The 57,671-nt window shown below is 42.3% G+C and carries 56 protein-coding genes (2 of these 56 running past the window's edge); 12 read left to right on the top strand and 44 right to left on the bottom strand.

The window, feature by feature from the left end; translation table 11 throughout:
* From gerPC to RSX31_RS01095, 4 genes are all read left to right on the top strand, one after another.
* Window positions 1-64, top strand: partial view of a spore germination protein GerPC gene (gerPC, locus tag RSX31_RS01110; protein WP_148993357.1) — the end only. It extends 566 nt beyond the left edge of the window; the window shows 64 of its 630 coding nt (coding positions 567-630); the start codon falls outside the window, past its left edge; it ends in the stop codon at window positions 62-64.
* The gene (locus RSX31_RS01105; protein WP_148968420.1) at window positions 39-218 is read left to right on the top strand and encodes a spore gernimation protein GerPD; all 180 of its coding nucleotides are present in this window, start codon (window positions 39-41) and stop codon (window positions 216-218) included. The genes gerPC and RSX31_RS01105 overlap by 26 nt, the downstream gene beginning before the upstream one ends.
* Before the next feature lie 7 nt (window positions 219-225).
* Window positions 226-630, top strand: a complete 405-nt coding sequence (locus tag RSX31_RS01100) for a spore germination protein GerPE (protein ID WP_148968419.1) — start codon at window positions 226-228, stop codon at window positions 628-630.
* Between the two features lie 97 nt (window positions 631-727).
* A complete protein-coding gene (locus RSX31_RS01095; RefSeq protein ID WP_044337736.1) occupies window positions 728-946 on the top strand; it encodes a spore germination protein in 219 nt (72 codons plus the stop codon).
* Between the two features lie 43 nt (window positions 947-989).
* On the opposite strand, the gene RSX31_RS01090 is transcribed toward RSX31_RS01095, so the two are convergent.
* The 3 genes from RSX31_RS01090 to addB form a co-directional block, all read right to left on the bottom strand.
* Window positions 990-1,292 (bottom strand): HNH endonuclease, encoded by a 303-nt coding sequence (locus RSX31_RS01090; RefSeq protein ID WP_282138123.1) that lies wholly within the window; start codon window positions 1,290-1,292, stop codon window positions 990-992.
* 96 nt (window positions 1,293-1,388) lie between these two features.
* On the bottom strand, window positions 1,389-5,150 hold the full coding sequence (gene addA / locus RSX31_RS01085; protein WP_315632861.1) for a helicase-exonuclease AddAB subunit AddA: 3,762 nt from the start codon (window positions 5,148-5,150) through the stop codon (window positions 1,389-1,391).
* Window positions 5,143-8,628, bottom strand: a complete 3,486-nt coding sequence (gene addB / locus RSX31_RS01080) for a helicase-exonuclease AddAB subunit AddB (RefSeq protein WP_315632859.1) — start codon at window positions 8,626-8,628, stop codon at window positions 5,143-5,145. Before addB ends, addA begins: the two co-directional genes overlap by 8 nt.
* Before the next feature lie 160 nt (window positions 8,629-8,788).
* On the opposite strand from addB, the gene RSX31_RS01075 reads away from it, so the two are divergent.
* Window positions 8,789-9,946, top strand: a complete 1,158-nt coding sequence (locus RSX31_RS01075) for an MFS transporter (protein WP_315632858.1) — start codon at window positions 8,789-8,791, stop codon at window positions 9,944-9,946.
* Between the two features lie 33 nt (window positions 9,947-9,979).
* Here the strand turns inward: RSX31_RS01075 and RSX31_RS01070 are convergent, their stop codons facing one another.
* Both RSX31_RS01070 and RSX31_RS01065 read right to left on the bottom strand, forming a co-directional pair.
* Complete coding sequence (locus RSX31_RS01070; RefSeq protein WP_148993352.1) at window positions 9,980-10,528, bottom strand: GNAT family N-acetyltransferase; 549 nt, start codon at window positions 10,526-10,528, stop codon at window positions 9,980-9,982.
* 154 nt (window positions 10,529-10,682) lie between these two features.
* Entirely contained in the window at window positions 10,683-11,864 is a 1,182-nt protein-coding gene (locus tag RSX31_RS01065; RefSeq protein WP_397541162.1) for an endonuclease, read from the bottom strand.
* 267 nt (window positions 11,865-12,131) lie between these two features.
* On the opposite strand from RSX31_RS01065, the gene RSX31_RS01060 reads away from it, so the two are divergent.
* Entirely contained in the window at window positions 12,132-13,655 is a 1,524-nt protein-coding gene (locus RSX31_RS01060) for an HD-GYP domain-containing protein (protein WP_148993351.1), read from the top strand.
* A gap of 174 nt (window positions 13,656-13,829) precedes the next feature.
* On the opposite strand, the gene lepB is transcribed toward RSX31_RS01060, so the two are convergent.
* From lepB to RSX31_RS01045, 3 genes are all read right to left on the bottom strand, one after another.
* Complete coding sequence (gene lepB, locus RSX31_RS01055; RefSeq protein ID WP_148993350.1) at window positions 13,830-14,390, bottom strand: signal peptidase I; 561 nt, start codon at window positions 14,388-14,390, stop codon at window positions 13,830-13,832.
* Window positions 14,387-15,028 carry a TVP38/TMEM64 family protein gene (locus RSX31_RS01050; protein WP_113969901.1) on the bottom strand — a complete coding sequence of 214 codons (642 nt, stop codon included), beginning with the start codon at window positions 15,026-15,028 and terminating at the stop codon, window positions 14,387-14,389. The genes lepB and RSX31_RS01050 overlap by 4 nt, the downstream gene beginning before the upstream one ends.
* Before the next feature lie 272 nt (window positions 15,029-15,300).
* Window positions 15,301-17,271 carry a S9 family peptidase gene (locus RSX31_RS01045; RefSeq protein ID WP_148993349.1) on the bottom strand — a complete coding sequence of 657 codons (1,971 nt, stop codon included), beginning with the start codon at window positions 17,269-17,271 and terminating at the stop codon, window positions 15,301-15,303.
* Between the two features lie 205 nt (window positions 17,272-17,476).
* Here RSX31_RS01045 and RSX31_RS01040 point away from each other — a divergent pair, with 205 nt between their 5' ends.
* Window positions 17,477-17,866: a hypothetical protein gene (locus RSX31_RS01040; protein WP_148968399.1), complete on the top strand. Its 390-nt coding sequence runs from the start codon at window positions 17,477-17,479 to the stop codon at window positions 17,864-17,866.
* 6 nt (window positions 17,867-17,872) lie between these two features.
* On the opposite strand, the gene RSX31_RS01035 is transcribed toward RSX31_RS01040, so the two are convergent.
* On the bottom strand, window positions 17,873-18,442 hold the full coding sequence (locus RSX31_RS01035) for a competence protein ComK (RefSeq protein ID WP_148993348.1): 570 nt from the start codon (window positions 18,440-18,442) through the stop codon (window positions 17,873-17,875).
* A gap of 197 nt (window positions 18,443-18,639) precedes the next feature.
* Between RSX31_RS01035 and RSX31_RS01030 the strand changes: the two genes are divergently transcribed.
* Window positions 18,640-18,876: an IDEAL domain-containing protein gene (locus RSX31_RS01030; protein WP_148968397.1), complete on the top strand. Its 237-nt coding sequence runs from the start codon at window positions 18,640-18,642 to the stop codon at window positions 18,874-18,876.
* Between the two features lie 136 nt (window positions 18,877-19,012).
* Window positions 19,013-19,678, top strand: a complete 666-nt coding sequence (locus RSX31_RS01025; RefSeq protein WP_315632853.1) for a DUF421 domain-containing protein — start codon at window positions 19,013-19,015, stop codon at window positions 19,676-19,678.
* 72 nt (window positions 19,679-19,750) lie between these two features.
* On the opposite strand, the gene RSX31_RS01020 is transcribed toward RSX31_RS01025, so the two are convergent.
* The 4 genes from RSX31_RS01020 to RSX31_RS01005 form a co-directional block, all read right to left on the bottom strand.
* Window positions 19,751-20,071, bottom strand: coding sequence for a hypothetical protein (locus tag RSX31_RS01020; protein WP_315632851.1), 321 nt, complete (start codon window positions 20,069-20,071; stop codon window positions 19,751-19,753).
* A 219-nt stretch (window positions 20,072-20,290) separates the two neighbouring features.
* Entirely contained in the window at window positions 20,291-21,562 is a 1,272-nt protein-coding gene (locus RSX31_RS01015; protein WP_187443474.1) for a M48 family metallopeptidase, read from the bottom strand.
* A 295-nt stretch (window positions 21,563-21,857) separates the two neighbouring features.
* On the bottom strand, window positions 21,858-22,169 hold the full coding sequence (locus tag RSX31_RS01010; protein WP_148968395.1) for an AzlD domain-containing protein: 312 nt from the start codon (window positions 22,167-22,169) through the stop codon (window positions 21,858-21,860).
* On the bottom strand, window positions 22,162-22,884 hold the full coding sequence (locus RSX31_RS01005) for an AzlC family ABC transporter permease (protein WP_148993344.1): 723 nt from the start codon (window positions 22,882-22,884) through the stop codon (window positions 22,162-22,164). Before RSX31_RS01005 ends, RSX31_RS01010 begins: the two co-directional genes overlap by 8 nt.
* A gap of 103 nt (window positions 22,885-22,987) precedes the next feature.
* Here RSX31_RS01005 and RSX31_RS01000 point away from each other — a divergent pair, with 103 nt between their 5' ends.
* On the top strand, window positions 22,988-23,545 hold the full coding sequence (locus tag RSX31_RS01000; protein ID WP_148968393.1) for a helix-turn-helix domain-containing protein: 558 nt from the start codon (window positions 22,988-22,990) through the stop codon (window positions 23,543-23,545).
* 54 nt (window positions 23,546-23,599) lie between these two features.
* Here RSX31_RS01000 and RSX31_RS00995 read toward each other — a convergent pair whose 3' ends face one another.
* The 8 genes from RSX31_RS00995 to RSX31_RS00960 form a co-directional block, all read right to left on the bottom strand.
* On the bottom strand, window positions 23,600-24,850 hold the full coding sequence (locus RSX31_RS00995; RefSeq protein ID WP_148993342.1) for a YeeE/YedE family protein: 1,251 nt from the start codon (window positions 24,848-24,850) through the stop codon (window positions 23,600-23,602).
* Window positions 24,851-24,994: 144 nt separating this feature from the next.
* Window positions 24,995-25,900: an AEC family transporter gene (locus RSX31_RS00990; protein WP_148993341.1), complete on the bottom strand. Its 906-nt coding sequence runs from the start codon at window positions 25,898-25,900 to the stop codon at window positions 24,995-24,997.
* Between the two features lie 70 nt (window positions 25,901-25,970).
* Window positions 25,971-27,293, bottom strand: coding sequence for a 2-hydroxycarboxylate transporter family protein (locus RSX31_RS00985; protein WP_282138138.1), 1,323 nt, complete (start codon window positions 27,291-27,293; stop codon window positions 25,971-25,973).
* Between the two features lie 29 nt (window positions 27,294-27,322).
* Complete coding sequence (locus RSX31_RS00980; RefSeq protein WP_315632847.1) at window positions 27,323-28,513, bottom strand: NAD(P)-dependent malic enzyme; 1,191 nt, start codon at window positions 28,511-28,513, stop codon at window positions 27,323-27,325.
* A 123-nt stretch (window positions 28,514-28,636) separates the two neighbouring features.
* Window positions 28,637-29,344 (bottom strand): response regulator, encoded by a 708-nt coding sequence (locus tag RSX31_RS00975; protein ID WP_315632846.1) that lies wholly within the window; start codon window positions 29,342-29,344, stop codon window positions 28,637-28,639.
* Window positions 29,337-30,935 carry a DcuS/MalK family sensor histidine kinase gene (gene dcuS, locus RSX31_RS00970; RefSeq protein ID WP_315632845.1) on the bottom strand — a complete coding sequence of 533 codons (1,599 nt, stop codon included), beginning with the start codon at window positions 30,933-30,935 and terminating at the stop codon, window positions 29,337-29,339. The genes RSX31_RS00975 and dcuS overlap by 8 nt, the downstream gene beginning before the upstream one ends.
* Before the next feature lie 270 nt (window positions 30,936-31,205).
* Window positions 31,206-32,630 (bottom strand): serine hydrolase domain-containing protein, encoded by a 1,425-nt coding sequence (locus RSX31_RS00965; RefSeq protein ID WP_315632844.1) that lies wholly within the window; start codon window positions 32,628-32,630, stop codon window positions 31,206-31,208.
* A 232-nt stretch (window positions 32,631-32,862) separates the two neighbouring features.
* On the bottom strand, window positions 32,863-33,639 hold the full coding sequence (locus RSX31_RS00960; protein ID WP_148993335.1) for an enoyl-CoA hydratase-related protein: 777 nt from the start codon (window positions 33,637-33,639) through the stop codon (window positions 32,863-32,865).
* A 117-nt stretch (window positions 33,640-33,756) separates the two neighbouring features.
* Here RSX31_RS00960 and RSX31_RS00955 point away from each other — a divergent pair, with 117 nt between their 5' ends.
* Window positions 33,757-34,113: a hypothetical protein gene (locus RSX31_RS00955; RefSeq protein WP_222928653.1), complete on the top strand. Its 357-nt coding sequence runs from the start codon at window positions 33,757-33,759 to the stop codon at window positions 34,111-34,113.
* Window positions 34,114-34,155: 42 nt separating this feature from the next.
* Here RSX31_RS00955 and RSX31_RS00950 read toward each other — a convergent pair whose 3' ends face one another.
* The 20 genes from RSX31_RS00950 to RSX31_RS00855 form a co-directional block, all read right to left on the bottom strand.
* A complete protein-coding gene (locus RSX31_RS00950) occupies window positions 34,156-35,712 on the bottom strand; it encodes a fatty acid--CoA ligase family protein (RefSeq protein WP_148993334.1) in 1,557 nt (518 codons plus the stop codon).
* Window positions 35,713-35,862: 150 nt separating this feature from the next.
* The gene (locus RSX31_RS00945) at window positions 35,863-38,262 is read right to left on the bottom strand and encodes a M14 family zinc carboxypeptidase (RefSeq protein WP_315632843.1); all 2,400 of its coding nucleotides are present in this window, start codon (window positions 38,260-38,262) and stop codon (window positions 35,863-35,865) included.
* A 168-nt stretch (window positions 38,263-38,430) separates the two neighbouring features.
* Complete coding sequence (locus RSX31_RS00940; protein ID WP_148968382.1) at window positions 38,431-39,711, bottom strand: TRAP transporter large permease; 1,281 nt, start codon at window positions 39,709-39,711, stop codon at window positions 38,431-38,433.
* Window positions 39,712-40,185: a TRAP transporter small permease gene (locus tag RSX31_RS00935; protein ID WP_148968381.1), complete on the bottom strand. Its 474-nt coding sequence runs from the start codon at window positions 40,183-40,185 to the stop codon at window positions 39,712-39,714.
* A gap of 26 nt (window positions 40,186-40,211) precedes the next feature.
* The gene (locus tag RSX31_RS00930) at window positions 40,212-41,243 is read right to left on the bottom strand and encodes a TRAP transporter substrate-binding protein (RefSeq protein WP_148968380.1); all 1,032 of its coding nucleotides are present in this window, start codon (window positions 41,241-41,243) and stop codon (window positions 40,212-40,214) included.
* A gap of 59 nt (window positions 41,244-41,302) precedes the next feature.
* A complete protein-coding gene (locus RSX31_RS00925) occupies window positions 41,303-41,842 on the bottom strand; it encodes an FAD synthetase family protein (protein WP_148993332.1) in 540 nt (179 codons plus the stop codon).
* A gap of 35 nt (window positions 41,843-41,877) precedes the next feature.
* Window positions 41,878-42,057 carry a tautomerase family protein gene (locus tag RSX31_RS00920; protein WP_148968378.1) on the bottom strand — a complete coding sequence of 60 codons (180 nt, stop codon included), beginning with the start codon at window positions 42,055-42,057 and terminating at the stop codon, window positions 41,878-41,880.
* Window positions 42,058-42,059: 2 nt separating this feature from the next.
* Complete coding sequence (locus tag RSX31_RS00915) at window positions 42,060-42,860, bottom strand: 2-keto-4-pentenoate hydratase (RefSeq protein WP_315632840.1); 801 nt, start codon at window positions 42,858-42,860, stop codon at window positions 42,060-42,062.
* Between the two features lie 13 nt (window positions 42,861-42,873).
* Complete coding sequence (gene dmpG, locus RSX31_RS00910; protein WP_262371587.1) at window positions 42,874-43,890, bottom strand: 4-hydroxy-2-oxovalerate aldolase; 1,017 nt, start codon at window positions 43,888-43,890, stop codon at window positions 42,874-42,876.
* Window positions 43,891-43,926: 36 nt separating this feature from the next.
* Complete coding sequence (locus RSX31_RS00905) at window positions 43,927-44,802, bottom strand: acetaldehyde dehydrogenase (acetylating) (protein ID WP_315632838.1); 876 nt, start codon at window positions 44,800-44,802, stop codon at window positions 43,927-43,929.
* Window positions 44,803-44,814: 12 nt separating this feature from the next.
* Window positions 44,815-45,597 (bottom strand): 2-keto-4-pentenoate hydratase, encoded by a 783-nt coding sequence (locus tag RSX31_RS00900; RefSeq protein WP_148994250.1) that lies wholly within the window; start codon window positions 45,595-45,597, stop codon window positions 44,815-44,817.
* A 31-nt stretch (window positions 45,598-45,628) separates the two neighbouring features.
* On the bottom strand, window positions 45,629-47,104 hold the full coding sequence (locus RSX31_RS00895; protein WP_315632837.1) for an aldehyde dehydrogenase: 1,476 nt from the start codon (window positions 47,102-47,104) through the stop codon (window positions 45,629-45,631).
* Between the two features lie 79 nt (window positions 47,105-47,183).
* Window positions 47,184-47,654 carry a RidA family protein gene (locus tag RSX31_RS00890; protein WP_148968374.1) on the bottom strand — a complete coding sequence of 157 codons (471 nt, stop codon included), beginning with the start codon at window positions 47,652-47,654 and terminating at the stop codon, window positions 47,184-47,186.
* The gene (locus tag RSX31_RS00885; protein ID WP_315632835.1) at window positions 47,602-48,660 is read right to left on the bottom strand and encodes an amidohydrolase family protein; all 1,059 of its coding nucleotides are present in this window, start codon (window positions 48,658-48,660) and stop codon (window positions 47,602-47,604) included. Before RSX31_RS00885 ends, RSX31_RS00890 begins: the two co-directional genes overlap by 53 nt.
* Window positions 48,651-49,202: a 3-hydroxyanthranilate 3,4-dioxygenase gene (locus RSX31_RS00880; RefSeq protein ID WP_148968372.1), complete on the bottom strand. Its 552-nt coding sequence runs from the start codon at window positions 49,200-49,202 to the stop codon at window positions 48,651-48,653. The genes RSX31_RS00885 and RSX31_RS00880 overlap by 10 nt, the downstream gene beginning before the upstream one ends.
* Before the next feature lie 28 nt (window positions 49,203-49,230).
* Window positions 49,231-49,983 carry an IclR family transcriptional regulator gene (locus RSX31_RS00875; RefSeq protein ID WP_315632833.1) on the bottom strand — a complete coding sequence of 251 codons (753 nt, stop codon included), beginning with the start codon at window positions 49,981-49,983 and terminating at the stop codon, window positions 49,231-49,233.
* A 106-nt stretch (window positions 49,984-50,089) separates the two neighbouring features.
* Window positions 50,090-51,568 carry a 4-hydroxyphenylacetate 3-hydroxylase family protein gene (locus RSX31_RS00870; RefSeq protein WP_315632831.1) on the bottom strand — a complete coding sequence of 493 codons (1,479 nt, stop codon included), beginning with the start codon at window positions 51,566-51,568 and terminating at the stop codon, window positions 50,090-50,092.
* Between the two features lie 20 nt (window positions 51,569-51,588).
* On the bottom strand, window positions 51,589-52,071 hold the full coding sequence (locus RSX31_RS00865; protein WP_148993326.1) for a flavin reductase family protein: 483 nt from the start codon (window positions 52,069-52,071) through the stop codon (window positions 51,589-51,591).
* 179 nt (window positions 52,072-52,250) lie between these two features.
* Window positions 52,251-53,237, bottom strand: coding sequence for a lipoate--protein ligase (locus RSX31_RS00860; RefSeq protein ID WP_148993325.1), 987 nt, complete (start codon window positions 53,235-53,237; stop codon window positions 52,251-52,253).
* An 11-nt stretch (window positions 53,238-53,248) separates the two neighbouring features.
* Window positions 53,249-53,983 (bottom strand): MBL fold metallo-hydrolase, encoded by a 735-nt coding sequence (locus tag RSX31_RS00855; protein WP_315632828.1) that lies wholly within the window; start codon window positions 53,981-53,983, stop codon window positions 53,249-53,251.
* A gap of 194 nt (window positions 53,984-54,177) precedes the next feature.
* Here RSX31_RS00855 and yhfH point away from each other — a divergent pair, with 194 nt between their 5' ends.
* The gene (gene yhfH, locus RSX31_RS00850) at window positions 54,178-54,312 is read left to right on the top strand and encodes a protein YhfH (protein ID WP_079533738.1); all 135 of its coding nucleotides are present in this window, start codon (window positions 54,178-54,180) and stop codon (window positions 54,310-54,312) included.
* A 62-nt stretch (window positions 54,313-54,374) separates the two neighbouring features.
* Here the strand turns inward: yhfH and RSX31_RS00845 are convergent, their stop codons facing one another.
* The 3 genes from RSX31_RS00845 to RSX31_RS00835 form a co-directional block, all read right to left on the bottom strand.
* Window positions 54,375-55,127 (bottom strand): FixH family protein, encoded by a 753-nt coding sequence (locus RSX31_RS00845; protein WP_315632823.1) that lies wholly within the window; start codon window positions 55,125-55,127, stop codon window positions 54,375-54,377.
* 150 nt (window positions 55,128-55,277) lie between these two features.
* Window positions 55,278-57,476, bottom strand: a complete 2,199-nt coding sequence (locus RSX31_RS00840; protein WP_315632822.1) for a YhgE/Pip domain-containing protein — start codon at window positions 57,474-57,476, stop codon at window positions 55,278-55,280.
* 121 nt (window positions 57,477-57,597) lie between these two features.
* Window positions 57,598-57,671 carry the 3' portion of a TetR/AcrR family transcriptional regulator gene (locus tag RSX31_RS00835; protein ID WP_148968364.1) on the bottom strand. It continues 502 nt past the right edge of the window, so only the last 74 of its 576 coding nucleotides appear in the window; its start codon lies beyond the right edge, outside the window — the gene reads right to left on this strand; the stop codon is at window positions 57,598-57,600.

Here is a 57,671-nt window from a genome sequence, read left to right as displayed (position 1 = left end):
GTCACAAATCCCAAATAATATGGAAGGAATGAAGAACAATGAACCTCCAGGTCATCAATCGTGAACTATCGGTTGGAAATATTGAAATTGCAGGGGTGGCGAGTTCTTCCCTCGTGCTTGTTGGAGATGCAGATATCATTCAATTGGCCTCTGCATTCGACACCCCCCCTGAGTCCCTGATCATCGGTCCATTTGTCCCTCTTACCCCTAAAGGATGATTTATTGATGAAACGATATTCCTTCGTAAACAAGCTTGATGGTATCACTCTGGCCTTTAGTTCGGTTTATCAAATTGGTGATTCTCAAAATATTTGCGCTCGCTCAATGGCTTATGCGGTGCAACGTGAAAAAGAATTCTTTCTGACGAGTGAGGGAAGCTTCGATTCAGACGTTTTCCAAAATCCGATCGACCTTCCTGCTATCAATCCCGACATTCGGGTAAGCCGCCTCAATCTTTGCCCCATCAAGGTCGACAACATGTATATTCGAGCGACCTCTTCCTCTTCCATTATTCATGTAGGGAATACCTGCAATGTGTATATGGAAGCAAGGGTGAAAAATATCCGGCAATTGGAAAATAAGGAAGATGACACTCCCCAAACATTTGAAACGATCGATGAACCAAATTGATTCGTGGTGTTTTTTTCTGTACACGGATGAACGAAGAACCTTCCCCATAAGTTCACATAGGCTAACATTATAGACAAATAAAAAGAGGATGTTGATTATGCCCGCTTTAGTAGGTCCTGTCGCTATTCTTAACGTTGGTGGAGGAAATGTTCAGTTTGGAGATACGGCCATTATTTCACCTAAGTCAGCTTCCAAGACTTTCGGTGGTGCCGGCGGCTTTAATACTGGACCATTTCAGTTAAGTTATAATGTCTTCAGCGTAAGTACCACATTTGATTGCAATGTCGTGGATCAACCAATCACTGGAAATAATTAAAAAACAAAAAGCCCTTATGTGGCTTTTTGTTTTTTTTGATTCATTATCGTTTCTTTCGACGTTCTATACTCTTCTTTGTCTTCACCAATTTAGTGGAGGGCTGCTTTCGGATCCACTTAATGAACTTATGGATCTTTTCATCCCCCCTCAAGTTTTCGATGGTGTTCAATCTTACTCCCAATTCATCATTTGTATAAAGGGAGTGAATTTGTTTATGACACGGTATACAAAGTTGTGCTGTGGGAAGGAAGGTTCCCCCCACCTCTTTAGGTGTCAGATGATGGATCGTGGTTTCTACATTCTGACGAGAGCATAATTCACATGTACCAATCGTTTTTTTACTCATCTCATGCCCTTCCTGTATGTACTTAGTATAGATATTCCCTATTTTTATCATTTTAAAAAACCACTTTGAAGACAAGTGCTTCAAAGTGGTTCTTCTTTATAGTTCCAACACATGCCCTCCATCAAAAAAGTAAAGATACTTTTCTGACACCGTTTCTTTCCAAATCGATTCCAATGCACGGGTATATAATTCAATTTGCACTCTATAACGCTCTTCCAGTATCGGTCTTGCTTCTCTAAAACCATCCTTATATCGATCATGGATGCCATCCGTTTTGTAATCCAACATCACAATTCCCGATTCATCCCGGAATACACAGTCAATGACCCCTTGAACGAGAATTGTTTCTTCCGGGGAACCCTCTCCTGATTCCGATATTTCACTCAGAGGGACACTCATGCTGAATGGGATTTCCCGTTGGATATTCGCTGCCTGAACCAAACGTATCCCAAGGTCGCTTTGGAAGAATCCAACGATGTTGTCTAACGAGATTGCTCTTTCCTGTTCTTCCGTCAGGATTTCTTTATGAACTAACGTCGATAGCAACTCTTTTACATCTTCTTCTGAAGGTACACCATCCCCAAGAGAAATATGCTGCATGACTGTGTGCATGGCTGTTCCTCTTTCAGCAGGAGACAGCTCTTTAGACTGCATGAATTGCGGACGATTGTACACAGGCTTCTGATGGCGCCGCAAAATATCGATACTGGAGGCTTCATCCCTTATTTCCACCATTCGCTTCAGCTCAGAAACCGATTGCTTAGAGCGAAGGTTTGTGGCACTCAGATGTGGATACTTCCACGACAATCGGTGCAATACCTCTTCTTTATGAATGGACTCTATATCCACTTCTCCACCGGTCTTCACTTGTTCTTTCCAATTGTCTTCTTCACTCAATGACTCATCTTCTTCTGCACCCAGCTCAGTCTTATGAATCGTCGTGATATGAAAGCAAGACGGATGCTTTAGAATCTCTTCATCGATCCCACTTCCTCCTAAGTCCGCATCTTCACTAAGCTCTCCACAACTGGGGTGTCGCATGAGGGACGGACCTATCCAATCAAGATAAGAACTGGCCCCTGCCCGGTCATAGTCAGATAACAACCATTCTGTCTGACCTAAAGCACCCCGCCATTTCTTAAGGGACTTCTCTAAGCTTTTCACGGTTCCCACTAAGAATAGTTTCTCTTTTGCACGGGTTAACGCCACATAGAGCACCCGCATTTCCTCTGAGATGGACTCCATGCGCTTCTTCCTCTTAAATGCCAGCTGGGGAAGGGATGGATAACTGATTCGCTTCCCTGGGTCTGTATACTTTGTAGCAAAACCCAGATCTTTATCTAATAGATAGGACGCGTTCAAATCCATGAGATTGAATTGCTTCGACGTACCAGCGACAAATACAACCGGGAACTCAAGGCCTTTACTGGAGTGAATCGTCATTAAGCGGACCACATCCTCCTGTTCACTGAGAGCTCTCGCTACCCCGAGGTCATCACCTCTTTCCCTCATCCGATCAATGAAACGAAGGAAGCGGAATAATCCTCTGAAGGACGTTGATTCGTATTGGCGGGCACGGTCGTATAGTGCCCGAAGGTTTGCCTGACGCTGTTTCCCCCCGGCCATTCCTCCGACATAATCATAGAATCGGGTGTCCCGGTACAATTGCCAAATCAGCTCCGTAACCGATCCTTGTCTAGCCTTCGTTCGCCAGTTTTGAAGGTGATAAAGAAACACTTTAACCTTTTCAAACGTTTCTTCTTCACGTGCGTTACTTGGTTTTTCACTTGCAAATTTCTTCAAGGCTTCGTAATACGTTCCCGCTCTCGAATGAATCCTAATGCTTGCAAGACCCTGCTCGTCCAGCCCCACAACCGGTGAACGAAGAACCGATGCCAGGGGGATATCCTGATACGGATTGTCAATCACTTTCAGCAGTGAAAGCATAATCGCGATCTCGGTTGCTTCAAAATAACCAGTAGACAGATTTGCATAAATCGGAATTCCTTGCCGTTTGAATTCTTCCATAATTTCTGCCGCCCAAGGCATGGAACGAAGCAATATCACAATATCCTTGTACTGAATCGGGCGCTCGGTCTTCGTTTTGGCATCATAGATCGGTGTACGCTCTTCAATCATGGCCTTCACTTTACTCGCCATGTAGCGGGCTTCAAGTACGGATTTCTCAATATCACCCTCATCAAAAATGGACAACTCCTCTTCATCCCAACTAGCTTCCTCTGATTCCTGATTGATGATCGCTACTTCGATCGGGTACTCTTTCTCCTCCGGGTAAGGAGCCCCCTTCACAAGCTCCGCTTCACGGTTATATTCCATCTCACCAACCGAGGACCCCATTATTTGCTTGAATAAAAAGTTGGTTCCCTCCAATACCTCTTTCCGGCTTCTGAAGTTTTGAGATAGATCGATCTTCCATCCTGCTTCTCCGCTTACAGGAAGAAAGCGGGTATACTTTCCTAAAAACAAATTCGGTTCTGCCAATCGGAAGCGATAGATGGATTGCTTTACATCTCCTACCATAAAACGGTTCCCTACTTCTTCACGTTCTTCAGTAATGAGAAGAAGAATCGATTCCTGAACCATATTCGTATCCTGATATTCATCGACCAGTACTTCTTTGAATTTCTTTTTATATTGCTTTGCAGCTTCTGAAGGAAGTAAAGCATCTGAAGCAGGAGATCTTAAAATATCGAGACAAAAATGCTCTAAATCCGCAAAGTCAACGAGTCCCTTTTCTTCTTTCACTTGTCTGAAACGCTTGCCGAATTCCACCACCACTTCTGCCAGGGTGTGAATCACTGCTCTCATCTTCTTCATATCCTCAATGAATGATTCCGGTCTTCTAGAGAAAAAATCTTCCTGCAGTTTTTCTAACGTTTTCTTCCCTTGATCCCGAAGCTTTTTCGCTTCATCAACGATATCCTTGTTATAGTCATCCCCTCGACAAGCTTTTAACTTTATAAAAGGTAAGGTTTGAATCGTTTCATACAAAGCATTCCATGATATGTGCAGGCTTTCTTCAAGGCTCTCGACAATCTCTATATCACTTAGAAAGTTTTCAGCTCTTGGGCCCGGACCTCCAGGAACCCGAGACAGATCCAATGCACGCTGAAACAAGCTTTTCGCCCCATGAAGCTGTAAGCGAATATCGGTAAGGAGCGGCTGAATGAAAGGAAGGTGATCGATCTCTACACCTTCTTGGATGTCATACATCTCTTCCAACCCTCTCAGCCAATCGTCCGGGTTCGGATGGGAACGTGAAAAGTCATACAGTTTACGGATCATATCCTGAAGAGCCCCGTCACTTCTATCATTGGTAAATGTATCTACCAGTGTAAAGAAATCATGATTATGTTTTTTTCCGTATTCCTCTTCAAACAGCTCATCAAGCACTTCATCACGCAGCAGATCCCCTTCTGTTTCATCGGCAATCCGAAAACCCGGGTCAATGTCGATTAGATAATAATATTTACGAATCACTTCAAGGCAAAAAGAGTGAAGAGTCGAAATGGAAGCTCGGTTCAGTAAGCTCAGCTGCTTTCTTAAATGATGGGAATGAGGATCCTCATCAATCGCCTTTTCCAATGCCTGCCCGATCCGATGCCTCATCTCTGCGGCAGATGCATTCGTAAAGGTTACTACCAATAGTTCATCTACATCCATTCTGTCTTCTTCAGAGAGGATTTTCTGAATGATCCTCTCTACAAGAACTGCAGTCTTCCCTGATCCTGCAGCAGCTGCTACGAGTATGTCCTGACCTTTTGCCCAAATCGCCTTCCACTGATCATCCGTCCATGTAACATGATCAGGCTTTGCCGGTATCGTACCTTTACTCATTGGACTCAACCTCCTCTCTCACTTTCCTTAATAGATCTTCTGGTTTTGCCGTTGGAAGCACTCTGTACTCGTTTTCTTCAAGTGATTGGTCGAATTGACAAACGGAACGGAACGAACAGAACTGACATGGTGTACGGTCCTTCAGCTTGTAAGGAGTAATATCGGTCTCACCTGACACAATCCGGTTCCCTGACGCTTCATATAGCTTTCTCACATGCTGACGCATATAGTGAAAGTCTTCCGTTGAAGCTGCTTTTGAACGGGAGGATAATGATCCATCCTTCTTGATCCCGGCAGAGATGATATCTGAGTTCCCCGTATCTAGCGTTTGATCCATTAACCGAACGATGTCAGAGTCTCCCAGAACGAGTCCCTTCATCTTAAAACTCTTGAAGATTTCCTTTTCAATCTGATCCATCGTCAAGATTTTCTTACTATTGATCATAGGGTTATGAACGTGGAAATAGAGCACGCCTGCAGGCTTTGCTTCCTTCCCGACAAATTGTTTAGAGTTCATTAACACAATATCTAAATACGTCAGCATTTGAAGCGCTAATCCATAGTACACTTCCGTCATATCCAAATCTCTCGCACTCGATTTGTAATCAACGATCCTTAGGTAAACTCCACTTGCATCCTCTGCTTTGTCTACCCGGTCGATCCTTCCTTGAAGCTCCATTTTCGTCCCATTTCTCAGCTGGAACTGGAACGGCGGCAGGGTCGCATGAGGTCCAAACCCAAGCTCCACCCCTACAGGAACAAATCCACTCGCCTTCGCATGCTCACTTAGAATCAGGCTCGCACGGCTTATGATTTGCTCAAGCTTCTGAGCGATATAATAATGGCGGTTTGAGCTTAACAGAATCTGGTGCTGAAGCTTCGGTGCCAGCATCAATACAGCTTCTTTAGCAAGCTTGAGACATTGGGCTTTTGATAAGGATGCCCAGGTCAGACCATGACGCTCCACTTCTTCTGATATCCATTTAAGAGCGGAATGGAACATCTCCCCGATATCAGGTGCCTCCAGTTTAAAGAAATCCCGCTCTCTAAGCTTCAACCCATGACTGGCAAAATGAGAAAACGGACAACTATGGAACAGCTCCATTCGGGATACACTCGCTAAAATATGGTCACCATACAGATCCCTGCTCGTATCCTCAGAAAGCTGCTTCGCGTGATTCTGGTAGAAGAGACTGGATAAAATATGCTGTGAGTGCCATTTCCAATCGTTTGACGTTGCATAGAAGTTATACACATCCCACCAGAAATCATAGATTGGATATTCACGCTTCTTTAACTGTAATTGCGACGTTAAATGAGAAATCGTCACATTGGGATGGCAAACATAGTGCAGCTGCTCTTCTTCAGAAAGCTCGGATGGTTCATTAATAAGAAGCTTCGTATTTGCATCCGGGAACATTTCATTCAGCTTTTTGATGAAAGAGGATGGCAATAACGCTTTTCCTTCTTCATTGGCAATCGGATAGCTTATAAATAAACGTTCACTCGGGGTCGTAAAGGCTTTATACGCTACAAACTCCTCGTCCAACAGCTTCGTCCTGTTACTGGGTGCTATCTTGAAGCCCCTATTGATCAACGATTCGCGGTCTTCATCTGACAGGACTCCGTCTTCATTCATTTTCGCTGGAAGAACCCCATCATTCACTCCGATGATAAAGGCTGCTTTAATGTCACCGAGCCTTGATTTCTCAAGATCTGCAATAATGACCTGATCAATGGCAGGGGGAACTAACGAGAACTGCATCGTTTCCATACCTGCATCGAGGATCGACGAGAATTTCTTCATCGTCGTTTCCTCATCACCAAGCATTTCTACATATTGATCAAGCAAGTCCATTACAGCTGACCACGCTTGATCATGCTCTCTTGCCGCAATCAAGTCGCCTTTTTCTTCTGCTTCAATACGCATACGTTCAAGCTTAGCCGGAATGTCCAACTCTTCCAGATACAGATAGAGAGTTTCACAGAATTCCCGTCCAGTGGATTGCTTTTTCAATCGTTTTCCGAGACGGATGATAGGAGCAGAAATAAATAAACGAAGCTCATTGATCTCATGCTCGAGTTCCTTTTCACGGTCGGTTTGTGGTGCGTCCACATGCTCAAGACCACGGAAGCGACGATATTTCCAGCGATCTTTCTTCGTCCAGCGATCTCCTTTGATCCCGTATGCCAACACATAGTTCTCCAAACGGTCCATTTTTTCCCGCAAATCGGTTGGATTTTTTTGATAAGGAAACAACAGGTCTGTTTTCACCGCCCGGAATACAGGCTCATATCTCCAGTTCGTGTTCATGATTTCCAGAGTCGAGCGGATCAACTCAATTAATGGGTGATTTAACATTGTCCGCTTCTGATCAAGGAAAAATGGAATACTATAATCTTGAAAAATCGTTTCCACCTTATCACGGTAGTCCTGGCTGTTTCGAACCAGCACCGCTATATCCTTGTAGCGATATCCCTTTTCCCGGGCAAGCTTCCTTATTTCCCTTGCTATCCCTTCGACCTCTGCACGGCGATTAGAGGCTTCCAGAAACTCAATGGATCCTTTTGCTTCTTCGCATGGAACAGTTGGCCGTTCCTCAAAATGACGTTCGAGGTGCAGCATCGTGTCATTGTGATAGCGAATCCGCTTCACTAACACCTCTTCTTCTATGGACTTCCCCGCAGCACAGCTTATATCCTGAAGAGTATGGAATGTTTCATTCGTCATCCGATATAGGCTCAACTCGTTCATCGCGCCCATTTGCTGCTCCGGATCGGTTGTCAGTGCGACCGTCACTGTCTTACTATGCTGGATGAGTTGATCGATTATCTGATATTCCTGGGGCGTGAAGCTATGAAAGCCGTCTATGTAAATCTCTGCATCTCTAAGAAGCTCAGAGTTTTTCACATTATCAGCCAACAGCTGAAAGTAGTCTTCTGAATCAATGTATTTACCTAGGAGCTTTTCCTCGAATTTCTCATAAATCAGTTCAAGGTCATGAAGCTTATCCTTCAACACCTTAGAATCCCGCTCATCTTCCCCTCCAAGTTGCCCGAGATCCTTAGGCGAAATACAATAACGCTTGAATTCCGTCAACATGGATTCTACATGATGAATGAAACCAGGCTTATCCGCGGCCTTCGAGAAAATATGGAGGCGATCTTTATTTTCGTCGATAATCTTCCTGATCATCATATTTAAGCCGACATCGGATAGATGGTAGCGGCTCATTCCGCCGGTTTCCTGGAGAATCTTCCACGCGAGCCGGGTGAAACTGAACACTTGTCCACGAATCATCCCATTTAATCCGGGTGTGTTGACAAGATCGTATTCCGATATAAATGACATCTGATCCGGTACGATATAGATGATGGGATCCCCATTCGGCTCTTCCAATAAGCTCTGCTTCATCTCATCTAATATGCGATGGGTCTTCCCCGTACCAGAGCGCCCGAGAATAAAACGTACAGCCATCTTCTCACTCCCTTTCTTATACTAATCTATTGTAACCATGAGGCAGGTTGAATTTTTGTATAGGTTCATTATAGTACACAGGAACAAATCTTTCCCGTCTCAATCTTTATTGAAAATATTTGGAACACCTGCATACAGTAAAAGAGGCAGGTGATGGCTCATGAATCAATATTTTATCAGAATCGCTTCTGTTCTTGTTGTGATGGCAATTATGGTAGCCTGTAATATTTACACGTTCATTCCCATTTACGGGAATATCGCTTCCTCCCTCTCCATAGCACAAAGTGAAGTCGTTATTGCTGGAAGCTCATTTATCTTTTTCTACGCATGTGGTCTTCTAACCTTTGCCAATAGCGCAGATCGTGTTGGAAAAAAAGAGATTCTCGTTTGGGGAATGCTCGCCTCTGCTGTTTCAACAGGCTTGGTGGGGATTGCAGGTGATTTCTGGAGTTTATTCTTCACCCGGGGAATTCAAGGGTTTTGTTTGGGGAGTTTTGCCCCTGTCGCCTTTGCTTATACGTATGATTTGTTTTCTGGAAGAAAGAGAACGCTGCTTCTCGCTTTTATCAATTCCGGTTTTCTGTTCGCAGGCATCCTCGGCCAATTGCTCAGTGAAGGAATCACCCGCTATAGCAACTGGACGATAGTATTCTTCTTTTTCGCAGTGGTGTACGCCTCTTTATTTTTAATGGGAAAACAAACTCTGCCCGCTACGTCCACTCGATCCGTTCCCTTCAAACACCAGGTCAACACGATCTATAAACTCCTTTTGAGAAAGGAACTCCTTTATTGCTACGGCATCGTTTTCACACTCCTCGCCTCTTTTGTTGCTTATTATGACAGCTTGACCCGGTACTTATCGGGTGATTCCAATCTGCTTTTTCTACTAAGGGCAGTCGGATTGATCGGTGTCAGCTTATCACTCTTTACCGGTCGCCTTCTTGAAGCAATCGGAGCCTATAAAACTCTTTTTATTGGAGTAACCATTTCCATTACGAGTGTATTGATTGCTTTTATTTATGTACACTTGAGTGAACCCTTCCTCATCGTTCTTTCTTCAGTCCTGTTTATCTCCGCCATCTCATTGTTGATTCCGACCGTCATTACCTTAATCGGAGATATGAGTGGAGATGACCGAAGCCAGGCACTCAGCCTGTACTCCTTTATTTTATTAGGTGGAACCAGCATAGCACCCTTAGTCATCATGCAGCTTACCTACGTACAATCGTTGTTTCTGTTACTGGGATGCTTTTTGTTTCATGGCTGGATGGGAGGATTGTTGTATGTGGAGCGGAGGAGGTGGAGAATGAGGGAATAAATGCCTTCTACGTCAAAAAAAAGAAGGACACCATCATCCTTCTTTCACATTACCTTTCCATTCTTCCGCTAATAGTCCGTATAAGATCATGTCGTATCGATCTCCGTCCCTTTGTAAAAATTGACGGTAGCTTCCTTCTTTCTTGAATCCGAGTGACTCATATAAGCGCATGGCCCTCTCATTATATGAAAATACCGTTAATTGGACTCGGTATAAATTCAACTCATGAAAAGCGTACGCCAACAAACATTTCATGGCTTCCTTGCCATATCCATTACCCCAGGACTGTTCGTCCCCTATTGAGATGGAGACCCATCCGACACGGTGCGTCCATAGGATCCCGTCCAATTCAACAAAGCCAATGATCCTGCCATCGTCCTTTAAACGAATAGCAAAACGATAGGCGTTGTCTCCTGGATCCCCCATCCATTTTTTAATATCTTCCTCTGCTTTCGGCTTATGGGGAAGAGCATCCAGTAATCTCTGAATTTCTTCATTTTGACTCCATTCCCTTATGGCCGTAACATCTTCCTCCTGAAAACCGGAAAGATAAATTCTTGTACCCGTCAATAACCGTTTCATGTCATTTTCACCTCGACGTATGTATTTCGAGGCGTCCCTCTCCGATTCCTTTATTGTCCTTGAAAAAGTTTCGTGAGTGCCCTCCCCCCTCCCCGCCATCCATCTTCATTTTTCAATAAAAAAAGAACCCGGAAACTTCCAGGCTCAATCCAACTTACCAGATCATTTCCGCCCACTCAGGGTGGTCGATGAATGGATTTCGGTTTCCTTGATATTGTTCAAAGATGATATCGTTGCGTCTGATTTCCCTTTCATCCACAGGATCCTGTTCATTCCATTGAAGGAGAACGGACATTTTCCCGTGATAAGGGGCACTTCCATTGTTCACGTTGTTATTGATCTCTAAATCCAGTTCCCCGCCGTCCCCTTCATAGCGGACCGCCATGTAGAAAATCATACGGGCGACGTCCCCTTTCACTTCATCCCGGGGCTCCCAGGAATCCCCATCATAATAGTTGCCTGGTGCTTCACCATGCTGAGTCCCGCCATTATCAAAGTCAAGATTACTTCTTGTAGAATTGACGGTTACATCTGTAGGTCTCAAGTGATGAAGGTCCGTCCCTGGTCCTTGAGATGTTCCAAAGTCCCCGTGGGATTTCGCCCAGACGTGTTCCCTGTTCCAGTCGTTGACTCCACCGCCGTTTGTCGTTTTGGATTGGGAACGGCCTGAGTATAGGAGGATTACGTTACCCGGGTTGTTCGGATCTTCGTCTGTATTTCGAAGTGCTCCCCATACATCGCCGTAGGAAAGAGTTTGATGATCATCAATGATGTTATGTAGTGCTGTTTTTAAAGGAGAGCCCGTTTTCCCTTCAGCCGAGTTGTAATATTCTTCATAGGATGGTGGATCGGTTGGGTCGGTTGGAGGATCAGTCGGATCAGTCCCGCCATCTTCCAATGATTCAAATGCTGATGTAGACTTCACTCCCGGATGAGAGAAATAGGCCGTTAAACTGCCCGTCACTTTGATTTTTCCACCCATTAGACCCGGGTTACTTTGCAATCCGAAGTTTGAACGGTAGGAAGATGGAATTTGAACATAAACCATCTCATCCGTATTGGATTCAGACGGGGAATCCGCCAGGGCAAGTGCGTAATCGTTTGGAAAGTTACTCGTGACAACGGATGACGTAGAGGTTGGCTGCCCGACCACATACCCTTCCACTGACTGAGTGGAACCATCTTGATGGGATAAAGCCTGATCAACAGTGAACGGCGAACTCCACGTCCCATTTCCCGCTGCACTCATTTGACTTGGAGATACTTGACCACACGCAATCATAAAAATAATTAAAATTGAAAAAATGCTGATGAACTTTTTGTTTACAACCTTCAAATTGCTTCGCCTCCTCTAAATATGACTATACATTTAGCGTACATTACATATTGTCAAAATAGGGTAAATTTTGTGTAAAAGCGTGAAAATGAGTCTATTATCATAGAGTTTGTGATTGCTGTTGGGGGGGAGACGTTCTTTCCGTAATTGGTGCGGGCAGCCCCTCCACTAGATCTTCCTAAGAAAGTAATAAATCATCATGTTCCCCACTCCAAATTTCCTATATAATGAATCTACTAAATGTTAGGGGAATTGGAGGATTCATCCTTGAATGTATATCAGCGATTTCAACGTACAATCATTAAGAATTATCTTCTAGGAAGCTTCATAGCCGTCTTTGGTGTCGGGTCTGTATTCATTTTTCAAACCCTTGCCCTCAATGAAAAGGCACTGCTCACAATGGGAGGCATCATCTCCCTTTCAATCGTCACGATGTTCAGCTGCGAATTTTTGGTGTATCAGAAGCATATTCGTCCGATGAAGATCGTCTATAAAAAGAAGGTATCAACACTCAGTCTGGACCTTCTCTCAACTGCCTATCAACAAGCGGAAAGGTTCCCACTTTTAACGGTTAGACGAATCATGCTCCCTCACTTTCTGGGGCTGGCTCTTCCGTCGACTTTGTTGACGGTTGTCAGCATCAATGCAGGGTGGTTGTCCATTCCGTACACCTATATTTTTTATGCCTGGTGCGGCGCCTTTTTAGTGGCGATTCTTCATGCATTGATTGAATTTTTCTTAACCTTTAGAGCTTGTCATTCACTGCAGGTGGACCTTATTCGGAAAACAGTTGAAACATACGGAGTCGATCCAACGAATCAGTCCACCCTATTTATCAGTTTAAAAAGAAAAATCTTGGCAGCTTCCCTGTTTCTTGCCCTGTTTCCGATCCTGCTTTTTTCATTAGCTTCACAGATTCGCTTATCAATTGCAGACCCCACGCTTTTAGTAGACTACTGGAAATGGGCAGGGACTCTGATTTTCATCATTACGATTCTAGCTTTCTATGGAGCCCTCCTTATTTTCAAAAGCATCGAAGCACCTGTGAAAGAGCTGGTAGCCCGTTTTGAAAAAGTCGAGGAGGGGCATGTTTCACCCGTAGTGAATACATACACGGATGAATTTTCCCATTTATTTTCCGGCTTTAACCACATGGTAGGAGCCATCAATCTGCGAGATCAGAAAAACCAGCAGCTACTTGATCAATTTTTCGCAGTAGTTGCAGGTACATTGGATGCACGGGACCCATATACGGCCGGCCATTCTAAACGTGTTGCGGAGTTTTCTGTTTTAACTGCCAAACAATGCAACTGGTCCTCTAAAGACATCGACTTACTCAACAAATCGGCCCTGCTTCACGACATTGGAAAGATAGGAATCCGGGACAATGTGCTTTTAAAAGAAGGGAAATTAACAATTGAAGAGTTTGATCAAATCAAACTCCACCCTGTGATTGGCGAAGAAATTGTAAAAGGGGTTCAGTTAACAGAAGAACTCCTGCCCATCTTACCCGGCATCAAGCACCACCATGAGCGGGTGGACGGCCGGGGATATCCCGATCAATTAAAAGGAGACGATATTCCCGTGTTCGGACGATTGATCGCTGTCGCTGATGCCTTTGACGCTATGACCTCTGATCGCCCTTATCGAAAAGGAATGCCTCTCGAAAAAGCCCTCTCCATTTTGGAAGAAGGCAAAGGGACACAGTGGGATGAGGAGTTTGTTGAAGCGTTTATGAGGGGGATCAAAGTGACAGGCACATCCCGTATTTTATCGAATTCTGCAATTTAAATACCCATCAACATAGAAAGGATCAGATCCCCAAAATGGATTTGATCCTTTCCTTATTCAAAGAGCTTAAAGCATCACTTTTCGAAGTAGCATCCTTTCAACAGTCCGGAAGCTCGAAGAATCTTTCGCAAAAAAAAGAATGCTGTTCATGTATTGAACAGCATTTCCATATCTTTAATTCCTGAATTGTATATCCCATTCGTTGATAGGCCAGTAACGAAGATCCACTTTTCCCACAATCTGTTCCCTGTCTATAAACCCGAAGTAGCGACTATCCATGCTTCCCCGACGATTGTCTCCAAGAACGAATACTTTTCCTTCGGGAACCGTTTGCTCATCCGTGATTTCTTCAAGGGTAAAGTCTCCAGTCAGCTTGTTGCCGATGTACTCCTGCTTGAATTTTTCTAAATAAGGTTCAGGATAGTACTCTCCGTTAACATATAATTTATCATCTTTATAAACGACCTTATCACCGGGCAGTCCAATGATTCGTTTCACATAATCTTCGTTCTCATTCGCATGAAAGACAACAACATCAAAGCGATCCAAGTCTCCAATATGATAACCGATTTTATTCACAACAAGTTTATTCCCATCCTGTAGTGTCGGCATCATCGATTCACCTTCGACTACATAGTTGGAGAAGAGAAAGGTTCGAATGATAATAAAGATGATCAATCCAATCCCCAAGGCTTTAATCCATTCGAGTCCTTCTCTTTTTACCTCTTCTCTCAATTTGATTCCTCCTGCTTTTTCCGTTCAATTCGTTGGTCTACTTCCATTTTCTTATTCAAATGTATCTCAATTCGTTTCCCTACAAACCATAGGACAAAAATAATGGCTGCAACGATTACAGTACGTATTGGTTGCCTTACTAATGATATAATATCATATCCGATAAAGCTTATGGTGAAAATCATCACCATTTTCCCCGTAACCACCGCGAGCATATACTGAGCGATGCTGATCGACGACAATCCCGCCACCACATTCACCAAGGCAGACGGTGTAAATGGGAAGCATAAAAGGATGAACAACGGGCCAAACCCATGCTTGTCTACCCACTTCGTCAATCGCTTTACTTGGCGGTTCTTTCTTAGGAAGCGAAAGAATCGTGTTTCCCCATATCTTCTTACCAGCAGAAACACAATAAGTGCACCAAGCGTAGCGCCAATCCATGAAAACAGGAATCCCCACCATAGCCCGAAGGCATTCGCATTGGCCGTCACAAACACGACCAGGGGCAGGAATGGAAGAAATGCTTCCAACAGCGGAAGCAGGATCCCTGGAATCGGTCCAAATGAGCGATACTGCTGAATCAGGTCCATCATATTCTCAAGCGTAAACCAGTCTTTAATCTTATTTATATCCATATTATATGTTTCCCCTTAAACGACCATGAACAAATAAACTCATTTCGTTATATCGTTACTTACTATTTTCATCATATCACACCGTATCAGGATTTCCACATTGTTGTCTATTGTTGGTTTTATTATTATAACCTTGCCTATTGGGTGGGGATGTAAACGTGCTAGGGTGTGTATTTTTTGCGGTGGGTTGTGTAATAGGCTTTGTTTTGAAATTGACTAGTGCGCTCTAACAAAAAGCTGCCATCCCCATCCAGGAATGACAGCTCGCACCTCTATAAATGCTCCCCAAACCAATCCACAATCTCTTGTAATCTTGCTTCCCTCAAAGAGGGTTTTCCAGTCCTGGACAGATTGTGATTGGATTCCGGGAAACGCACAAATCTCACATCTTTCTTCTCACGTTTCAAGGCGATAAATAGTTGTTCCGCCTGCTCAATCGGACAACGGTAGTCCTTTTCGCTGTGAAGTATTAATAGGGGTGTGTTCATACTCTTCACATACGCAAGGGGTGAACGCTTCCAAAGGGTTTCAATGTCGCCAAGATCGCTTTGAATTTGCCATTCTGAGAAGTAGTAGCCGATATCACTCACTCCGTAAAAACTGATCCAATTGCTGATGGAGCGCTGGGTGGCCGCCGCTTTAAACTTGTCGCTATGGCCGATGATCCAGTTGGTCATGAATCCTCCGTAGCTTCCACCGGTCACACCTAAGCGGGTTTCATCAATAAACGGAAATTCCTCCAGGGCATACTCGACTGCTGACATGATATCCTCGTAATCCCCGCCGCCGTAATCACCTCTTACGGCATCCACGAATTCTTGCCCGTAGCCATGGCTTCCTCTTGGATTCACATATAAAACAGCATATCCTTTGCTTGCCAACACTTGGAATTCGTGAAAGAACGTGTTTCCATACATGGTGTGGGGGCCACCGTGTATTTCGACGATGAGTGGATACTTCTTTCCTTCCTCATAACCGACTGGCTTCATGATCCAGCCTTGTACAGGCCAGTCTTTTGCACCAGTGTACATAAACGATTGTGGAGAAGACAATTCACGATTCCCCAGCAGCTCCCCGTTCAGACTAGTTATTTCCGTCAGCTCACCACTAGGAACATGAAGAGTATATAATTCACCGGGTTCGGTCGGTTTGCTCATGGCAATCAGCATCACCTGTCGAGTTGAATCGAAGTCAAAACCGTATATATGCTGTTCTTCCTGCAGCAGTGCAGGGTATATCGCCCCATCAATGTGTGCGTAGTAAAGGACTGTGTTCCCTGCATCAGATGCCAGGAAGTAGAAGCTTTCATAATCATTTGACCATAGTATCCCCGTTTGTGATGAACCTTGGATGCTGTCGCTATTAAGATAGTCTCCTATTGGCAGGTCCATGCCTTCTGTCAGGCAAATGGAATGTCCAGTTTCAATGTGATGCAGCCACACCTTATTATGTGTCGCATTCTCATATTCACGTCCATGCCCCATATAGGCAAGATGCTTTCCGTCAGGAGACCAGGCGGCACCTCCGTAGTAACCCGTTTCTTTATTAACCTTTTTGTATTCATTCATTTCAAGGTTGAAAATATACAAATCAGACTGGAATGAGAAATCCTTGTCTTCTGTTCTGTCTACAGAAAATGCAATGTGCTGTCCATCTGGCGACCAGGAGTGAAGAGTGTAATCATGGACATCATCCGTGACTCTTCTTATTTTTTTCGACGCCACGTCCACCACTGCTATTTGCGAGTAGCAGTTGTCATCGAATCCCCGGTCATCACTTTTATATTTCATGCCAGTCGCAACGTATGGCTTTAATTTCTCTTCTTCGCCTTCCTTGGTTTCAAACGTCTCCCCTTTTTCAAGTCGGAGCGAGACTGAAATTTTCTCACCGCATGGAGACCAGACTGGATTTGAAACGCCTTTTTGATAATCTGTCAGCTGTTCTGCTTCCCCTCCATCCCGGTGGAAGAGGTAGAGTTGATTCACACCGGAGCGATTCGAGACAAAGGCGATTTTCCTACCATCTGGTGACCACCTGGGGGTTGAAATCTTTTGTTCTCCGAAAGTCCATTGGCGAGTGGTCTTATCTTGCAGACGGATGCTATGTAAGGTTGAGAAATACTCATTCTTTTCTTCACACATGTAGGTTTTGACATAAACGGCTTCATCTCCACTTGGGGACAATCTTGGATCTGATACAGCCCTTAACTCATAGAGATCCTGGATTTCGATTCCTTTATTCATGTTCCGGCACCTTCCTTTCTTCTATTCTCTTTATTATTTCGACGGCAGAAATACTTTTTCCTTTATGGATAAAAATCCGATCTGCCCTTCATAATAGAAACAAATTCAAATTCTACAACTTTCGCTATTGAAAGTAAATCGAATTCCACGTAAAATGAAAATACGAACATTTGTTCTACATTAAAGTGAAAAGGAGTCTTTTCATATGACAAGGATCCCGGAGAATGACAGGAACATATTAGAACAGGCCATATATTTACCGATGGTGTTGACGATTTTGAATCGTGATCTGCAAATCGTAGACAGCAGCCCGTTTAAATTAAAACGACCGTATTTAGAAATGATTGAGGAAACGATGAAGGTCATCCAAGGAGAACTTGCTCATGTCAAAAAGTACATGAGGACCAATAAGATGAAGGTTGAGCGAATTCAATCAGATGATGCCTTTACGATGTATATGTTTCTGTATAAGGGTTATGAGGAGCACCATAATTACTTTAATCCGCGCCTTCGAAACCGTGTGGAGGATTTAATGAGACATTATTTGTATCGTCGATTCCTTGAATCGAAAACAGATACAACAAAAGAAGCGTGATTCATCTCACGCATCGTTTGTTTTGATATTTCGATTAAGGTAAAACGTTTTGATATTACTCATTTCGGTTTGAACCTTCGTATTATATTTACTTTCCATTTCTGCGACACGCTGTGTATAGGCGATACGCAAGTCCGAAGTACGAAGCATTTGATTTTCAAAGGAACTGTAAGAAATGGGAACCATGCAGGACTCATTGTTTTGAAGAAAGACCCGTGTTGTTCCATTTGTCGATCGTTCATACCCGCGAACATGTGAATGGGAAATCCAGGCGCATTCTTGCTTGACAGGAGAAGAGGTTGGAAATAGATAAATGGACATCTGAGGATTCACCATGATAGGAGCTTTGTAGATGATACCCGTAAGTCTTTTGGTGCCTTCTTTTCTTCCTTCATAAGAGGAACCAAAGAATTCACAGCTCTTCTTTAAAATATCGAACGGTTTAAATGGGGAGATTAGTACGTCATCTACCTCTATGATTTTGGTAAATGTCCTGGCACCGTACTCAATTGGCTGCAGGATCATCGTATGGGGATTCACTTCATATTCTTCTATAATTCGAGATTTTTCTCTCATTTCATCGCCTCCATTTACATTTTTCACCAAAATAATACCATAAATTTCGAGGGTTGTCTCGCATATTTTTAAAAATTCTGAAATTAATCACACGCCACTCCGTTAAGGGTAAAAAATTATCAGAATATTTAATTTTTTGGTTGAATTTTTACTACTTACCCCATATACTAATAAAAAGAATTCAGGGGTGACCGTATATGGAAAACAAAAAGTCCTATACCGAAATGATGAAAGCTTCTGCCATGACCCGTAAGAAAGCCGCTGAGAGAAGTGTGATGGAGATCTATATCGACATGGTGCTGCATGAAAGCATTCTGATGACGCGCAAGACAAAACTCCTAACAGACATTGACGCCGCCCTGGATAAAAAAAATAAACCTCTGTTCATGAAATTATCAAAAGAATTAAACGAACTGAACCTAAGTTACGGATGATAAATAATAGCTGACTCTATACATGAGTCAGCTATTCCTTTTTTAATGGACGGGCCATTGGTCCCTCCATTTCATGCATGACTTCAATTTAAATAGTAAATCCTAAAGCTAACCTATACACTTTGGAGCGAATATGATGATCCTGCTAATAAAAGTACTTGTCCTCTACTTAATTACCATTGCCGCTATGCGACTGATGGGAAAATCCACAATTGTACAAATGACTCCCTATGATCTAGTGGCAATTATTATCGTTGGCACCATTGCCTCTGAACCACTGATCTCCACGGAATTCTGGCCAACCATCGCTGCTCTCGTCATTTTAGTAGGGCTTCATGTACTGTTCTCATTCCTGACCCTAAGTCAATGGGGGAATCGCTTCTTCTTGGGAGAGCCTACCTTACTGATTAAAAATGGGGAGATATTAGAGGATAATCTGGAGAAATCCAAGATCTCCCTGATCCAATTAACCTCCATTCTACGCTCTCAAGGTTACCCGAAAATTTCAGATGTGGACTACGCCATGCTCGAACCAATCGGTGAAGTGAGCGTCATTCCAAAGGTGGAAAACACCCCTGTTACCGTCCAGCATCTCGACCTTAAAATCGATGACGAAGGATTGCCGATTTCAGTGATTGTGGATGGTAAAATCCAAACGCGGAACCTGAAGCTTCTTGGAAAAACGACAGAATGGCTGGAAACTCAACTAACCAACTTAGGACTGCATCATAAAGATGTGATTTTCGCCTATATGACAGAGAAAGCGAAGAACCTGATTATTAATAAAAGAGAAAAAGCCTAGTCTCTTAAGAGACCGGGCTTTTTTCAGTATGGCGGTTTATTAATCGCATGTTATAATCAATTCTAGGAAAATCTAATGTAGTAAATTCCCATAAATTTTAATCGTAAGGTATAATGCCACGACGGTATAAACGAAAGCTGTCCAAAAAGAGATCGAATGATAAAACCTTTTCTTATTTTCTGTGATCAAATGCTGCCCCTTTTTGTAAAAATAGCCGTCTCCATTCACATAGATAATGATCAGGGTAACTAATATCCCAATAATCAAAGACCACTCCATCATCGGGCGACCAGTTTCAAGATAACTCAAAAAAGGTAGGCCGATTAACGCTAAAACGGTAAATAAAAAACGAATAAACAATAACCAAACTTTATGATTTTTGATTTTCCCCATCCCCCTGCCTGTTTTAATAAACAGAAAATTACAATTATTTAATTCCTTATTTTACCACATTCATAAGGGTTGCACACTAAAATTTGGAATAAAGAAAATAAAAGTAAAAAATAGACAAAAAAAACGACTCGCTTCCCTTCACAAGTCGTCCTTCCTGTCATTCACTTACTCTCAATCTGTATAAGGTGTACCAATACTTATCTCGTCAGTTTCATTCCTTTACTCTGTATCTTTCTCCTTTTCATACTCCTCAAGCATCGTCAATCGCTCAAGCATCGTCGGATGACCGTAACGGAAAACCTTCACAAGTAAAGGCGGATTGACCTGAGATAATCCCACCTTCGATAACTTTTGGAAAGATGAGATGGCGGCTTCTTTGTCGCCCGTCATTTCTATTGCATATCGGTCAGCCCTCGTTTCCTGGTAGCGGGAGATCCAGTTGCTAAGGGGACTGACAGTGAACAGAAGCATGGAGGTGATCATTAAGAACAGAGGTAATGAGCTCAAGTTCGACACGCTCGATACTTTCATGTCCTCCTTATGATTGGCGACGATGCCTCTCATCAGCTTGGCCGTCAGGAATAACCCAAAGAAGGATAGGAACAGGTATATGGCAATGCCGATATAGATGTGCTTCTCCACATAGTGAGCCATTTCATGGGCCATCACAAACAGGATTTCCCTGTCCGTTAATTTTTCAAGTGTCGTATCCCAGAGAACGATTCGGGAATTGGATCCGACTCCGGTTACATAAGCATTGAGTGAGTTCGTTTTCTCCGACATGTCGACTTCGAATACGTGGTCCGTTGGAATGTTTGCCTTGTCGGCAAGAGTCAGGATTTGTTCCTCTAACGCTTTATCCTTCAGTGGATAGAAGTCGTTATATAGCGGGTCGATCAAAACCGGCTGCACGAACATCATGAAAATCGTAAAGGGTACCGACAATGCCCAGGCCGCTAACCACCAGCGCTGCCTGAATCGTTTCATCAATCCATATAACACCGATACAATGATGAACATGAGGAGGTAATTCACCCAGAAATCCGTGATCTCATCCTTCATCCACATGGAGAACGTCTGGGTGGAAATATTATAGCTCTTCGAAATACTATGCGAAATGTACTGCAGTGGAAAAATCGCCAGGAACGAAGCGATCGATAACCAGAACAAATAAATGGCCGTTTGGAGGAAACCATTTTTCACCGTTCCCCTCGCCCACTTCTCAAACACACGCGAGACCCCGAGTATCAGGATCAGGAAATAAAACAACCATTCGTAAGGAGTGGATAAGAAAAACAGGAGATTCTTGATTTTCGAGAAATCCTCACTCAGCATGATTTCTTTACCATTCATAAAGGTTGCCGGATCAGCACTGCTTCCTTTGTACATGTCAGGCAAAGTAGAATCCGCCAAGAAGAATAAATACACATATAGAAATAAGCCTAATAGCAAATAAGCCAGTATCGAACGAAGTGCCCATTTTTTAGCCAACATTTTTCCTCCCTTCTCGTCTTCATTACTATATGTAATACCCTGTCCAAAGATTTAGAACCTAAACACACGCCAGTGAAAGTGCCGGGCTTGATGTGAAAAATCGTTTATATGCCACTCTGGGGATATACGTGCCATATAATAAAATTATCTGCCGTATTTTCATTATATCTGCCAAAATAAAATTTTATCTGCCATTATAAAGATTTATCTGCCATTCTTCAACATTCAACATACCTCAGCATCACTCCGCTCCTTTCCAGCCAACAAAAAAAGCCACGACCCGAGTCGCGGCTTACATCAAGAATACCGAATACAAAGACAGAACAGAAATCGCACCAATCACCACAAGGATGACGTTGGCACCCAGAAAGGCAATGAGAAATGCAGCTGCCGTTCCTACTGCTCCAAACATAAGGTTTCCCTCTTGAATCAACAAAATGCTTGGGAAAATTAAAGCGCCCAATACGGCGAAGGGAACATTCTTTAATACACCTTGAAGGAAAGGAGGCAATTCTTTCCCTTTGAATACGAGGAAAGGAAGCATTCTGGGAATATACGTGACAACCGCCATACCGATGATCATCAAAACAATCGCGCTATTCATTCGATCTCGTTCCCCCCTTCATCATGACCACCAATTCCACAATCACGGCTGAAACGAGGGTAGCAAGTACAATCGACCAGCCGTTTGAAAGGTTTGTCGTGAAAAGCAGGATGCTATTCAACGCACCGGCTACTACGGCTAAAAACGTTACCTTCACACTTTTTTTCATAGAAGGAACGAGAAGTCCCACAAACATGGCATATAGAGCGATTGTCATGCTCGCTTGTAAAAATTCGGGAAGGATTTCCCCGATGAAATAGCCTACACCAGAGTTCACGACCCAGCTCCCGTATGAAATGAGCATCACCCCGACGGCAAAACCCGTTCTTACCTTGTCATCTTTGACGCTGATTACCGTGAAGGTTTCATCCGTAATCCCAAACGCATAAAAAAGCTTCTTAAACAAACGGTCCTCCTCGAGCTTTTCACTTAAAGAAGCCGACATCAGGAAGTGACGGATGTTTACGATGAACGTTGTAAGAATGATCTCAATAATACCTGTACCAACCGCAATCAGACTCAGTGATATGTATTGGGCAGCCCCTGCAAACACGAGCATGCTCATCAGTACCGTTTCCGTGACCGTGAGGCCGGTTGTCCGTGCCAATAACCCAAAGGTTAATGCAACAGGCATGTATCCAATGGCAATGCTGAGTCCTCCCTGCAACCCCAGGCGAAAATCACTCACTTTTTTCGTAGAAAGCAGTGCCTCCATCCTCTCACATCCTTTATAATAGAAGTAATTTACTATTTTAATTTTTCGTTAATTTATTATATTATACATATAGACGTTATAGTATACAAGAGGAGTTTTTAACATGGAAAATTTCCCGATTCAAATTGGAGATAATATACGAAAGATTCGCAGGGAGCGCGGCTTCAGCCTTGAGCAGATGGCAGAGCGCACCGGTGTAAGCAAGGCGATGATCGGTCAGATTGAACGTGGTGATTCGAATCCGACGGTCGCGATTCTATGGAAGATCGCCAATGGCTTGAAGGTATCCTTCTCTTCACTGATTGAGAAGCCAAGCAATCAAATATCCATCATTCATTATCAAGACGTTCAGCCTGTTCTTGAAGATAACGGAAACTACATCGTTTATCCCATCTTTCCTTTCGATCCCCTAAAAAAATGGGAAAGCTACCGGGTTGAAATGAAACCGGGCTGCTCGTATCGAAATGAAGGACATACGAAGGGTGTGGAGGAATACATCACGGTACTGTCAGGGAAAATTTCTCTTAAGATTGGCGAAGAAACCTACCTGCTGACAGAAGGAAGTTCGATTCGTTTTGCCGCAGACTCCGGGCATGAATATGTAAATGATTCAGGAGAAACAACTGTGTGCCAGATGGTTATTTATTATGGCGGTGAATAATCCCAAAAAAATCCTGCATGTGTAACTACATGCAGGATTTTTCAAACTATCCATCTAGCAAAATGTATCCTTTGGTTTCGGCACAGACAATCCGAACATCGGACGAAGATAAAGTGCCAGGAACGTACCTCCAAGGGCAAGAATTCCCCAAATATAACCGTGAAGACTGAAGGAAGCAATCCCTCCGAAGTAAGCACCAATGTTACATCCGAATGCCAAACGGGCACCGTACCCCATCAGCAGTCCACCAATGACGGACGCCATGGCATTTTTCCCAGTGATTTTATTAAAACGGAACAGGCCACCTGCAGCAGATGCAAGGAATGCTCCAAGGATGACGCCAAAGTTTAATACCGTTGTGGAATCAGCAAAGATCGATGCTTGAAGAGCTTCAGAATTGGCTCCTGTCCAGTAGCCCCAGCTCGCCACGTCGACCCCGAACATTCCGGCAACCTTTGATCCCCATAGAGCAAAGGCAGAAGTGATTCCCCAAGGATTCCCCCGTGTCATGAGAGTGAGGGCATTTAACACAGCCAATACAATCGCTGCTGCGATAAGGGGCCAAGATCCACGGAAGATTCGTTTCCATCCCTTTGATGTTGGAAGTGTCGCCATGCGGGGCGGTTTTTTCTTCTTCTCGACCCGCAGTGTAATCCACGCAATGAAGCCAAAGAATAAGATCGAAATGACCCACGCCCCAAAATAACCTAATCCGGTAGAAGTTGCTAATGAAATAGGTTTAAAGGACGGCATTTCCTCTGTCCAAAATGGAAGATGATAGGCTCCTACTGTGGCACCGACAATAAAGAATAGCAATGTGATAAACATAACGGAGCGGCCGCCGCCGATTGCGTATAGCGTACCTGAAGCACAACCTCCTCCAAGCTGCATCCCAATTCCAAACAGGAAGGCACCTACCAGTAAACTTACCCCAACTGGTGATACATAACCTGCCGCTTCTCCGCCAAAGAATGTAAACCCTGTCGCAAGAATCGGAGCAAATAACGTTACGGCAACGGCAAGCATCACCATATGTGCCCGCAATGCCTGCCCGTTCCCTACAGACATCACTCTGCGGAAGGCAGAGGTGAAGCCGAATCTTGCATGAAATAATGTATATCCTAACAACAGCCCCAGAACCAATAATACGGTTTGGGCAATTTCTTGTGTAAAGAGTAAATATAGCCCAAGAATCACTGTAACGATTAAACCGCCTGCCACTAAAGAAGTCTGTGGGGGGTTCAATTCGGTACTCGCTTTCTCTGGACCCTTTTGTTCATTAATCGGTTGAACATAGCCCGCCATGCATAATCCTCCTTAATCTTATTGAATTGGTTGGAATTTATTTTACAATAGTAATAGATTCGAAGGCTGTTGTCAAAAAGATAGACTTCCACTTACTTTCTTCTATTTAAAAAAGCTACTTGAGAATCTCAAGCAGCTACGCTTCTATAAGGATACAAGAGCTAACATGATAGGAATCGTCACAATGCTCATAAGTGTAGTGACAAGTGTACTTGTCGACACTAAATCAGGTTCTGTATTGAACTGCAATGAAAACATCGTAGTATTAGCAGCAGTCGGCATGCTTGCCAAAATAATGAGAATCGATCCCAACATGGTAGAAATAGGCAGGAAAGAAACGACGACCAGAGCTATGATGGGTGAAGCTACCATTCTCATGATCACAATAAAGGAAAGGGCGCCTCTTTCCACCTTCTTCCCTCCCAATGTGGCTAATTGCATCCCTAACACCACCATAATCGTAGGAATCGTTGCCTGGGAAATCAGATCAATGGTCTGACTCATAAATACCGGCACATCAAGATGCAACAATTGAAAGCCCAATCCAAGAAAAGCACCATGCAGAATCGGCATCTTGACGATCTTCATCCAAATTTCCCTCGTTTCCCTCTTTTTATCACTGCCACTGACAGCATAATAGAGGCCGATTGTATTCATAAGAAATGACTGTATCACCATCATAATGACCGCATAGCGAAAACCGAGCTCACCGAAAGCAAATAGGATGATCGGTACTCCATAGTTGCCGCTATTCATGAATACCCCGGATAATATCATGGCCGACACTTTCGGTTTTGAATAGTTTCTAAACTTAGCCACTATTTTAATAGATACAATCAAAATCACACAAAGCGCGATACAAAAGAGAAAAATATAAAGATAATCCATATTCAATTCATTCTCGTAAAAGGTCTTGAATGCAAGAAATGGATACATTAAGTAAATGGCCATCTTCGAAATCGAATTGATCTCGAAACCAAGTTTCTTTTGGCCGATATATCCAACGGCAAAGACGAGTAATGCAGGCAGTACAATTAATATTACGTCCATTTACGTCACCACAATCTATTAAAATGAAAGATAGGCTTGACTACAAGAGTCAAGCCTAAGTGTACCATATTTACAACAGCGGGATAATTAATCCGGCCAACAACAGGATCAATGCGCCGCCTAATCGGGAAGAGATTTGAGCGAAAGGCATAAGCTCCATTCGTTTCGATGCTGACAACACGGCAACATCCCCTGTTCCTCCCATATTCGCCATGCATAATCCCGCTGTGATCGCTGCTTCAATCGGGTAAAATCCAACGACTTTCCCAAGGATCGCCGCACCGAGGATCGCTCCTAAAACGACTCCGAATACGGTCAAGATATATTGAAGCGTCAACGCTGCAAGAACGGTATCTAAGTCGGTGTACGCGACACCGATCCCGAATAATAAAGCGAACGTCCAATTGCTTGCTACAAATTGATACCACTGACTGGCTCCCTCTACGACGTTTTGAGGGATCATGTTTGAAATCTTCGCTGCGGCCACAAGAATGATCATGATGGCGTATGGATGAAGGGGAAGGACAGATCCCAGCAATGTTCCAACCGTGAAGAATGTCAGGGCAGCGAGTAAGCCTACCCCCATCTTTTCAATATTATACTTCTGCTTTGTTTTTTCGTAGGTAAAACCTTTCATAAGCTGACCGTTTCCACTGAGGGAAGGTACTTTCTTTCCGATAATATCGAGAATCGATGCTAAAATGATGGCAAATACATTCCCTAATGCCAGTGCCGGCACGAGCATTGAAATATAATAGCTCGGATCATTCCCCATCATCTCAGAATAGATTTGGCTCATGGGAACGGCTCCCGCTCCCATTCCACCACCCATGATCGGCATGGTAATGACGAGGATGGCTTCTTGAAGGGTAAATCCGACAAGAGATCCAAAGATTCCCGCTACTATCACGGCTCCGGCTACCGCCCCGAAGATCGGTAGGAAATAGCGAAGTCCCACTTTAACCAATACCTTTGAATTCATTCCTAAGATACTTCCAGTGATTAATGCAGCAATATAGAAATTCAAAAATCCGCCTGATTTCATGAAGTCAGTCATGGACGTGACGGTGGCTTCCGGAAGTAAACCTGCATAAACCATAAAAGCAGATCCAAAGATCGCAATGATAGCACCTCCGCCGAGGAACGTCTTCACGATTGGCGTACGATCTCCTATCCATCCGAATAATTCACCGAGGACCATCATGACGAGGAGACTTCCGATCATGCCCCCTGGAAGGTTCTCCGTATACAAGCTTGCAAGCGTGATGCCCGTAAAGACCAGGAACCAAAGGATCGGCATGTTGAAAATCTGAAGCGATCGATCTTTCGTAAGCGTCACATTCTCTTTTGTTTTCTCATTCTTATATGAAAGTGTTGATGCTGCTTGTCCCAACTTGTTCATCCCCTTTGTCGTATTAATAATTATGAAACTGAACTGTTTGCTTTGCTTTTTTTACATGCAATCTTCCGCACGGACTCCCCGACTTTTTCTGCCACACGGGGATCAAGCGCATTCGGAATAATATATTGAGGGTTTAATTCAGAAGAACTGACCACATCGGCTATGGCATAGGAAGCAGCTACTTTCATTTGCATTGTGATGTCCTTTGCTTTCGCATCCAGAGCTCCCCTGAATATCCCGGGGAAAGCGAGAAGATTATTGACCTGGTTCGGATAATCCGACCTCCCAGTCCCTACTATCGATGCACCTGCTTCCAATGCTTCCTCCGGATAAATTTCAGGTATGGGGTTGGCCATGGCAAACACAATCGGCTGCTCATTCATCATTTTAATATACTCTTTCTTGAGGGCTCCGGGTCCCGATACACCGATAAATACATCGGCCCCTTTTATCGCATCAGATAATTCACCCCGCACCCCTAAAAGGTTTGTGCGTAAAGTAATATCCTCTTGGGTAGCATTCATCCATTTCTCCCCCTTGCACAGGACTCCTTCTAAACTTACGAGAGTAATATCTTCATAACCAGCAAATAAAAGGAGTTCCGCAATCGCGATTCCAGCTGCCCCCGCCCCATTGATGACAATTTTTACTTTCTTATATGATTTGTTTACGACCTTCAGCGCATTGACTAATGCGCCCAGGACGACAATGGCCGTACCATGCTGGTCATCATGGAAAACCGGAATATCCAACTCTTTCTTTAACCGTTTTTCAATTTCAAAGCAGCGCGGTGCTGAAATGTCCTCCAGATTAATCCCTCCAAAAGAAGGAGACAAGGCCTTAATGATCGTGACGATTTCATCTACATCCTTCGTATCCAGACTAAGGGGGAAGGCATCTATACCGGCGAACTTCTTAAACAACATACTTTTCCCTTCCATGACCGGGATCGCGGCTTCGGGACCGATATCACCAAGACCCAATACAGCTGTACCATCTGTGACGATGGCCACCATGTTTCCTTTCGATGTCAGCGTATTGGCTTGTCGGGGATCCTCGGCTATCGTCTTACATACATCGGCGACACCCGGTGTATAAACAAGACTAAGATCTTCTTCAGATGAAATATCAATCTTACTCACCACTTCAATTTTCCCTGCATGGGATTCATGTATGGATAATGCTTCTTCCTTTAAATTTTTTCGAGTCATCCAATCGCTCCTAACGTAATCGCTTACAATGTATACCCATCATATGAAAACGCTTTATCTTTTCATAGGTTATAAAACTATTGTTTGACTTTTGAAATTAAAAAAAGCAGCCGGATGGGCTGCTTACAAATAGGTTTGAATTCGTGTGCTATTCAATTTGTTCCATGTATATTGATAGACCGGCCTTCCAATACCATAGATCAGGGTCTCATCCACCACGCCGATATCTTTCAGAAACCTGAGGTACTTTCTGATCGACACCCGTGAAATCGACGTTACGTCTGCAATATCATCTGTTGAAAACGACTGTTCTTCAAAACTCATAATCTCATCGTAGATAGACAATAATGTACTGCTCGTCAATCCTTTAGGGAGGGGTGACTTCTCCCCGGCTTGTACTTCCCTAAGTAAAAGTAAATCCAGTTCGCTCTGATCGATGGTAGATTGCTTCTGAAGCATACGATTACTCTCCCGATAAGTCGTCAATGCTTTTTTAAACCGTTCAAATTCAAAAGGCTTGATCAAATAGTCCACTACCCCCATGCGAAGGGCACTCTGGATATTATCGACTTCTGATGCCGCTGTGATAAGTATGACATCTGTCTCCCGCTGTTCCTTCCGTATTTGCTCTAACAAGTCCATCCCGTTTCGTTTCCCAGGCATATAAACATCCAATAATACCAGGTCAATCTTATACTCATTTACTTTCACCATGGCATCTTCAATCGAATTCGAAATACCGATTAAATGAAACCCTTTTATCTCTTCCAGATACCTTTGATTAAACCTGGCCACCATCGGATCATCTTCCACGATCAATACATTAATCACCTTTTTTCCCCTCCTTATATGAAGCTTGAACAATCATTGTCGTTCCAGATCCTACCTTTGATTCAACGTGCAGGTTGCCATTCAGATTACGGAGACTTTCTTTCACTAAGAAGAGACCGTATCCTCTTCCATCCCCTTTAGAAGAGTATCCTTTGGTGAAGATATCCTCTACCATTCCATCCACCATTCCTTCTCCTGTATCTGTCACGACCATTTCAAGTTGCTCGTCCTGATAGAATAACTCCATCAGCACTTCTTTTTCATCACTATTTGTCGTTGCTTCAATACTATTATCCAATAGGTTTCCGATCACGGTAATCAGTTCATGTGTAACAGTAGGATCTTTGGGTTCCGGGACAAAGTCGTGACATTCAATGGTCAATGCAACGTTCTGTTCCCTCGCATAGCTCAGTTTCCCCATGATAAAACCAGCCAATGCAGGATCCTTCACTTTCGACGTCACCGTGATCACTTCATCGACCCGTAAGGAAACAAGCTCTTTCACGTAGCGATTTAAATGATTGTAATCCTTCATCTTCACCAATCCGAGAATCACATGCATCTTATTCATAAATTCATGCGACTGGGCCCGGAGCGCTTCCGCATACGATTTGACACCCGTTAACTGCTCTGCTAATTGATTCACTTCCGTTTTATCACGGAAGGTAGAGATTGCTCCGACTACTTCATCATTGACGATTAACGGAACACGGTTTACCAGGATCGATACTCCATTGATCGTTTGCTCCTCGTCAAGCTCAGGTTTCCCCGTTGCGATGACTCTTTCCAACCTGGTGTGTGGCATGTATTCTTTGATGGGCATTCCAATCGGATCCGAGCTTAGTCCCGCTTTATTAAATATTTTCAGGGCAGATTTATTCACTAATGAGACGGTCGTATCTTTATTGACTGCCACCACCCCCTCATGTACCGATTGGAGCATCGTATTCCGCTCTTCCAAGATTTTCGCAATCGTAATCGGCTCCAACCCGAATAAAATTTTCTTTATGTATCTGGCTATAACAATCGCCCCAATGATTCCAACAATAATCCCGATCATGGATCCCACTAAAATATTCCGGTGACTCCGGTCCAATGCTTCCTCCACGCTACCCAGGGAAATCCCTACTGCGACAGCCCCTATCTGTTGATTTTCATTGTTAAATACAGGAGAAAATGCCCTGACGGATTTGCCCAAAGTCCCTTCTGAAATAGACAATGTTTCCTTCCCTTGGAGTACATCTTTCTCGTCCCCGCCGACAAAATGCTTGCCGATGCGATCGGGATCAGGGTGAGATTTACGTATCCCTTCCATATCCATGACCACTACAAACAGAACCTCTGCTGATTTCTGGATATCTTGGGTGTATTCTTGAATTCGATCTACACTTTCTCCTTCTAAACCGCTCTTTACAATCGTGGAATGAGCGACGGTCCGGGAAACGATTTTCGCCTTTTCTTCAATATTAGACTCAATGTTGTCATTGATCGTCCTGGAAATAAGCAAGTCAGTTATCAAAAGTGATACCAGGACAACAATACACACAAAGAGAATGATGATGGTACTTAGTTTAAGCTGTTTCTTTTTCACAGGAGTCACTCCAGTGTTTTTTAATATGATTCTTTATTTTATTTTACATGATTTTTGGTTTTTAAAAAGGACCTATGAAAAAGAGGCTCCGAGTTGGAACCTCCTGGTATATATGAAGATTTTCATTTGTTTGTTATATCGTTTTTTAGTTGCTACTATGTTCTGCTTTCTTGTATTATCATTCGAGCACCTGAGAATTTGAAGCAATTCTTCATCAATTGAAATAACATTATCTTGTTTAATTGCAAAGAATATATCTTAAATGCCATCTTAACTTTTTTTGAAATAAACTACCAATAACAAATGAACTCCATACGTTGCCAGTATGCCAACTAAAACCTTGATGAAAATAGCGGTAACAGGTGCATATAGACTGATTGTATTCCAAGGTGAGTTGAACAGATAGATTATAAGTGGAATCATAATAATTGATAACAGTAGAGATAGCACTCCAATGAATATCCATACCTTCGACTTAATATGGGTTTTCTTTATTAGTCGATTTAAGTTCCAGGTTGATAATAGTAGAAGAAAAAGAGTTACTATTAAAGTGCTCCATTGCATGTGATGATTCAACTGCTGCACTTCCGGGGACTTCCCCTCTTCCACAATCATCTTGATTCCTTCCCTCATCCAAACTGTTGAAAGGACTTCAGAGAAGTTGTTTTTGTTTGTGAGAAGGATAAATCCATAGTCTTGTTCGGGGTTTATGAATAATTCAGCCCGGGAATCAGGTGTTTCACCGCCGTGAAAATAATAAGAATTATCAACCTCAGTGGAGATTCTCCAGCCCAGTCCATAATACATATCTTCCTTTCTGTGATGATGGGGTGAAGTATAAGTATCGAATGAATCATTAGATAAGATCTCACCACCGTCCAGCATAAATTCAATAAACTTTGACATATCATCCGTTGTAGAGGCCATGTAACCATATGGGGCCCCACCATCATCAAAAAACCCTTTACTTTTCATGGGCATTCCAAACCATGATTGATAACCGGGCTGATAACCCAATACTTTAGCTCCTTCGAAATTCGATACGGTCCGATCCATCCCAATCTCACTGTATATCTCATCTTCCATAAATTCCGAAAATGATTGGTTTGTGACGTTCTCTATGATTTTTCCTAAAAGTAAATAATTCGCAGCGCTGTATTGATGCACTCCCCCCGGCTCATTATTCAAATGAACATTATTCAGCTTTTGAACCGCAACATCTATTGCATTTTGTCCTCGCAGATTACGATCTGCAATTTTCAACCCATCATAAGAACTGATTCCACTCGAATGTGTTAATAGGTTCCTAACGGTGATGTTCTTATCATATCCATTTTTATTGTAATGAAAGGCAGGCAAATACCAGTCAATCTCCTGATCAAGTTCAACCTTCTTATCATCCACCAACCTCATGATTGCAAGGCTAGTTAAAGGCTTGCTGATAGAACCTATCGTAAACACCGTATCCTTCGTGACAGGAGTCCCTTTCCTTTGTTCCCCCCAACTTTGTTGAAACATAAGCTTTCCATCTTTAATAATCGCTAAAGAAGCTCCGGGAATCCCATATTCCTCCATCGATTCAATCATAAACTTGTCTAAAAGTTCCACTTGATTATTACTCTCTGACCTTGCATGGAATTGAAAAGAAAAAATGATGTGGCAAAACAAGCATAATGCTACCAGTACTTCTCTCAAAACCTGAACTCCCCCTTACAAACCCGTCTTTGGATCCCACATACTATTTACATAAAATTACCATTAAATAAATATTCTCTCTAACGGCTTAGGGACTATCTTAATGTAAGGCTTGGGGTGTAATCATTTATCTAAGAACTTGTAACATAAAAAGACCAAATTTCTCTATGATATACTTGAGAAATTTGGTCTTTGGAATTTTGTAACTGCCCCCGATTATGGACTAGCCCACTTATTTACCATTAAAATCCGGCTTCCGCTTTTGACTAAACGCCAACAGTGCCTCCACACGATCTTCCGTAGGAATTGTAATCTCATATGCTTTTCTCTCAATCTGTAATCCGGTCTGAAGGTCTACATTCATACCATTCTTCACGGCGAACTTAGCTTGCTGAAGGGCAATAGGACCATTAGACAGCATAGGTTCCACAAATGCATGGACTTCACCCAAGAAATTCTCTTTTTCTACTACCCTTGTAACGAGTCCGATATCCAACGCTTCTTCTGAAGTCAATCGTTTAGCTGTCAGAATAAGCTCCAGTGCTTTGGATTCTCCTACTAATCTTGGAAGGCGCTGAGTTCCACCTGCCCCCGGGATGATGGCAAGGCTTGTTTCGGTCAGTCCCATTGTGGTCTCTGATACAGCGATTCTGAAATCGCATGCCAGTGCCAGCTCCATTCCTCCGCCGAATGCGTAGCCGTTCATGGCGGCGATAGTTGGTTGAGGGAGGGTGGCGACGGATTGGAAGACTTCGCCGATTTTGTAAACGTTGCGGATGACTTGCTGTTCGGTTAGAGTTTTGCGTTCTTTGAGATCGGCTCCAACCGAGAAGGCTTTTTCTCCGCTTCCTGTGAATATGACGACTCTGACGTCCGGGTTGATGCGGAGTGCTTCGACTACCTGCTGAAGTTCGTTCAGTGTATCGTAGTTAAAGGCATTCATTGCCTCCGGTCGGTTGATGGTGACGGTGGCGACGTTGCCTTTTTGTTGTAGTAAAATCGATTCCATGTTTGTTCTCCCCTTTTTAAAGTGTTTCCTCCTTATGTATGATTCGACACAAACCGAGAAAACCCTTTCATTTTTTGATTGGGCTGAACATATCCCGATTAGGTGCATAGACTAAACGTGACATCTACCCATGAAGGAGCTGTGTTTATCTTGTATTATCCTTACAATCAAAACCCTTATGTTCCACAACACGCTTATGCGAATCATCATCCAAATGAAATTGACTGGCTTCATCAATATTACCGTGATACGAAAAGCCTTCCCGATCAATGGGTTGAATATATTCAACCACTTGTAACCCGCGCCCTGTCTGAAGTGGAAGAAGGTATTAACCTTACCCATCTCTTCCAGGAATTCATCTTGTCAGGTGTACTGGTTGGCCAGGGGTTCACACCTGAGCAGGCAATCGAGCAGGTTGAAACGTGGGAGAAAGGTGAATCAAAGCTGTTGCAGGCAAGTAAAGCGATGAAGTAAACATAAAAAGATGCTCAGTGATCTACTGAACATCTTCTTTTTTTATGATTGAAGCACCTGTTCTTTCAGTGCTCTTCTTAAAATTTTCCCTGTAGTATTCTTCGGCAGCTCATCAATGAACTCGATCGATGCTGGCAGCTTGTACTTGGCAAGATGCTCTTTACAATACTCGAGTACGTCCTGTTCCGTTAAGGATGGTTCACTTTTCACAACATAGCTGCTGACGGCTTCACCCAGTTCGGGATGTGGGACACCGATGACCGCTGCTTCTACAATTCCAGGGTGATTGTATAGCACTTCCTCTACTTCACGCGGATAGACGTTGTATCCTCCCACAATAATCAGCTCTTTTTTACGATCGACAATATAAAAGTAGCCTTCTTCATCCATCCGGGCGAGATCGCCAGTGTATAACCAGCCGTCACGGATCGTTGCCGCTGTTTCTTCTTCCATATTGTAATAGCCCTTCATGACATTCGGGCCTTTGACAATCAGTTCGCCGACTTGTCCGACTGGAACTTCTACTCCCAATTCATCGACGACTTTGTTCTCCAGATTCATGATCGATGTTCCGATTGAACCCGGCTTTCTTGGTCGATCCAGCGGGTTGAAGCATGTTACAGGCGAAGCTTCCGATAAGCCGTAGCCTTCAGAAATCATGACGTTGAATTTCTTTTCAAAGTTTTTCAAGAGTGCTACCGGTAAGGAAGCACCACCTGAAATACAGAGACGGAGAGATGATAAATCTTCTGGGTTTCCTTCAGGATACTGGAACAGGAAGTTGTACATGGTTGGTACGCCGGCAAATACGGTTGGCTCATAGGTTCTCGATAGATCGAAAATGGCTTTAGGACTGAATCGCGGAACGATTAAAAGGGTCGCTCCTGTCATCAAAGGCGCATTCAAGACCACTGTCAAACAGAAGACGTGAAACATAGGCAGAGCTGTAATGACGGTGTCGTCTTCATTCATCCGTAAATAGCTGCCGACATCTGTTGCATTGGAATAAATATTTATGTGCGTCAGCATGGCGCCTTTTGGTTTCCCAGTCGTTCCTGAAGTGTAAAGGATGATGGCTACTTCATTTTCATCCACTTCCTCTCCCTTAAACCCAGGATCACCTTTTCCAAGAACACTTGTAAACGATTTCATTTTAGGGTATGCAAGTGAAATTTTCTCTAAATCGATATCCTTCGCTCGTTCATCCCCTGATTCACAAAGGATGAAATGCTCCACATCAGATAAAAGATGCTGCATCTTTTCGATTAATGGTACAAGCAAATCAAGTGTGACTATTGTCTTCACGTCACCATTTTTCAGAATGTAGCCAATTTCATCCGGTGTGTAGATCGGATTGATCGGTATCACCTTTAACCCCATTCGTAGTGCACCATATAATCCAATGACGAAATGTGGTGAATTCCCTAATACAAGCGCGATGTGATCCCCTTTTTTCAGACCCAATTGCTCTAAGCCGCTTGCAAATTTCGATACAGCTGCATTTAATTCCCCGTATGTACTGGAGGTATTTAAGAAATGATAAGCTGTTTTATCTGCTTTCTCTTGAGCGATTTGGTCTAACCGTGTTGCGATATTCAATTGTATCCCTCCCCTTTTCAGATAAACTGAATGAATGGTCATTCATCAAACTATTAAAAGTATTCAAAATATATTCTATATAAAGAATAGTATTAATACAAGTATCTTGTAGAAAAAAAGCCGCCCAATTTGGACGGCTCTTCCATTTTCTTATTGTGCAAAAATCGCATTGGAAACGAGTCTGAACAGATAATCCGTATGATCCCGGAAAGTTGGTTCGAGTCCGATTAATAGTACATTCTCATCCTTCACGATCACTGGCTTTCCTTGTGCCTCTTCACTGCCTTTCCAATGTCCGGCCAGGAAGAAGTCACTGCTATTCTGATAGCTTGATAGAATGTCTGCACTTCCTGTGTTTGTGTACCATGTCGGTTGATAAACAAACCCAAGGTCTTCTGTCTCGTAACCAGCTGTGTAAGTAGAATCCGTGTGAGATAATTGGACGATTCCATTACTGTTGGAGCCGCCTGTTTCCACTTTCACATCACTTAACCCAAGTTTTGTCGTAGCCTGGGATGCACCGGCACCGATGGCAAGATATTGACCGCCATCTGCTACAAAACCTTCCACATTCGTTTTAAATGCTTCATATTGTGCTGCATCCTTCAATCCAAATTCCGAATTGGCCACACTATTTTGATAGGAAATGAGATTCAATCTGCCGTTATAAATAAACACATCTGTAGAATCCAGACCCTCTTCTGCTACCTGTCCGGGGGTCTTTTCTTCCACTGTGAAGCCAAGACGGTCAAGTGCCAGCTTCGTGCCAGAATGGGATTGAGCTTTATTCATTCCTCCATCTTTTAAGAGGGTCACATGCCGGGACGTAATTTCTTTCGCCCCAACAGGAACAGATTGGGTAGAAATCGTGACGGCAGAATCTTTCACCAGGTCGGTCAGTTCAGCTCTGGCATCGGCACCTGCATACAATGTTCCATCTTCTCCTCGATGAAGAGTGTGTCCGCTATTTAATAATTGATTGGCAATCGCAATCGATCTCGCGGAGGTATTCGGGATCGCATAAGCTCCGTCCCCGATAATTTCTCCACTTTCATTCAGTGCCCTTACCTGTTTCGATTTTACATTCAGTTCTGTGTCACTGCTTACTTCCACTGCATCGAAACCCCATAGTTCAGGCAGATTCCAGGCAGAGATATCGTACATACTTGGTGTGTCCTCTGTAATGTCTTCCCCGTCCCAAAGCATCGTGTTCGCAAGGCCCGCTTTTGCTTGATCCATCGGGACGATATACGTTCCTTTCGGATACGTCACACCATCAAACGTGAAATCCTTCTGAGCTTCTTCTACGACAATATCATTATCTTGAAGATGCCGAACGGCTTTCACAGTAGCCGTTTGATCCTGCTCATCATTTGGCAGAATATAGGCAGATGGGAAATGGCCTTCCTTATGGAACGGGTGGTCGAACTGTACACCGCGTTTAAAGACTTCGATCTGATCTTTCACCATATCCACTTTGTTTTCGCTCGCATAACCAAGCGCACCCATCACGGCATCATATGTCCATTGAACCCCATCCCAATCGTTGGTCGGCGCTTCAAGAGTGTATCCGTATGCCCCGTGGTACATAGCATACATTGGTGTGAAGATCGGCGGATAATCATCCCATCCGGCCGCATCATCACGTTGGGGTATATAAGTCCCTTCCATATTCTGATAATCTACTTTTGACGATTCAGTATGAGTATTATCATAGTTTCCTTTATTTGATACAATATTTGATTCCATTGCTTCCGCTTGATTCAATGCCCATTTAGAATACAGATCATATTCATAGTTTGGATTATGAGGCGGCGTACAGGGCTCAATAAGACCTGGTTTCGTCGGTCCTCCGTAGCCTTTCACATAACCATGCAGATCAAGGAAAACCATTGGGTTCCATTCTGTGATCAGGTCAACCATATGCTCTGTTTCAGGCTGGGATTGAGTGATGAAATCACGGTTGAGGTCGATTCCATTTCCATTGAAACGTGTAGCATCAATACGCCCATCCGGATTTGCTATCACATTGAAGATCAGGATATGATCCTCGAGAATTCCTTTTGTCTGCTCATCATCCTCTGTCGCAAAGCGTTCGATTAATTGCAGAGCTGCGTCTGTTCCGACAAATTCTGTTCCGTGAATGGATGCATTGATCATGACAGGAATCTTAAGATCAGGATGCTTATCAATAAAGTCCTGTGCTTTCTCTGGCGACTTGATCATCTTCTTACGCAGACCTTTATAATGACCATACTTCCCTTTTGCTTTCGCATCCGATACAGTCACCACATACATATCATGACCGGCCGGTGACTTTACATCACTCTTCTCGACCGTCACACGATTGCTTTCCTGTGCGATTTTCTCAAGCTTACCTTGAATTTCAGAGTACTTCACAAAGTCATAGTGCTCACTATTAAATAAACTTTTCTCTTTCTCATCGAGTTGAGTGCTTTGAATCGTCGTTTGAGGAGATTCTGCTAAAACGTTCGGCGTAGTAGTTAGTAGTGTAAAACTGGCAATTCCTGCAATAATCTTTTGCTTCATTGATGTACCTCCAAATTATGTAATAGTATAATCATAGAATAAATATTCATATTTTCACATAAATATTTGGAACTATATTTTAATGAGGGAATTTTCCTATAAACTTAAAAAAGAGAGCAGCTCTATTTATTAGAAAACTGCCCTCTTATACTATTCTAATCATGGTATTCATAGTCCAAGCTTATTTGGAATCCACATCACAGCCCCTTCCCAATAGGTAATGATAAATAAGATGAATATCCCCATCATGAGAAATGGCATGGTAGCCTTTACCAGTCTTTCAAATTTCACATCTGCGATCGAGGATACAATGAATAACCCTGTTCCTACAGGAGGTGTGAGAAGACCTATGGTGAGATTAATACAAATGATGACACCAAAATGAATCGGATCGATTTCAAATGCCGTGATCAGAGGCATAAAAACAGGTACTAATATGATTAAGGCCGCTATTCCATCCAGTACCGCACCCAGTAATAGCAGTAGTATATTCACCAGTAACAGAAAAATAAATGGGTTATCTGATAAGGATGTCATTTGAGTTACGATCGCTTGTGGGATTTGTTCAAATGCTATCATCCAGCCAAAGATATTGGCCATTGCAATTAAAAAAGTAACCGTTGCTGTTGCGGTCACTGTATTCACTAAAATACCGGGGATTTTTCTCCACTTTAATTCCCTATAGAAAAGCATTCCTACAATAAAGGCTACCAGCGAGGCGATGGCAGCAGATTCCGTAGCTGTAAATGCTCCACTTAATATTCCAAATATAATAATGAATGGAACAAGTAATGCCGGGAGAACACTTAATGAACTCGTCATAATTTCTTTCGCAGAAGCTCTGGTCGACTTCTTAAAATTATATTTATATCCAAGGAAGGCGATTAAGCTGATAAAACCTATTCCATACATGATACCCGGAATGATTCCGGCCATGAACAAACCGCCAATGGAAGTACCAGATAGAGTTCCATAGATGATAAAGATCATGCTGGGCGGTATGATTGGAGCTACTATGGAAGAGGCTAATGTTAATGCTGACGAAAACTCTCTATCGTATCCTTCTTTTTCCATTTCAGGAACCATGACTTTACTCATCATGGCAGCCTGAGCATTAGCTGAACCCAGTATGGAAGCTAAAAACATGTTAGCAATAATCGTCACATACGCGAGTCCACCTCTAACATGACCGATTAAGACTCTTGCAAACTTTACTAACCTTGTGGTGATACCGCCACCATTCATTAACTCTCCAGCCAGCATAAATAAAGGAATGGCCAATAAACCAAAATTATCTAAACCCGAGTATAGTCTCATGGGAGTAGAGGACAACAGTGTTACGTTTCCTACTACTAGAAAATAGAGAACGGTTGTGATTCCCAGTACAAGGGAGATAGGTACTGACATAAAGAGGAGTATAAAGAAACAAAAGACCACTAATATTGTCAATTACTTCCCCTCCTTTACCAAATCAAATAGGTTAGATAATACATGGATCCCTGCAAATGAAAGACCCAATGGTACTGCTGAATAAGGAATCCACATTGGTATTAACATGGCTGTGGATTTTTGATATGCCACACTAGGTGACAAAATCCAACTAATACTGTAATAGATTAAGAGAACGAGAAAAACGAGCATAATCATATGCCCTAAAATAAGTATGATCCTTTTAACTTTTGAAGAGACATATTCTAATACGATTGTGACGGAGGCCTGGGACTTATACTTCAGCCCCAAGCTCCCTCCTATAAAACTAATCCAGATCAGGAGAAATATAGACACTTCTCCTGCCCATGATAATGGGGAATTAAGGATATAACGAAAACCGACTGCTAACGTTACGATAACGGCCATCGAAAACATCAGGATCATTGACAGTATCTTTTCTATAGAAGAAATGCCGTTACTTATCGCTTTCATGATTTTGACCCCCTATTGCTAATCTATTATTTACGGAAGGTATCAATAAACTCTTGAATAAGTGGATCTGTCGGACCATATTTCTCATCAAACTGCTTCATCTGTTCTTTAAATACATCAGAATCTAGTTCGTAGATTTTCATACCTTCGTCTTTTAAGGTTTGTTTAAATTCTTCTTCTTGTCCAGCTCTTGTAGTTGCTGCGAAATCTGCGGCTGCCGCCATGGATTCACGGACAAGTTGTTGGTCTTCTTCAGACAGTCCTTCAAATGTTCCTTTATTCATCATCGCCACTGCTGGCCAAACCATGTGATTAGTCACCGCTCCATATTTAACTACTTCATGATATTTATTGGTGATAGCTGCATCCAAGTCCATGTCCATTCCATCAATCACGCCTGTTTGAACGGCAGAATATACTTCCGGTAATGGAAGTCCCTCAGTAGAAGCACCAGAGAATTGATAGAAATCCTGCATTGGCGGACTAGGTGTAACACGCAGTTTTAGCCCCTCCATATCTGATGGGTTCTTCACTTCTTTATCTTTAAACAACATCACTCGTTGGCCGGCGAATAAATAGTCCAGACCAACTAAACCTTGCTTATCTATCGTATTGAGAATATTTTTTGCTACCTCTGAATCTCTTGCTTCATTTGCCGCATTTAAATCTTCAAACGCATAAGGAGTGAACCACGCAGCAAATGAAGGTTCCCTTGAGCTCATATATGCAGCTGTTATCAGACCAAAATCAACTGAGCCGGCAGCGATTTGTTCTACCATATCTGCTTCCGTTCCTAACTGACTCGATGGATAAATTTCTACTTTCATACGCCCTTCTGATCTCTTTTCGAGCTCTTCTTTAAATTTTTCTGCCCCCTTATGCCACATGTGACTCGGTGGAGTAATATGAGCTAATTTAAAGTTATAAGTTTTGCCCTTATTATCTTCAGATCCACTGCTTTTTTCTGATTCTCCAGAACCGCAAGCACTCAATACACCTAATACAAGAAGAAGACTCAACAAATTTAATCCCCATTTTTTCAAACTTTTCACTTTCATTTCCCCCTCATTCATTATTAAAGCGTTTTCAATTATTGAAAATCCAATGAATGCACTCTCTATAGTTGCAAGTGTAATCCTAACAGATTACTAGCTTCGAAATTTTTCCCTTGCTCGATAAGCTTTCTGATTCTAGTTGAGGAAATTACTGTTCCTTGCTCGCAACAAACAGGATTCAATGTGTTTACTTTAAAAAAATGCCTGAGAGTTTCCACATTGCCTTCTCTGCCATTACCAAATCTAAAATCGTTCCCAACAAATATTTCTTCCGGGTGGAAACTCATTAGAGTGTTTATAAATTGGGAAGAGGATTGTTTTAGGTACTCTTTATTGAAACTGGCTATCACGGCATAATCTACACCCAGAGACTCAATACGTTCCAACTTCTCATCCAATGTGGTAAGTATTTTAGCACCTTTGAAATAAGCACGAGGAGGTGGATCAAAAGTATACACTACGCTTGGTATACCTCTTTTTCTGCTTTCATGTACGACATGAGTAATCACAGATTGATGTCCCTTGTGTACACCGTCAAATGCCCCAATTGTTATAATCGACTGAGGCAATGTTAATGACTGACCATGAAGTGTTTGCACCATTAGCACCTCCAATAAATAATGTCCACAAATACTTCCTATTCTTTCAACGTCCCACCAACTGCCCAATTCCCCTTTGGAACTTCATTTATTAAAATTCTTACTTGTTCAGGCTTTGTTTCTAAACATTCACAAATTGAAAGAGTCAGAGATTTTACAAGCTCTTCTTTCACTTCGGGACTCCTGCCTTCGAGAATATGAAGATGAGCAATCGGCACCCTTATTCATCCTTCCCATTACACACATTAAAATCAATGTATCCAAGGGGACCAAAATCAACCTTCAAAGAGTCACCGTCATAAATATTGATCGCTTCGGTCAATCCTCCCGTTAAAATAACCATGCCTGCTTCAATTCCCAGGCCATCTCGATCCAACATTTTGGCTAATTCAATAATGGATTTGACAGGGTGCCCTAAAACAGCAGAACCAAGACCAGATTGAACTTTCTCTCCATTTCTAAACATGGAAACTTCCAGATTTTCAAGTGAATAGTTGAAAGGGGAATATGCTTGATCACTCAGTATAAAGCGAGATGAAGAGGCATTATCTGCCACTACATCCACTAACGTGAAAGAGAAATTCTTATATCGGCTATCAATAACCTCAACTGCAGGCATGATAAATTCTGTAGCACTCCAAACATCCCGAGGTGATAAGCGGCTTCCCTTTAAATCTTTCTTCATTACAAATGCAATTTCCGGCTCGACTCTCGGATGAATCAACCCTTGAAGAGAGAGAGAATTTTGATTGACCTCCATTGATTGAGTTAGTCTCCCATAAATTGGTTCATTCACACCAACCGATTGTTGTTTAGCGACACTCGTTAAACCCATTTTCCATCCAATTTTATGATCTCCCCTTTGAAGGGCACATTGTTCCCATAATTTCTGAATTTCATAGGATTCTTCGACCGTTAAGTTGGGATAAGCCAGTGTTATCTTATCCATCTCAATTCCTTTTATCTGATGAAAATCAATGTTTTTCGCTAATTCTTTTAAGTTCTGCGTTTTAGTCTCCATTTTTGGCTCCTTTCTACCTTACAGTAGCTTTCTTTGATAATTCGCTGGCGACGTCGACAATCATATCTTCTTGTCCTCCTACGACACCCCTTCTACCTAATTCCACTAAGATATCTCTTGGATCTACATTGAATTTCCTGGCCGCTTTTTGGGCATGAAGTAAGAAACTCGAATAGACACCTGCATAACCGAGAATTAAACTCCCTTTTGTAATTTCTTGTGGATTTTCTAATATGGGAGCTACAATATCCTCTGCCAAATCCATCATTTTATAATGATCAATTCCAGTCTCAATGTTCATGCGATCCAGTATCGAGATCAAGACTTCTGTTTGGGTATTTCCAGCACCTGCACCTAAACACCGGACACTCCCATCGACCCAGGTTGCTCCTTCTTCTATTGCTGCAAGTGTATTGGCCATCGCCAGAGAGAGATTATTATGGGCATGAAATCCTATATTTGAATGGACGCTTTGCTTTAATGCTTTCACTCTTTCCCTTACTTCATGAGGAAGCATGGCCCCTGCAGAATCTACAATATAAATGGTATCCGCTCCATAGCTTTCCATTAATTTCGCCTGCTGTATCAATTTTTCCATGGGTGCCATGTGAGCCATCATCAAGAAACCTACCGTTTCCATACCCAATTCCTTTGCCGTTTGGATATGTTGCTTTGACACATCAGCTTCTGTCACATGGGTAGCAATACGAGCGAGCCTTGCACCTGCTTGCTCTGCCTTTTTCAATTCATTAACCGTTCCTATTCCCGGTAAGAGCAGAACCCCTATCTTTGCTTGTCTGCATACCGAAACAGCAGCTGAAATCAAATCAAATTCATTTGTTTTTGAAAGCCCGTATTGTAGGGAGGAACCCCCTAATCCATCTCCATGGGAGACTTCAATATAAGGAATATTCGCTTCATCTAAGGCTTTTGCTACATTTATTACTTGATCCACTGTATAGCTGTGACCGATAGCATGACTACCGTCTCTTAAAGCTACCTCTGTCACAGTAATATCCCGATTTGGCACACTCATTCTCCTTTCGCATTTACTCTAGGTAAAGTATTATGCCTGCTGAGTCATTACATATTTAGCTAGTTCTTCCCCTACTTTCACTGCAGACGAAGTCATGATATCCAGGTTTCCGGCATAACTCGGTAAGTAGTCACCTGAGCCCTCAACTTCAAGGAAAACCGTCACTTTATTGTCTTCAAAAATAGGATCTGTTCGAAGGCGGTATCCAGGAACATATTCACTCACCCTCTTTACCATGTTTTTGATTGATTGAGTAATCTCTTTTTGAATCACATTTCCTTTTAACAAACAATAAACCGTGTCCCTCATTAAGATTGGAGGTTCAGCTGGATTAAGAATGATAATCGCTTTTCCATTTTCAGCTCCTCCAATCACTTCAAGACCTTTGGCTGTTGTTACTGTAAATTCATCAATATTAGCTCTTGTGCCCGGACCGGCACTTCTACTGGAAATTGTGGCTACAATTTCTGCATACTCCACTTCAGCTACTGAATTTATACTGTGCACGATGGGAATGGTCGCTTGCCCTCCACAAGTGATCATATTTACATTTTGTTCATGTAAATGCTCGTGTAAATTTACAGGTGGAACAACAAAGGGACCGATGGCAGCAGGTGTAAGATCAATCACTTTCTTACCGAGTTTTTTTAATATTTCAGCATGATGATGATGGGCTTTCGCAGATGTTGCATCAAATAATACATCTGCTAATTCATGTTTTTCCAAGAACCCATCCAACCCATTTGAAAATGTTGAAAGACCATGTTCCTTTGCCATTCTTAACCCTTCTGAATTAGAGTCAATACCAATCATTGCCGTTAATTCCAATACATCTGATCGCAGCAATTTCTTCATTAAATCTGTACCTATATTCCCAGACCCGATTATGGCAACTTTCGTTTTCATTTCTTTTCCTCCTTACCTTTCAAAAGTACATGAAACCTTTCCCAGACCATCAAATACGGCAGAGAACTCATCACCGGGGTTTGCGTATACAGCTGCTGATAAAGCTCCTGATAAGATCAACTCCCCAGGTTCCAGAGTCAAATTAAACTCATGAAGTTTATTGGCAAGCCACGCTACACAATATGCCGGATCTCCCAGTGCTGCTGAACCCTTCCCAGTATTCATCAGTTCACCATTACGATAGAAGTTCATCCCTACTTCTTTTAAATTGACGTCCTCTATTGAAACGGGTCGATCTCCTAATACAAATAATCCTGTTGAAGCATTATCGGCAATCGTATCTTGTAATTTAATCTTCCAATCTGTAATTCTGCTATCAACAATTTCTAATGCAGGTAATACATAATCCGTAGCCTTCAATACATCTTCTGCAGTTACGTTAGGACCTCGTAATTCTTCTTTAAGGACAAAGGCGATTTCCCCCTCCACTCTGGGTTGAAGAACTTGAGGCTTCAACACTGTTCCATTGTTCTCAATCGCCATTTCATCAAGGAGGTGTCCATAATCCGGTTCGTCGACACCAAGTAGTTCCTGCATGGCGATGGATGTGAGACCAATTTTTTTGCCCACTATGGTTGCGCCCGTTTCGACTTTCCTGGCGATCGTTTTCAGTTGGATGTGATAGGCTTCATGAATGGTGATGGACGGTTTTAATTCTGTTAAAGGTTTACTCCCCACTCTATTTCTCTCAGCTTCTATAAGTTGATTTGAAAAGCTCTTGATCTCTTCACTCATCGTTTTCTCTAACATGAACAGCCCACCCTTCCTATAATTTAATCGTGATATTGGAAAGCTCACTATAAAATTCGAAACTATGCATGCCTCCCTCTCTGCCTATACCGCTTTGTTTCATACCTCCAAATGGAGTGCGCAGATCTCGCAAATACCAGGTGTTCACCCAAATGATTCCTGCTTCTATTTGGTGAGCTACCCGATGGGCTCTTCGTAAATCATTTGTCCAAATCGTCGTCCCTAATCCATAATGAGTATCGTTTGCTTGTTCAATGACTTCTTCTTCCGTTTCAAAAGGAAGTACCGTCACAACAGGTCCAAATATTTCTTCACGAACACATGTTGCATCTTTATCAAGACCAACAATGATCGTCGGCATGATAAAATACCCTTTGTCTTCTTCCTGGAGTCGACTTCCCCCTGCAAGGATGGTTCCGCCTTCATCTCTCGCCGATTGTATGTAGCCCAACACTCGATCATAGTGTTCTTTACTTATTACTGCGCCAACTTTGGTTTCATCCCGGAATGGATCACCTACAGTGAGCTCTTTTGTTCTGGCAACGAACTTCTCTAAAAAGGATTCATATACCGAACTTTCAACATAAATTCTGGAACCACACAGACATACTTCCCCTTGATTCATAAAACTTGATTTAAGTGTCGTATCAATCACTTCATCCAGGTCGGAATCTGCAAAAATGATGTTAGGATTTTTCCCACCAAGTTCATATGATAGTTTCTTTAAAGATGGGGCAGCGGCTTTCATGATCGCGGTTCCTGTCTTGGTTTCCCCCGTGAACGTAACCGCATCAACGTCAGGATGTTCGGTAATGGCAGCCCCTGCTGAGCCAGGTCCAAAACCATGAACAAGATTCACTACCCCGTCTGGTACTCCTGCTTCTTTACATATTTCTGCCAGTACCGTAGCTGTCATGGGAGTCTGCTCAGCAGGCTTCATAACTGCTGTATTTCCAGCTGCAAGGCAAGGTGCCATCTTCCATGTAAGAAGTAATAATGGCAGATTCCAAGGATTGATCATGCCCACTACGCCAACCGGCCGGCGAATGGAGTAATGAAGGGCTTGTTGATCTTGCTGATATGCCTCTGTTCCCATAGAGGTCAGGTAGTCTGCAAAGAAATGGAAGTTATAGGCAGCTCTTGGAATATCGATTTCAAGTGCCATTTGATAAGGTTTCCCGGTATCCATGGATTCAAGTGCAGCCAATTCTTCTTTACGTTCAAGAATCAGGTCGCCAATACCTCTTAAAACGACAGAACGTTGGCTTGAAGTGAAGGTTTTCCAAGGTCCCTTTAAAGCGGTTTTCGCTGCTTTTACAGCTTCATCTACTTCCTTCTTCCCGCCTTCCGATACCCTTCCAATTATCTCCTCTGTAGCTGGATTCATATTTTCGAATGTTTTCATATCAAATGAATCTCTATATTCACCATTAATGAAATGTCTGCAATCTATTGGTCTAACTTTCTGATTGGATTTTTCTTTTAAATGCATTGAAAGTCCCCCCTGCTACTATTCACACGTTATTATTTTTGAAAAAAGGTGACAAGCATGTCACCTTTTTTCATTTCATTTATGTTAATGGGTCTTCAATTTCTACAATCATTTCAATTTCAATGGCTGTTCCTCCAGGCAATTGTGCCATCCCCACAGCTGACCTGGCGTGCTTACCTTTTTCACCAAAAACCTCTACTAATAAATCAGACGCACCATTCATTACTTTTGGCTGATCCGTAAATTTCTCTGTACAATTGACAAATCCTAATATTTTCACGATTCTCTTCACTCTAGAAAGTTCTCCAAGTTCATCCTTCAACACGTTTAATAGATTCATCATGGATTGACGGGCAGCCAGATAACCTTCCTGTACATCAAAGTCAGTGCCAATCTTTCCATGATACTCATCGACTCCTTGACCAGAAGTGAAAATCAGGTTGCCAACACGAACTCTACTAACATAATTCCCTACAACAGGGCGTACAGGAGAAAGCTTAAGTCCGAGACTTTGAAGTTTCTCCTCTGGTGTCATTAGTTTTTGTTCCATAGTCAGATTTTAACTCCTTTATATTTAAGAATCTCAACGCATTTTCACCTAACATCATTCGTCTTTGAACGTCTGTTAATTCATTCATTCCATCTATTACTCTCCCTGGTGGAATCTCTCTTAATAAAAATGGATAATCTGACCCCATCATTACTTTCTCATGACCAAATCGATCAATTAGATAGTTCACATTTAAAGAATCATAGTTTAAGGAGTCAAAATAGAAATTCTTCACATAATGACTTGGTGGATGCGTTGTTAATCGTAATTGCGGCCATACCTTCCACCCTTGATCCAGTCTTGGTAAAATGTACGGGAACGACCCTCCACCATGGGCAAAACAAATTTTTAAATTAGGAAATTTCTCTATCACACCGCTCCAAACAAGACTGGCAGCGGCAAGAGCTGTCTCACTCGGCATTCCGATGGTATACATAAAGTTATGTCGCGGTGTTCGATCCTTAGCCATCGTCTCCCACGGATGAATGAATAAAGGCACATTCCATCTCTCGGCCATCTCGAAAAACTCGAGGAATTCAGGTGCATCTAAATTTTCGCCATTTACATTTGTACCTATCTCAATTCCGTATAAATTTAATTCATTTATGCAACGATCCATTTCAGCTACTGCAGTTGCTGCATCCTGCATGGGAACAGTCCCTAAACCTACAAAACGGGAGGGATGCTCATGAACGGTTTTTGAAATAAAGTCATTTTGAATCCGTGCCATTTCAAGTGCAGCATCCTTATTTGCCCAGTAAGAGAACGTGACGGGAATGGGAGAAAGCACCTGAATGTCTACACCTTCTCTATCCATATCCTGTATTCTCTTTTCAGGACTCCATACTTGATCTGTCACTTCTCTAAATATCTTACCTTCTACTAAAATATTTGCTCCACACGCACAAGTTTGATGGAGGACCGGCCACTTCCCTCCATATTTTTCAGCAAAATCCGGGAGGTCTTTCGGAATGATATGGGTATGAAAATCTACTCTCATTTCCATTCCTCAGCTTCAGGCGGCATTTTATACCCACACTTTTCACATATGCGCAGATCTTCACTTGAATTAAAATGTTCTATCGCTTCTTTCACCTGTGTTTCAATATTTGTCAGTTGAACAGTGGCCCGGTGCATTTCATGGTCACATTTATCACAGAACCATACAAAGCTTTCAAGTTCTCCCTGGTCCCTTTTTCTTTCTAAAACAATTCCATAGGAATCTGCAACTCTATGAGGAGAGTGGGGTACATTTGCCGGCAGCATAAATATTTCGCCTTCCCCTACAGTTACCACTTCACGTTTTCCTTCATCATTAATGCACTCTACATATGCATTGCCTTTAATTTGATAGAAGAATTCATCAGATGGATCTACATGGAAATCACGACGTTTATTGGGACCTCCAAGTAACATGGCAATAAATTCAGAGTCTTCCCAAAGCACTTTATTGTTCACTGGCGGTTTCAATAAATCTTTGTTTTCTTCAATTGTTTTCAATAAATCCAGAACTCTTGTTTTTAAGAATGATTTTGATTGAGTAGTCATTTCATAACCTCCTGAATGATTGTAGGTGTCACAATACACTGCTTATATAACCGATATCTTTTGAAATTTTTTCAGCTGTATTTACCACATTTCTAATCATTTCATTACGATTGCTGCCATTCATATATGTGATTGGTCCAACCATATTAAGCGCAGCGATCGTTTGGCCCGTATATGATCGAATAGGCGCCGCTATACCATATAGCCCCAGTTCATTCTCATTATTGCTAATCGCAAACCCCTGGGCTTTTATTTGCTTTAATTCTTCTTTTAATTTTGAAATACAGGTAATTGTATTAGGTGCACGCTGTAAAAGTCCCTTGGCAATCGTAGGTTTAATCAGCGAAGGGTTATAAGCCAACAAAATTTTTCCCGTACTCGTACAATAAGCCGGTTTCGTTGCCCCGACATAAGTGGGTACTGGAAGTGATGTTTTTGATTTCACTTTTAACACGAATCGAACTTCTCCTGAATCGAACATACCAATATGGACCGTACCGTGAAACTTTCGTATGAGACTTTCACAAAATGGAGTCGCCTCACTATAAATATCCTGTTGATACATAACGTGATTGCTCCATTCTAATAGCTTCCAGCCTAATCGGTATTTTTTCCGGCTATCTTGAATAAGCATTCCCTCTTCACAAAGGGTCCGCACTAAATGATGGACAGTACTTGGATTCATTCTTAGTCTTTCGGCAATTTCATTATTGCCTAATGCCGGTTCGTCATTGGTAAAGCAATTCAGAATTTTAGAAATCTTTTTCACAGAAGAAATCACTTATTATCCCCCTCATCCTACTATTGGCCGTTAGCACCAATTTAAGAACTTTGACAAATCTTGTTGAATTACCTGCTTGCAACAAATTAAAATAAAGCGCTTACATTTACGAGGTCGGTTGTCCTTGAAGGTCTTTTGAGCCTTTTAATGCCTCATCAACCATTTCAAAAGAGTGATTCCGTTTAAACCCTGCATAGAAACGACCCAGTCTTCTTAGAGGATCACCTGAATAATAACGCTCATATTGCAGTAGCCTCTGTCCAAATGCTTCACCACATAGATCCCATGCAAGTTTAAATAGTTGAACCCGTTCTTCTGACGTTACCCCTTCACGTCCTACATAATATTTCTGAACATCCTCCCGAAGTTCAGGCTGTTCAAAATCAGCAAATGTAGGTGACATCAACAATCCACCAGCACCGACAGTTTGCATCACCTCAATGGCGCGTGGATAGAGCTTAGGCAACATCCCACGAATGGTCTCAAGAGGTGTACCGGCAGGTCTCACTTCTCCGCTTGACGTCGTTTCAAATTCGTATTCTGCCACTCTTAATAGTGCGCGTACTGCTTCAACAGACTGCATAAGCTCCCCTAATTGTGTTTGAACGTTTAAATATCCGTCCACACCAATGGAATCTGCCACTCTTGCTGCTACTTCAGAAGCAAATTGCAGTTTTACCAATCCTCTTACCCCTGATTGATGAGCAGGCTGCTGGCCAATTCCAGTCTTCGGATATAATAGATTGGCAGCTTCAATATTCTGATTGATAAAAATACGGTCACTTGGAACAAATACATCATTAAAGACAAGTAATGCATCCATTTCTTCATATCTGGAAGCGAGTGGATGGTCTAATACAGATCGTTTTCCATCTTGCATCGGCTCCCTACAAACAATTCGCAGACCAGGTGTGTCTATAGGCAAAGCAAATGCGATGGCATGCTTTTCATCGCCCGGCTGAAACCCTGGGAAGGAATAAATGATCACTTCATCTGTTATTGGAGCAAGTGTAGCCAACATCTTGGCTCCTCTTACGATAAAACCATCAGGTCTTTCTTCAACAACCCCTAGATGTGTAAACTCCTTTTCCTGTTCATGAGAGGTTTTGCTGCGGTCATTTTGAGGATTAATGATGGCATGAGTCAAGAATAAGTCGTTGGCCCGAATATATTCGTAGTAGTTCACCATATTCTTTGCCCATTCCGGATTGTATTGTTCCAGAAACCACTTATTGCTGGCCATTGCAGTAATCGTTACATTAAGAAAATCCGGTGTTCTTCCCATAAGCCCAAAGGTTGCTTTAGCCCAAACTTCAAAAAGCTTGCTTCTCGCTTTTAAATCTTCATATGATTTAGGGACTTTAAATGCGTGGGAATATCGCTCACCTGTTTCTTCACATATGTAGGTGATTTCCTCTTTGTATTTTGGATCATTTTGAATATCGTAGAGATTTGCAATTTCATGGATTGGCCGGCGGAATACTTCTTCCTCATAAACGTCCTCTACTTTCTTTCCTCCTAGCCAAACTTCTGGTTGTCGAGATTTCAAACCTTCTATATACTGGGCACCAGTACGAATTGTCATTTTAACATCCCCCTTTACTACTATTTTTTTACGTAGTTGTCGATTGAATTTGTTTCTAAGAACTTACCTTGGAAAAAGACTAAACTATTACCTTCTTCGTAATGGTAATTTTGAACTTCACCAACAAATAGAACATGGTCTCCGCCTTCATATTCCTTCCAGGGGCTGCATTCAATTGTAGCTAATGAACCTTTAATAAGTGGACCACATTCGGTATCTTCCCATTCGATTTGCAATCCTTGTTGTTCTTTTCCGGCAAATTGCCAGGCCACAGCTTCCTGACCAGCCGCCAATATATTAATAACAAAAGGCTTTTCTTTCATTCTTTCGTAGGCTTTGGCTTTTTTATCAATAGATACCAATACTAATGGAGGATCCAAAGAAACAGACGTAAACGAATTTACCGTAATGCCATGATTCTGATTGTTATCACCTCTCCACGTAACAACAGTTACTCCCGTGGCAAACTTACCAAAACAATTTCTTAAATCACGAATATCCATTTTACATGCCACCTCCTCATTTCTTAATCTGACTCCATACTATAGCTTTATAAAAGATAAAACTTATGATAATTTCATAATGTGAAATATTTACGAAATTTTTTAAAAAATCTGATATTTTTTGCGGTATTTTTTAAACAAAAAAATAACCCTCCTCATTAAAGGAGAGTTATTAATCGTTAATACACCAAATCCACAAATTCATCCTTCGTCACATTCCCGAAATAGTGTTGAATATCAACGCCCTCTAAAGCTCCGGCAATGTCTTTTCGTTCATAGCGTGTGCCTGTTAGTTTTTCTTCAATGTCTTCTACATTCCCGACTCCGAAGAAATCACCAAAAATTTTACAGTTATCGATTTTCCCTTTGTTCACTTCCAGACGGACGTCAATGGATCCGACCGGGAAGCGGTGAGAATGTTGGAGATTGAATTTCGGTGATTTACCGTAGTTCCAATCCCAGTTCTGATAGCGTTCTTTTGAAAGCTCTTGGATGTTCTTCCAGTCTTCTTCCGTCAGGACATATTCTTCTACGTCGCTTCCGTCGAAAATATAATCCAGAAGGGTTGAACGGAATTGTTCGATGGTCATTTTTTCTGACAGAAATTCAGAAATATTGGCCACACGGCTTCGGATCGACTTGATCCCTTTTGATTCAATCTTGTCCTTTTTCACCCGTAGAGCTGATACGACGTTTTCCATTTCGGAATCGAACAGCAGCGTTCCGTGGCTGAACATCCGACCCTTAGTGGAGAACTGGGCGTTTCCGGAAATCTTTCTGCCTTCTGCGATAATATCGTTACGTCCGCTAAGTTCCGCCTTCACCCCCAGCTTATGAAGGGCTGTTACAACAGGCTCAGTGAATTTTTTGAAGTTGTGGAAGCTCTCTCCGTCATCCTTCGTGATAAAGCTGAAGTTCAGGTTTCCTAAGTCGTGATAGACCGCTCCCCCACCAGAAAGGCGGCGAACGACATGAAGACCTTGCTTCTCCACATAGTCTGTATTAATCTCTTCGATCGTATTTTGGTTCTTCCCGATAATGATGGAAGGTTCATTTATATAAAATAATAAATAGCTTTCATTAATATCTAAGTTCTTCAGTGCATATTCTTCAATAGCAAGATTGACCCTCGGATCCGTGATCCCTTTATTATCGATAAATAACATCCTTTTTCCCCCTAAATATCTACTTTCATATCTTTTTTCGCTAACAGTACCTCGCCGTTATACATGGTTTTCGCTTCTGTTACCAAGGACTCCAGTTCACCGAAATGCGGTAAATGCGTCAGTATGAGCTTTCTTGCATTGGTTTTTTGAGCAAGATTTCCGGCGTCGAGACTCGTCATGTGACCAGCGTTCGAGGCATCCATCCCTCCATAGAAATTGCATTCACAGAGCAGTACATCTGCGTCTTTCCCAAATGAAACAAATGACTCTTTGAAAGCCGAGTCTGCTGTGTAGAACAACGATTTGCCGTCTGCTTCGATTCTCATTCCATAGCACGGCGCAGGGTGTCTGTTCTTCACAAATGTTACCGTGAAAGGGCCAATCGATAATGATGTATCTTCCTTATATTCATGGGCTTTCATTAAATCTTTATATGTAATCGTATCGTACCCCCGTTGATCTTCTTTATGGGCATACACAGGTAATGTACCTTTATTTTTCCCCAGGAAGTATTGAATCAATAAAGCGTGTTGTAGTACACCTATATCTGCTACATGATCTGGATGATAGTGGGACAGAAGGACCGCATCTAAATCGGTAGCCTCTACGTGATGTTGCAGATGGGACAGTACACCACTGCCACAGTCAATAAGCAGTTTGAAGCTATTATGCTCAAGTAAATACCCGGTGCTCGCTTCTCCTGCTTTCGGATAGCCGCCCCATTGTCCAATAACGGTTAGCTTCATTTTTGAACATCGCCTTTCACTTTAGTATGTACCCCTACTATACTTCATTGTGCCTATTTTTTCATTTTTTTCGCCTATTTTTGAATTAATCGTTGACGAAATACATACTGTTATAATACAATAAAATAAATTAACACATCAGTTATATAACACAAACAATTGATGGGTGAAAAAATTTACGGAGGGTGATTAACATGGTAAAAAATATTGTGGAGTTCTTTCGAAATTTGCCGCCTAAGTCTTGTGCACAATGTGGAGATACAATTGAGGAACAGCATGAATGCTACGGCATTTATTGCGAGAAATGTACGACTGATTACGAGTATTGATAATGAAGAATAAGGGGTAATAAAAAGGATGCTCTTCAAAGTGAAGAGCATCCTTTTTATGTTTATTGTACTTTCACTGTTTGCATTGTGTGTTCGTGAATTTCCTCACCTTTGGTCACGTGAACCTGTACATTGTATGTACCCTCTTCCGGGAAAGCATACGAACCATTATACTTACCTGCTTCATCTTCTGTTAGGTCGACCCACTCATGTTTCTCTTGACCTTCTTTATAAATTTCCAGACGCACTTCTGCTTTTTCCAGTGCCGCTTCTTCATTTTCCACATGAACGTTCATTTCTGCTTCTTCATTCATTTTAATCACATCAGGCTTCATAAGATGAATGGAAACAGAACTTTCGTGATGACCGTGGTGACCGTCTTCGCTTTCCTCTCCATGTTCCTCTGCCTCTACTTCGCCAATCGGAATTTCAGCTTTTGGCATGGTGTGCATATCACGGGCTGTTACATGGACTTGCACAGTATACATGCCGTCTTCTTCAAACGTCTTTTCAGCTTTGTATACTCCGCCTTTATCATGCTTAGCTTCGATCATTTCACTTTCTTCTTTATGACCATTTTTCCAAATCTCGTATTTCACTTCATCAGCGTCATCGACGTTCTCATCACCTTGAGTGACTTTAGTCGAAAGAGAAACGGTTTCACCTTTTTCTCCTTTTTCAGGCACGTCTAACTTTGCTTCAATCGCTTCCAATTTCTCATCTTCTTTTGCTCCGTTATCTTCATTTGAATTATCACATGCTGCGATAAACAATGCGAGAAAGCCTACCAAAACAAACAAGCTTACCTTCTTCATCCAAAACTCTCCTTTAGACATTCTTCTTTTTTAAGTGTCTCACCATTATGTACTTCTCAACAATTAGTATACACTCTCATGCTTACGGATGGTTTGTCCATTTTATGAAGAAAAAAAGGGAAATGTGTGTGACATCTCCCTTTTTTTTCCTTAAGCTTCTACAGTTTTTGTATATTGTTTCTTGAACAGCCCTACAAAGAATACAGACGTCATTGCGACAAACACAACGAAGTATCCCAGCAGGATGAAGAGGTTCTGCCACATGAAGGCAAAGTCCCCGCTTGAAATGACTGCTTTAAATGCTGCCACTGAGTATGTCATTGGTAACAATGCACTGATCGGCTGCAGAGCAGTCGGGATTAATTCTAATGGGAATGTCCCTGCACTTGTAGTTAATTGAAGGATTAATATGATAATCGCTACAAAGCGTCCTGGATCACCTAAAATCGTTACAAGCATTTGGATGAGGGCAAGGAATGTAAGACTCGTAATGATCGTAGAAAGTAAGAATAATGGTACACTTTCCACTTCAAGACCTAAACCCAACAGCAAAATGCCTGCTGCAATCAATGATTGAATGATCCCTACTGCTGTAAGAACAGTGAATTTACCCATGAACCAGCTCATCCCGCTTGATGGACGATTTGCTGGTTCTTTCAATGGATACACAATTGAAATTAATAGTGCTCCGACAAATAATCCGAGAGATAAGAAATAAGGAGCAAAACCAGTTCCATAGTTTGGAACATGATTGATTTTCTCATTTTTCACATCTACCGGGGCAGCCATCATATCGTACGTATCACCATTTGCTTTGACGCTATTGGCTTCTTTGGCCGCGTCTTTTAATTTCGTTTCATATTCCGTCGTTCCATCTGACAGTTTCGTTGAGCCTTCTGCTAATTCTGTTGACCCATCTGCAAGTTTCTTAGACCCGTCTGTTAATTGAGTGGAACCATTGTATACTCTGTTAAGACCTGTGCTTAATTCATTTGCTCCTGAAGCAACACTTACTGTTCCTTGGTATACTTCACCAAGCTTATCATTTAATATGCCAAAGTTTTTTACAATTTCACCCTGACCTGCTTGAAGCTGATTGGATCCTTGATCAAGCTGGGCTGAGCCGGATACAAGCTGGTCGATTCCACCTTGTAGTTTCATTTGACCTTTATTTAATTCCCCTATTCCTCCAGCAAGAGAATTCGCTCCTTTTTGAAGCTCGGATGCACCCGTACTCAGTGCCCCGGTACCTGTTTGAAGACCGGTTGCCCCCTGCTTAATCTGATCGATTGCAGCCTGTAACTCATTCTGTTTTTCTTCTGGAAGGCTTCCCATAAATGGTGCCAGTTGTTCTTCAAGCTTTGTCGCCCCTGCTCCAATGGCTTGTGCTCCTGCTTTGGCACTATCCGCTCCACCCTGGAGAGCACCGATTTTTTCTGCCAGGTTTTGTGATCCGGCGTGCAGTTTAGCTGTATTGTCCACTGCGCTATTTAGACCTGCATCCACCTGCTCTAAACCAGCCTTACTTTTATCGATTCCAGCTGCAAGTGCATCAATCCCTGATTGGACATCCTTTGTTCCTTCATACAATTGTTGTGATTTATCATTCATGACGCCGACACCGTCGGATAATTCTTTAGAACCCTCGGCAAGTTCAGCGGCACCTGCACGAGTTTTCGCCACACCGTCATTCATCTCAACATTCTTTTCGGCTAAGACGGCTAAATTATCCTTTAACTTATTGGCACCTTGAGATAAATCGATAGCCCCATTATTGATTTCGCCAGCTTTGTCACTGGCTGTCTGGTAGCCATCTCCCATTTCTTTAATTTTATCAAACATGGTCTCAGCGTATGTTTCAGAAACTGACTTCGAAAGGCTTGCTTTGATTTCTTTCATCGCTGTATCACCGATTTGAGCGGACAGGAAGTTAAAGCTTTCGTTCGGTACATATTTCAGAGAAAGTTTTTTAGGATTATCTGCTAATAATGTAGTTCCGTTTTCAGAGAAATCCTCCGGGATCTCAACGAGCATGTAATAATCCTGCTTTTCTAAATTTTTGTAGCCTTCTTCTTTATCGATAAAATGAAAGTCGAATTGATCGCTTTCCTTCAATTTATCTACTAGGTCATCACCAATATGCAATTCCTTCCCGTCAAACTCTGCTCCGTTGTCGCTGTTTACAACAGCCACAGGTAAGTCTGACAACTGTTCATATGGATCCCAAAATGCCCATAAGAACATACCACTGTACAAAACAGGGATGAAAAGAACGGCGAGAATCGGGATGAGAAGTTTCTTATTTTTGAAAATCGCTTTGAATTCTGAACCTATAAATGAATTCTTCATGTTTTTCCTCCAATTATTTTTTGATTTTGAATTATTGACCGATTAGTTCAAATAGTCATTTCAGTGCGAAAAATAAATGACTATTTTATTCATTTAGTCATTCTTTGCCAAAAATGAAGGACTATCGTTTCGATAACCCTTGAATTAAATATAGTTCAAAGAGATTGGCAATTTCATCTTTATCAAGTGGACCAT

It is taken from the genome of Rossellomorea yichunensis (genome assembly GCF_032337515.1).
Classification (GTDB): domain Bacteria; phylum Bacillota; class Bacilli; order Bacillales; family Bacillaceae_B; genus Rossellomorea; species Rossellomorea yichunensis.
This window is presented reverse-complemented; position numbering and strand designations above follow the sequence as displayed.

Bases quoted from the DNA above. Each gene is read 5' to 3' on its own strand.
- RSX31_RS01105 (WP_148968420.1), top strand. From the start codon at position 39: ATGAACCTCCAGGTCATCAATCGTGAACTATCGGTTGGAAATATTGAA.
- RSX31_RS01100 (WP_148968419.1), top strand. From the start codon at position 226: ATGAAACGATATTCCTTCGTAAACAAGCTTGATGGTATCACTCTGGCC.
- RSX31_RS01095 (WP_044337736.1), top strand. From the start codon at position 728: ATGCCCGCTTTAGTAGGTCCTGTCGCTATTCTTAACGTTGGTGGAGGA.
- RSX31_RS01090 (WP_282138123.1), bottom strand. From the start codon at position 1,292: ATGAGTAAAAAAACGATTGGTACATGTGAATTATGCTCTCGTCAGAAT.
- addA (WP_315632861.1), bottom strand. From the start codon at position 5,150: ATGAGTAAAGGTACGATACCGGCAAAGCCTGATCATGTTACATGGACG.
- addB (WP_315632859.1), bottom strand. From the start codon at position 8,628: ATGGCTGTACGTTTTATTCTCGGGCGCTCTGGTACGGGGAAGACCCAT.
- RSX31_RS01075 (WP_315632858.1), top strand. From the start codon at position 8,789: ATGAATCAATATTTTATCAGAATCGCTTCTGTTCTTGTTGTGATGGCA.
- RSX31_RS01070 (WP_148993352.1), bottom strand. From the start codon at position 10,528: ATGAAACGGTTATTGACGGGTACAAGAATTTATCTTTCCGGTTTTCAG.
- RSX31_RS01050 (WP_113969901.1), bottom strand. From the start codon at position 15,028: ATGGATATAAATAAGATTAAAGACTGGTTTACGCTTGAGAATATGATG.
- RSX31_RS01045 (WP_148993349.1), bottom strand. From the start codon at position 17,271: ATGAATAAAGGAATCGAAATCCAGGATCTCTATGAGTTAAGGGCTGTA.
- RSX31_RS01040 (WP_148968399.1), top strand. From the start codon at position 17,477: ATGACAAGGATCCCGGAGAATGACAGGAACATATTAGAACAGGCCATA.
- RSX31_RS01035 (WP_148993348.1), bottom strand. From the start codon at position 18,442: ATGAGAGAAAAATCTCGAATTATAGAAGAATATGAAGTGAATCCCCAT.
- RSX31_RS01030 (WP_148968397.1), top strand. From the start codon at position 18,640: ATGGAAAACAAAAAGTCCTATACCGAAATGATGAAAGCTTCTGCCATG.
- RSX31_RS01025 (WP_315632853.1), top strand. From the start codon at position 19,013: ATGATCCTGCTAATAAAAGTACTTGTCCTCTACTTAATTACCATTGCC.
- RSX31_RS01020 (WP_315632851.1), bottom strand. From the start codon at position 20,071: ATGGGGAAAATCAAAAATCATAAAGTTTGGTTATTGTTTATTCGTTTT.
- RSX31_RS01010 (WP_148968395.1), bottom strand. From the start codon at position 22,169: ATGAATAGCGCGATTGTTTTGATGATCATCGGTATGGCGGTTGTCACG.
- RSX31_RS01005 (WP_148993344.1), bottom strand. From the start codon at position 22,884: ATGGAGGCACTGCTTTCTACGAAAAAAGTGAGTGATTTTCGCCTGGGG.
- RSX31_RS01000 (WP_148968393.1), top strand. From the start codon at position 22,988: ATGGAAAATTTCCCGATTCAAATTGGAGATAATATACGAAAGATTCGC.
- RSX31_RS00995 (WP_148993342.1), bottom strand. From the start codon at position 24,850: ATGGCGGGCTATGTTCAACCGATTAATGAACAAAAGGGTCCAGAGAAA.
- RSX31_RS00990 (WP_148993341.1), bottom strand. From the start codon at position 25,900: ATGGACGTAATATTAATTGTACTGCCTGCATTACTCGTCTTTGCCGTT.
- RSX31_RS00980 (WP_315632847.1), bottom strand. From the start codon at position 28,513: ATGACTCGAAAAAATTTAAAGGAAGAAGCATTATCCATACATGAATCC.
- RSX31_RS00960 (WP_148993335.1), bottom strand. From the start codon at position 33,639: ATGGAATCGATTTTACTACAACAAAAAGGCAACGTCGCCACCGTCACC.
- RSX31_RS00945 (WP_315632843.1), bottom strand. From the start codon at position 38,262: ATGAAGCAAAAGATTATTGCAGGAATTGCCAGTTTTACACTACTAACT.
- RSX31_RS00935 (WP_148968381.1), bottom strand. From the start codon at position 40,185: ATGAAAGCGATAAGTAACGGCATTTCTTCTATAGAAAAGATACTGTCA.
- RSX31_RS00930 (WP_148968380.1), bottom strand. From the start codon at position 41,243: ATGAAAGTGAAAAGTTTGAAAAAATGGGGATTAAATTTGTTGAGTCTT.
- RSX31_RS00925 (WP_148993332.1), bottom strand. From the start codon at position 41,842: ATGGTGCAAACACTTCATGGTCAGTCATTAACATTGCCTCAGTCGATT.
- RSX31_RS00915 (WP_315632840.1), bottom strand. From the start codon at position 42,860: ATGGAGACTAAAACGCAGAACTTAAAAGAATTAGCGAAAAACATTGAT.
- RSX31_RS00905 (WP_315632838.1), bottom strand. From the start codon at position 44,802: ATGAAAACGAAAGTTGCCATAATCGGGTCTGGGAATATAGGTACAGAT.
- RSX31_RS00900 (WP_148994250.1), bottom strand. From the start codon at position 45,597: ATGAGTGAAGAGATCAAGAGCTTTTCAAATCAACTTATAGAAGCTGAG.
- RSX31_RS00895 (WP_315632837.1), bottom strand. From the start codon at position 47,104: ATGCATTTAAAAGAAAAATCCAATCAGAAAGTTAGACCAATAGATTGC.
- RSX31_RS00890 (WP_148968374.1), bottom strand. From the start codon at position 47,654: ATGGAACAAAAACTAATGACACCAGAGGAGAAACTTCAAAGTCTCGGA.
- RSX31_RS00885 (WP_315632835.1), bottom strand. From the start codon at position 48,660: ATGGAAATGAGAGTAGATTTTCATACCCATATCATTCCGAAAGACCTC.
- RSX31_RS00880 (WP_148968372.1), bottom strand. From the start codon at position 49,202: ATGACTACTCAATCAAAATCATTCTTAAAAACAAGAGTTCTGGATTTA.
- RSX31_RS00870 (WP_315632831.1), bottom strand. From the start codon at position 51,568: ATGACAATTCGTACTGGTGCCCAGTATATAGAAGGTTTGAAATCTCGA.
- RSX31_RS00865 (WP_148993326.1), bottom strand. From the start codon at position 52,071: ATGGATATTCGTGATTTAAGAAATTGTTTTGGTAAGTTTGCCACGGGA.
- RSX31_RS00860 (WP_148993325.1), bottom strand. From the start codon at position 53,237: ATGTTATTTATCGATAATAAAGGGATCACGGATCCGAGGGTCAATCTT.
- RSX31_RS00855 (WP_315632828.1), bottom strand. From the start codon at position 53,983: ATGAAGCTAACCGTTATTGGACAATGGGGCGGCTATCCGAAAGCAGGA.
- yhfH (WP_079533738.1), top strand. From the start codon at position 54,178: ATGGTAAAAAATATTGTGGAGTTCTTTCGAAATTTGCCGCCTAAGTCT.
- RSX31_RS00845 (WP_315632823.1), bottom strand. From the start codon at position 55,127: ATGAAGAAGGTAAGCTTGTTTGTTTTGGTAGGCTTTCTCGCATTGTTT.
- RSX31_RS00840 (WP_315632822.1), bottom strand. From the start codon at position 57,476: ATGAAGAATTCATTTATAGGTTCAGAATTCAAAGCGATTTTCAAAAAT.